Below are 54,271 nucleotides of genomic sequence, written 5' to 3'. Positions count from 1 at the left end.
GAACCAGGCATTGCCCGGCGCGGCATAAGGCTTGAGTCGGGCCACGACGTCTTCGGGCTTCATCGCATCGAAATTGACGGCGACGCCGCGCACGGCCGCAAGGTCGCGCAGCGGCTGCGGCGCCTTGGCGTCGTTCGCCACTTCGCCATAGAGCCTGACCGCATCCGGCACGCGCTTCTGTTCGGCGGCGATCCCGGCCAGCAGCAGCTTGGCCGAAGTCGGGCTGCCGCCCGAACCCTGCGCCGCAAGCGGTTCGAGCTTGCCCTTGGCGGCATCGAGGTTGCCCGCCTTCATGCTGTCGAGCGCCTGGACATAGGCCTCGGCATTGGCGTCGCGCTGCTGGGTCTGGCGGTGGCTCCAGTAGAGCCAGCCGCCGAAGGCGAGAAGCGCAAGGACAACCGCCGCGAGCACCGGCTTTCCATAGCGGCTGAAGAAGCCCTCCACCTGGTCCTGGCGCAGGGCATCATCGACCTCGCGCAGGAATACATCCTGCTGCGCGGCGATTCGCTCGGCGGACTTCGGGTTGGACGGCGTGTTGCTGGAAGGAGGCAGAGCCAATTTGCGGGCGCTTTCTGCGGAAATCAGGATGGTTGCCGGGCTGTTTAGCGAATGGCCACGGCTTTTCAACGGTGATGATCGCTGCACCGGTCGGGGTGAAGCCTTGCTGAATGGTGTCCGCGTGTCAAATCAGCCGCTCCCGGCCCAGCGCTTCGCCGTAAGTGCGGCTGTAGGCGGAGAGCATCGCCGCCTCGTCGTAGCGGTCCCGCGCAAGTGCCCGGTTCGCCGCGCCGAGCCGGGCGCGAAGCCGCTCGTCGCCCGCCAGCCGCAGCAGGGTGGAGGCCAGCGCCGCCTCGTCTCCGGGGGGCGTGACGAGCGCCCGGTTTTCCACCGATACCATGTCCGCGACATCGCCGACGGCGGGCGAGGCCACCGGCAGCGCCGCCGCCATCGCCTCGACGACGGAGATCGGGAACTGCTCGCTCTCGGAAGACAGCGCGAAAACGTCGAACAGGCCCACCGCATGGGAAGGGTCGGCCACGAAGCCCGGCAGGTGGACCCGGCCCGAAACTCCGCAGCGCGCGGCCTCGGCCTCGATCGCGGCGCGGTCCGGCCCCTCGCCGAGAATCACCAGCCGCCACGGCTCCGGCAGCGGCGCGAAGGCGCGGACCAGCCGCGGAAGGTTCTTCACCGGCCGCAGCCCGGCCAGGGTGCCGACCCAGCGCTCTCCCGGTTGCTTGACGATGCCCGGCAGGACATCGGGCCGCGGACGGTCGAGATAGGCGTCGCAATCGATACCGTTGGTGATGAGCCGCACCCGCCCGCGCGGCTGGCGCCAGGCGGAAAGCGCAATCGCCTCCAGCCGCCGCGAGGGGACTACCAGCGCCGAAGCCCGCCGCAGCGCGATTCGCCGGTAGCGGTTGCGCGCGGGCTTGAGCCCTGCCGCCTCGTCCTCGTTGAAGCCGTCCTCGTGATGGACCAGCGGCGGCAGCCCCAGCAGCCCGCTGAACAGGCCATGCGCCATGACCGCGTCCATCGCCCCCCAGTTGTAGGTCAGCACGAGATCGAAGTCCGCCATCGCCTTGGCGATCCGCCAGAGACGCGCGGGCGCGGGGCGCCCCTGGAGGCCGGGAAAATCTTCCGGGAATGTCACATCGAGCGCCGGATCGAGCACGATCGCCGCCCCGTGCGCGCCCGGCTGGGCCGAAACCACCGCATGGGCGATGCGCGGCCCGAACAGGTTCATCAGCCGCACCGCGCGCAGTTCCTTGCCGCCGGCGGCAAAGCTCGAATGAAGATGGAGAATGCGCAAGGCCGATGCCGGTCCGGCTCAGGGAACCTGGGCGAGCAGCCGCTCGATCGCGTCCATCGCCTCCGGCTCGTCCAGCGTCGGGGCATGGCCGACGTTTTCCAGCGTCACCGCCTCGGTCCCCGGCAGGCGGCGCAGCATCTTTTCCAGCGTGGCGGCGGAAAGCAGGTCGGACAGGTCGCCGCGCAGCACCAGCACCGGACGGCCCGCCAGCGCTTCCCATGCCGGCCAGAGATCGGGCTGGTCGTCCACGTCGTACCCCAGGAAGGGTTCTGCGATCTTCATGTCGTAATCGAAGACCACGCGCCCCGAATTGGACAGCGTCATCAGCCGCTTGGCGCGCCCGATCCAGAAATCCAGCGGCTGGCCGGGATGAGCTTCGCCCTGGTTGTCCTCCAGCGCGCGCGCGGCATGGACCCAGGTGGGATAGCTGCGGCCCTGCCCGACATAGTCCTTGATCCGCTCCACCCCGGCAGGTTCGAGGAATGGCCCCACGTCGTTGATGACGGCGGCGACGATCCGTTCGGGAAACATCGTCGCCAGCCCCATCGTCATCAACCCGCCCAGCGAGGTGCCGATGGCCACGAAACGGTCGATCCCTTCCTGCTCCAGCAGCGCCAGCAGGTCCTCGCCATATTGCAGCGGGTTGTAAGTGGCCGAATCGCGGGCATATTCGCTATCGCCCCGGCCGCGCATGTCCGGGCAGATCACGCGCCAGCGGGGCGAGAGGACTTGCGCCACATTCTCAAAGTCCCGGGCGTTGCGGGTAAGGCCGTGGAGACAGACGATCGGCGGTTTTCCTTCGGATTCGCCCGGATAATCGCGAAAATGCAGCTTCAGACCATCGCGGCTCGACCAGAACCGATCCTCATAACCCGTCATGCCGAAGCTGCGACCTCCTGTTCGCCCGCCTTGCTAGACCGGCCTTGCATCGCCACTATCGCCTGATGCGAAGCGAACCGCAAGCAAGTGCCTATCGTCCTGCCCCGCGTATCGAGGCGATTTCCGACTGGATCGCCAGTCCCGTGAGCGCCGCGGCGTTTCCGGCCCATACCCTGCGCTTCCGAAATGACCGGTGGGCGCGGGCAGTCGGGCTGGACGGGCTGGACGATGCCGGCTGGACCGCGCATTTCGGCCGCTTCGAACCGCTGCCCGGCAATCTCCCGCAGCCGCTGGCGCTGCGCTATCACGGCCACCAGTTCCGCGTTTACAATCCCGACATCGGCGATGGGCGGGGCTTTCTCTTCGCCCAGTTGCTCGACGGGGCCGGAAACGGAACCGGCCGCGTGCTCGACCTCGGCACCAAGGGATCGGGCCAGACCCCCTACAGCCGCGAAGGCGACGGAAGGCTGACGCTGAAGGGCGCGGTGCGCGAAATCCTCGCCACCGAAATGCTGGAGGCGCTGGGCGTCCATACCAGCAAGACCTTCTCGGTGATCGAGACCGGCGAGGAACTCTGGCGCGGCGACGAACCCTCGCCCACCCGTTCGGCGGTCATGGTGCGGCTCAGCCAGGGCCATATCCGCATCGGCACCTTCCAGCGCCTGCTGGCACTGGAAGAACGCGACCACATGGCCGCGCTCGTCGCCTATTGCCTGGAAACCTTCCCCGGCGGCCCGCCGCCAGAGGACGCGCCCGGGCGCGAGCAGCCCGCGGTGATCCTGCTGCACCAGGTGGTGGAGCGCATGGCGGACCTCGCCGCGAGCTGGATGGTCGCGGGCTTCGTCCACGGCGTGCTCAATACCGACAACATGAACATCTCGGGCGAGAGTTTCGATTATGGCCCCTGGCGCTGGCTCCCGCATTGGGACCCGCGCTTCACCGCCGCCTATTTCGACCGCACCGGCCTCTATGCCTTCGGCCGCCAGCCGGAAGCGGTGCTGTGGAACTGCGGCCAGCTCGCCATGGCGCTGCGCCTGCTGGTGGGAACCGCCCCGCTGGTGGCCGCGCTGGACCGTTTCGCACCCCTCTACCAGGAAGCGATGAGCCGCCGGTTCGCCTGGCGTCTCGGCGTGGTGCCGCAGGGGGTGAAGGACGATGCCGCGCTGATCCAGGCGGCCGAGCAGGCCATGGTCGCCACCGGCGAGGCGCCGGAGCAGTTCTTCTTCCGCCATCGCGGCGGGCGTGACGGCGGGAACGACCTGTTCGGCCAGCTCATGCACAATTATCGCCCCGCCGCGACGGCGGACGATCCCTTCTGGAAGCGCAAGGCCCCGCCCGGCATCCTGATCGACGAGGTGGAACGCATCTGGGCGGAAATCGACCAGCATGACGACTGGTCCGCGCTTCACGGGAAAGTGGAAGAAATCCGGGAGCTGGGCCGCCAGCTCGGCCCGGCGCCCGCCCCCGCCGGCCACCCCTTCCCCGCCTGAGCGACAAAGGATTACAGGTCCTGTTAGCTTCCCGGTAGGGAACTTGTGCAAGAGCATGTGCTGCAGCGAGTTACCCAAGCCAACGGATCAGCCAAAGTCATGGGCGGTACAGCCACGAGGCCGGCGCAGGATGCCACCAGAGATCAGGAAACCACCGAAACCGTGAACAATGCGGACATCGTTTCCCACGAACCGGCTACCGGCGCGGAAATCTGGCGGGGCAAGCCCTGCAACGTGGACGAGGTGGTGGACCGCGCGCGGCGGGCCTGGCCGAACTGGGCCGCGCTGCCGCTGGCCACCCGCATCGAACTGCTGCGCCGCTTCGCCAACGAGGTGCGCAAGGATGCCGACCGGCTGGCCGTCACGATCGCCCGCGAAGTGGGCAAGCCGCTGTGGGAGGCCCGCGCCGAAGTCGAGAACGTGATCGCCAAGGTCGAAGTCTCGATCCGCGCCTATGCCGAGCGTACCAGCCAGCGCAAGCTGGACTCCGCGCTCCAGGGCACCATGGCGGTCCGCCACAAGCCGCACGGCGTGCTCGTCGTGCTGGGACCGTACAATCTCCCGGCCCACTTGCCCAATGCCCACATCGTGCCCGCCCTGATCGCGGGCAACGCGGTGATCTTCAAGCCGAGCGAGAAAGCCCCCGCCACCGGGGAAATGCTGGCGCGCTGCTTCCACCGCGCCGGGATTTCCGCCTCGGTCATGCAGCTTGCGGTGGGCGGCCCGCTCGAAGGGCAGGACTTCGTGGCGCATGGCGGGGTGGACGGGGTGCTGTTCACCGGCTCGGCCAATACCGGCATCTCGATCAACCGCCGCCTCGCCGCCCGTCCGGACAAGCTAGTCGCGCTGGAAATGGGCGGCAACAATCCGATCGTCCTGTGGGACACCCCCAAGCTGACCGATGCCGCCGCGCTCATCGTCCAGTCGGCTTTCGCGGGCGCGGGGCAGCGCTGCACCGCCGCGCGGCGGCTGATCGTGAAGGGCGCGATCTACGACGCCGCGATCGCCGAAGTGAAGGCGCTGGCCGACCGGCTCATCGTCGGCGCCCCGTTCGACGAACCGGCACCCTTCATGGGCCCGATGATCGACAACATGGCGGCGGACGGGCTGACAGAAAGCTTCCTCTATCTGCTGAGCAACGGCGGCAAGGCGATCAAGCATCTTGTCCGCCCGGACGACGCGCTGCCCTTCCTCAGCCCCGCCATCATCGACACCACCGCGATGAAGGACCGCCCCGACGTGGAACTGTTCGGGCCGATCCTCCAGGTGATCCGCGTGGACGATTTCGACGAGGCGATCGCCGAGGCCAACAATACCCGCTTCGGCCTTGCCGCATCGCTCGTCGGCGGCAGCCCGCAGGACTACAACCGCTTCTGGGCGAACGTGCGGGCGGGCATCGTCAACTGGAACCGCACGACCACCGGCCCCAGCCACGCCGCACCGATGGGCGGCATCGGCCTTTCGGGCAATCACCGTCCCTCGGGCTATTATGCGGCGGATTACTGCGCCTATCCGGTCGCCTCGGGCGAGATGGAACAGCCGCGCGCGGTGATCGGCGTGGGCCTGAAATAGGGCCTCACTGGCCCGAGGTCACCAGGTCCACTTCCGTCACGCCGTTCGCCAGCTTGCGGGCATATACCACATAGGCCAGCGCGCCCTTGCGGCCGCCGATCGCGTGATCGGCCCCGTCGACCCGGTATTCCGCGCTGTATCCGCCCTTCTGCGCCATCGCGTAATAGAACGAGATCACGTCTGCGGGGCTGACGGCGGTGCCGTAGTTGACCACCCGCAGGGCGCAGCCTTCCGCGTCGGTTCCGGCCGCTTCCTGCACCGCGCCGCGGGGATAGACCGGAAGCGCGGCGGGCAGCTTCGTGGCCCAGCTGTCGGAATAGCGGACCTTGCCCGCGCAGTCGGTCTTCGCGGCGCGGCTAGCCTGCGTGACCCGCGCCGCGCTCGCCGCGCCTTCGGCCAGCGGGGATGCCGAGCCCTTCTGCGGTGCCGGGGCCGCGCCCAGCGCGCCGCCGGCCGCTTCGGCCGCGGCCTTCTTCGCAGCGGCGACAGCCTCGGGAGAGCGGGCGGCGGCGGGCAGAACGATGCCGTTCCCGCTCGCAGCCGGTGCCGGGTTCCTGCCGCCGGTCATCTCGGGATCGACGACGATCCGGTCCCCCAGCCCGCCCGCCAGCGCGGGATCGCTTGCCTCGTCCACCGGCTTCTTCTCGTGCGAATCGCAGCCCGCCAGCAGCAGCGCGGCGCCCATGCCGGCGAGCAGGAGAGAAGTGCGGCCCATGGAGGGATGTCTGGCCTTCATCGTCGCGTCCTTTTCCCGCCGGGGCCAGGATCTTGCGAGCGGCACTGCGGCATGAATATCTGCCGCCCAGCCTTCCCGGCAATTGGCGCGAAGACAAGGGGCCGCGCCGTCCGATCGCGGCCGCGTCCCAATTCGGGATGCCCGCCACCGGCTTCGCCAACCCATGGAAAGGCGCGGAAACCATGCGGCGTGAACAGGTCGAGGGCGCCCGCAGCCGAAAGGCCACGGACGCCCTCTCCCACCCGCCCCCAACCAAATGGAGCCCGGGAGGTCTCCCCCCGCCAGTCGCCGTCCTCGCGGGGGAAGCCAGTCAGTATTCGGGTGGCTTAGCGGCAGCGCGAGCCGCCACGGTCGACCTCGCGGCCCAGCAGGGCACCGCCGACCGCACCCAGCAAGGTGCCGGTGGTGCGATCACCGCGGCTGTCGATCTCGCGGCCCAGCAGGGCGCCCGCCGCACCGCCTACCAGCAGGCCGGTGGTGCCATTGGAGCGACGGCAGTAGTCGCGACCGTCGCGACCGCGCCAGGTGTCCCCGCGATAACCGCGATTGTCGCGGTAGTAGCGGTCCCGGCTGCCGTAGCCGCGACGATAATCCTCGCGCGAGTAGCGCTGGCGGCCATGTTCGTAAGTCTGCTCGCCGGGAGCCTGGAAGCTGGCGGGGCCGAAGCTGGTCGCGGCCGAAGCGGGCATCGCGGTGGCCAGGCTGACAGAGGCGGCGGCGAGAGCGGCGGCCTTGAAGAATGCGTTCATTTCGAATCTCCTCGTCATTGCGGGAGGGGCTTGTTGGCCTCGATCCGCTGTATGCATTCATCTTTAAGGCACCCAAGCTGAACGAAGCGCAACGCGGCTGTCAGAATTCGCGATATCGACGAGGCGAGGGACGTGTTGCGACGAACCGCTTGCCGCAAGGCATTCCGGCACTTATCGCGACCGGCCACCAAGCGAAGGTTTCCCATGCGACACGTCTCCCAGAACCCCGGCCGCCAGTCGGGCGGACTCCTGCAGGCATTGGGCGCCTATTTCATCTGGTGCCTGTTCCCGCTCTACTTCGCGGCGCTGCATACGGTGGCCCCGTTCGAGGTCGTGGCCTGGCGGCTGCTGTTCACCCTGCCGTTCTGCCTCATCATGGTCGCGGTGCTGCGCCAGGGGCCGCAATTGCGCGCCGCACTCGGCAATCCGCGCATCCTGGGCGCGCTGGCGCTGAGCGGGCTGCTGATCGGCACCAACTGGCTGGTCTACGTGATCGCCGTGCTCGAAGGCCACGTGCTGGCCGCCAGCCTCGGCTACTACATCAATCCGCTGGTGAACGTGCTGGCCGGCACGATCTTCCTGCGCGAGCGGCTGACGCGGCTGCAATGGCTGGCGGTGATCCTGGCCGGGGTCGGCGTTGCCATGCTGGCCTGGGGCGCGATCGACACGCTGTGGATCAGCCTCAGCCTCGCGCTGAGCTTCGCGGGCTATGGCCTCGTGCGCAAGCTGGCACCGGTCGAAGCCCTGCCGGGCCTCACCGTGGAAACGCTGGTGCTGCTGGTGCCGGCGCTGGGGATGCTGGGCTGGCAGGCGGCAAGCCCGGCCGGGCTCGCCATGGGACAGGCGCCGACCACCAGCATCCTGCTCGCCTGCGCAGGGATCGTTACCGGCGTTCCGCTGCTGCTTTTTGCAAGCGCGGCGCGGCGGCTGGATTTCTCGGTGCTCGGCTTCATCCAGTTCGTGACGCCCACGGGCGTGTTCCTGCTCGGCCTCTTCGCCTTCGGCGAGCCGCTCAAGCGGGTGCAGGTCTACTGCTTCCTGTTCATCTGGACCGCCATCGCCGTGTTCTGCTGGGACCTGCTTTCGCGCAAGCGCAAGGTCGCCGCAGCCTGAACCGCTGCCGTCAGGCGCGCCTGCCGCGCTGCAGAAGCGCCTGAACGAAAGCGTCGAGATCGTCCACCTCGACGTCGAGCACTTCGTCCCACTCGGCCAGCAGCGCCTCGATATCCGCGCGCGTATAGGGATCGGGCGCCTTGTGCTGCACTTTCGGCGCGCGGTGCGGCCAGGGGTGGCCGGTGAGGTTGTTGTATATCCACCCGAACTGGCTGAGAATCACGACATTGAGCGCCAGCGGAACGAGATAGCTGATGCCCCAGGCCTGGCTGCCCGTGGCCCCCAGCGCATAGAGCAGCGCGCAGGCGCCGCCCGGAGGGTGCAGGCTGCGGGTGAGCGACATGGCCGCGATCGCCAGCCCCACCGCAACCGCGCCTGCCAGCCACGGATCGCCCAGCAGGTGGCCCACCGCCAGCCCGACCATCGCGGAAATGAGATTGCCGCCGATCACGGACCACGGCTGCGCCAGCGGGCTGGCGGGAACGCAGAACACGAGCACGGTCGAGGCGCCGAGCGGCGCGACGAGGAACGGCAGCGCCGCCAGTTCCGAACTCTGCAGCAGCCAGGTGACACCGCCGGCAATGGCGATTCCCAACATGCCGCCGAAAGCCCCGCGCATCCAGCCGAGGCGCCCCAGCCCGCCGCGCGCCAAGCCGCCGCGCAATATCGTCATCAATCCCGCCGCCACCGGCCCCGCTCTCCATTACAGTGCGAACGGGCGGCCTATGGACGAGTCGTCCGGCCATGGCGAGGCGAGTCGTGCTTGGGCACCGGAAAGCCGGTGTGTGACGGGCTTCGTCATCCTCGCCGCGCCATGCTGCCGCAAATAGGCCACGATCGCGTGTTTGCCTGCGCTCTCCCGATGGAGCGCCCCATGCCCGCGATCGACGCCGCACCTGCTGTCCCCGCTGCCGAGCAGACGATCGACGCCTTCGACCTCAGGCAGCTGCGCGCCCCGCCGGATGCCCGGTTCAGCGCCGTGCGCCCGCGCTGCCCCGAAGCGCGCTCGGGAGAGATCGTGGTCTGCGCGCCAGACCCGGAGCGGGAACGGCTACGCCCGCTCCCCGAAGGCTACGACATTCCCGAAGGTCCGCCCCGGCTGGAGATGAAGCTGGATGAGACCACCAGCGCCGATGTGCATCTGGAAGCCCAGGTCTTTCCCAACGGCACGGTCAGCAACCGGCTGATGGTGGGCCTGAAGAAGAAGTTCTGAAGCACCTTCGCCACATGAAAAAGCCCGGTCCGCCCGAGGGAAAGGCGGACCGGGCCCGTTGGGCGTCCCGGCGACAGGAGGGGGAAGTGTCCGGGACGCTTATAGGGTTCAGGCGAACTTGCCGGCCCGGGCGATCTCGGCCACCGGCTTGCGGCCCGAGGCCACTTCGCGTTCCTGAAGGAATTCGGGAAGCTGGCTCTTGTCGCCGATCCGGCCGATGGCGAAGGCCGCTTCAAGGCGGTGATCGGCAGGAATGCCAAGCGCCTGCTCGGCCTCGCCGAACTTCAGCCCGGTCATGCCATGCGTATGGTAGCCCAGCGCCTGCGCCTGGAGCGCCGCCAGCGCCCATGCCGCACCGGCATCGAAGCTGTGGCTGTGATTGTCCGAATTGCCCTTGTCCGAGCGCATCTGGCTATCGGACACGACATAGACGAGCGCCGAGGCGTCCTTGGCCCAGCCCTGGTTGAACTCGATCAGCTGCGAAAGCAGCAGGTCCCAGTTGGCATCGCCCTTCTTCGCATAGAGGAAGGTCCAGGGCTGCACGTTGTAGGCCGAAGGCGCCCAGCCGGCAGCCTCGAAGATCACGTCGAGGTCTTCCTGCGAAATCTCGCTGCCATCGAAGGCGCGCGGCGACCAGCGGTTGACGATCAGCTTCTCGACCTTGGGATGGGCAGTACGTCCGGTCATGTCGATTTCCTTGGTTGATGAGAATGTTGGGAGAGAAAGGGAGATTCAGGCCGCGTCAACCAGGACGAGCTCGGCATCCTCGATGGCGGTGACGGTGATGGTATCGAGCCCGGTGATCGCCACGCCGTCGCGCGGCTGCGCTTCGACATCGCCCACCAGGATGCGGCCCTTCGCGGAAACCAGATAGGCATGGCGCCCGCGCCCGGTTTCGTAAGTGACGGTGTCGCCCGCCTTGACGGTGGCACCCAGCACGCGGGCATCGGCTCGGATCGGCAGCGCGTCCTCATCCCCGGCGACGCCGCTGGCGAGAGTCACGAAGCGACCGGTGCGATCGTCCTTCGGGAACGGCCGCGCCCCCCAGCCCGGAGCCTCGCCCCGCTGGTCCGGCAGGATCCAGATCTGGAACAGGGTGGTCGCCTCGTCCTCGAGATTGAACTCGGAATGGACGATGCCGGTCCCCGCGCTCATCACCTGGACGTCACCGGCGCCGGTGCGGCCCTTGTTGCCAAGGCTGTCCTGATGCGTGATCGCCCCGGTACGGACATAAGTGATGATTTCCATGTCGCGGTGCGGGTGCGGCGGGAAACCCGAACGCGGGCCAATGGTATCGTCGTTCCAGACCCTCAGGCGCCCCCAGTTGGTGCGGGCCGGATCGTGGTAATCGGCGAAGGAAAAATGGTGATGGGCATCGAGCCAGCCATGATCGGCGGCGCCGAGGCTGGCGAAGGGACGAACTTCGATCATGTGGCCCTCCTGGGTCAGTTTGTGTGCCGTTCTGTGCCCTTTAGGTAGTGCTTGCCGAGCCACCGGATAATTGGGATAAAATCGATCGAAATGTTCAACTAAACTGAAGGCTTCTTCTACCGATGGTCGATATTGCGCCGCCCAGCCTCGATCACTTGCGCACCTTCCTGCTCGTCGTCGAGGAAGGCAGCTTCGGCGGCGCGGCCCGCAAGCTGGGCCGCGCGATCTCGGTGGTGAGCTATGCCATCGCCCAGCTTGAAACCCAGCTGGACGTCCGCCTGTTCGAACGGGAAGGCTCGCGAAAACCGAAGCTTACCGAGCAGGGACGCGCCTTGCTGAGCGAGGCCCATGCCATCGCCGACGATGTCGACGCCCTGCTCGCCAAGGTGCGCAGCCTGCGGCAGGGACTGGAAGCCGAACTCTCGCTGGCGGTGGATGTCATGGTGCCGGGCAACGTGCTGGCAAAGCTGCTGCGCGACTTTCAGGTGATGTTCCCGAGCGTCCCCCTCCGCCTCCATGTGGAAGCGCTGGGCGCCGTCGCCGCGCTGGTGCTGGACAGCCGCGCGACTCTTGCCATCGCCGGGCCCGATATCCTCGATCTTCCCGAAATCCAGCGCGAAACCGTGGGTTCTGTCGAGATGGTGCCGGTGGCCGCCCCCGGCCATCCGCTCGCCGTGCCCGGCCCGATCGCCCCGGGTGAGGCGCGCAAGCACCTGCAACTCGTGCTGACCGATCGCTCTCCATTGACGGAGGGCCGGGACTTTTCGGTCTTCAGCCCCCGGTCCTGGCGCCTCGCCGATCTCGGCGCCAAACATGCCCTGCTCAAGGAGGGAATTGGCTGGGGATCGATGCCGCGCCACCGGATTTCCGCCGATCTTGCCAGCGGCGAACTGGTCGAACTCCACCTGCCCGAACGGCCGACTATCGACTATGCCCTCGTCGCTTTGTGGCGCAAGGACAGTCCGCCCGGCCCCGCCGCCGTCTGGGTTCTCGACGAGATTCGCGAACGTCTCGCGAACTGCGCGCCGATCACCGCCCCTGCTTCCCCCAATCGGACACTTGCGTAGCTCGCGGCGCTGCCCCACTTATCGGCCATGACCGCCAGCCGCCTGTTCGACCGCGCCGTGATCCGGCTTTCCCCCCGCCCCGATTCGAACGAAGATGTCGCCGAATTCCTGCAAGGCCTCGTCACCGCCGACGTGACGAAAGTGCTGCCCATCTGGGCTGCGCTCCTTTCCCCGCAGGGCAAGGTGCTGTTCGACTTCCTCGTCTGGCCCGGCGGCAACGGCCTGCTGATCGACTGCGAGGCGGAAGCTGTCGACGCGCTCGTCAAGCGACTGTCGATGTACCGCCTGCGCCGCGCCATAGACATCGTTCGTGACGATACGCTGGCTATCCACTGGCGCCCCCACACCGGCGACGGCGCCGCGCCCGACCCCCGGCATCACGGCCTTGGCGAACGCTGGATCGCGCCGGTCGACCCCACCGATCCTTCCGAATCCGAAGGCGCCGACCTTGCCTGGCGTGCACACCGGCTTGCCATGGGCGTGCCGGAAGGCCGCGCCGAGCTTGGTGACGGCGAAACGCTCTGGCTGGAATGCAACGCCGTGGAACTGAACGGCGTAAGCTTCACCAAGGGCTGCTATGTCGGGCAGGAAAACACCGCGCGCATGAACTGGCGGCAGAAGGTCAACCGCCGCCTGATCGTGGTCCCGCTCGCCCGCTCCGACGAAAAACGTCGCCGCGCGGCCTATCCCGAACTGGGCTTTGCCGTGGATCATCTGCGAGTGGAGGACATTGACCCCCAGCTCGCGCCGAAGTGGCTCGAACTCCAGGTCTGACCGTCCACCCCTGAAAGCCGAAAGCGATCAGGCCATCATCGCCGCGCCGTTCGCCGCATTCACCGGCGCGCGGTGCTCGAGATCGGCCACGTAGATCCGCGCGCTGACCGGCATTCCCCGACCAACACTGAACCGCTCGCGGTCCTCACCGCTGTCCGCAAAGCCCGATGCCTCCAACACGCCCAAGGTTGCGGGATTGTCGGCAAAGTGACTCGCCACGATGCGCCGGTGGCCCAGTGTCCGGGCCTGGTCCAGCACGGCGCGAACCGCTTCTCCGGCAAATCCCCTTCCCCGGTAGGAAGGCGCAATCCAGTAGCCGAGCTCGATGTCGCCCTCGATACGGCCCAGACCGATCCCGCCCACGAGTTGAGGGCCATCCGGCGCGCGCAAGTACATGAAGAAATGCGGCAGGCGCGGATCGCGCGGCTTGCCGAGATATTCGCGCATGGCGCGACTGGAGCGTGGCTTTTCGCCAACACCCAGATTACGCTGAACGGCTTCATCCGAAATGGCTTCGACCAGTTCGTCGAAGTCTTCCGGCCAGCCGGGCCTCAGAAACAGTCTCTCCGTGCGGACGAACATGCGACGGTTCTCCGTTATCTCTTTTTCCGCGGCAGCCACTATGCACAAAGCTCCGGCCCAATGCACGGCTTTTGCTATGCTCCGGGCCTCTGCCGCGACCAAGCCGGCGCTATCGGCCGATATGGCTGGAAAGACTGAAATGAGACGGCGGTGTCAGCCCCGGCGACAAGGCGCCGCGGCTGACACAGATCATGCGGCGCGCTGACGCGCGATGCCGGATCCGCCGCCAAGACCGGTATTGCCGCGATCATCATCGCAATCGCTGGGCGAATCGAACTCCAGCGCATATTCGCGCGCCGGATAGGCCATGCCGCGGCTTTCGCTGAACCGCTCGACGAGGCGTCCGGTCCGGTAGAAACCGGATTTCTCGAGCACGCGGCCGGATGCCGGGTTATCAATGAAATGGCTGGCAACGATCCGCTTGTGCCCGATCGCCCGAGCGAGCGAGAGGACGGCGCGAACCGCCTCGCTCGCGAAGCCCTGCCCCCAGTGATCGCGTGCAATCCAGTAGCCGAGATTCACTTCGCCATCGAGATCGGACAGGCCGATGCAACCGACCAACCGCGAACCATGGGCGCTGGGCTCCGTGATCAGGAAACGCGGGAGCAGCATGTCCTGATCGGTGCCCAGGAAACGCCGTGCATCCTCGCTGGTGTAAGGCCAGGGCGCCTTGACGAGATTGCGGACGACCTTTTCGTCGTCGATCAGCGCCAGCAGTTCTTCCCAGTCCTCGGGCCATCCAGGCCGCAGGAACAGCCGTTCGCTGCGAATGAACATAGTGTATCTCCACTCATCCGCCCCGCGCCATCGGTATCAGAAGCGCGTGACATTGCGATTACGCATAACGCGCGAAGGCCCTGAAATATCCGCGCAAATTCGTAAGAAAGTGTACGGATCGGTCGCCTTGCGAACGATTGTGCGGTGCTGTGAGGGAGACACGAAAAGAGGGAGACGGGTAGGCCCCTCTCCCTCGATCAGCCGATCACGAAAATCGGCGGGGCCATCCCGTCAGGATGGCCCTTTTATCGACCATCCGATTATTCGGCGGCTTCTGCCATGACGTCTACGGAGACGTACTTACGGCCCTGCTTGCCGTCGTGGAAACGCACGCGACCTTCGGCGGTGGCGAACAGGGTGTGGTCCTTGCCGATGCCGACGTTCACGCCCGGATACACACGGGTACCGCGCTGACGAATGATGATGTTGCCGCCGATCACTTCCTGACCGCCGAACTTCTTCACGCCAAGACGGCGGCCTGCAGAGTCGCGACCGTTACGCGACGAACCGCCAGCTTTCTTATGTGCCATTGTTCAGTCCTTCCGATCTTTGGCTCAGGCGACAGACACGATGCGCAGCAGCGTAAGCTGCTGGCGGTGACCGTTCTTGCGGCGATAGTTATGGCGGCGGCGCTTCTTGAACACCACGACCTTTTCGCTCTTGGCCTGTGCGATGATCTCGGCCGAAACCGTGATCTTCGAGGCGTCAGCGACTTCGCCGTCGTTGCCGGCGAGCAGAACGTCGCCCAGCGTGATGGTCTCACCGGCTTCACCAGCCAGCTTTTCAACCGCGATCTTGTCTCCGGCGGCAACCCGATACTGCTTGCCGCCCGTGCGCACAACTGCGAACATGGTGCCCTTACCTAATCTCAATGAGCCCTAAACAGGCCGAAACAACTCTGCCCCGGCCGCTCTGGTCCAGGAAGGAACCGTGGAGCCTTGCGGGCGACGCACCGGCATCCCATTTGCACGGGGTACCGGAAAGAAGGGTGCCGTTAGTCCACCACCCGATTCGTGTCAACCAAGGAGTGGCCCGGGTCCGGCTGCGAAACGCGATTCAACCGTGATTGAGGCTCGCGATCAGCCATGGCCATGCTATGTCATGCCCATGACCCGTACACCAGTCCGTTTTCTGCCGCCGATCCCGCATCTCTGCCTGACTTTGGCGCTGCCCCTGGGGCTTGCGGCCTGCTCGACGGCGGGAAGCTATCCCTCGCTGGCCTATCGGGGGGCCGAACGCAGCGCCTTGCCCGCGCCGGCGGAACCCGCGCCGCCGCCCGTCCAGCTTCCCCCGCCGAGCGCCGATCTCACCACGCGAATCAGCGGACTCGTCACGGCGGCCCAGGATGCAGACCGTCAGTTCGCATCGAAGCGCCCCGCCGCCGAACGGGCGGTGAGCGCCGCGGCCCGCGCTGCGCGGACGAGCGATTCCTGGGTTTCGGCCCAAGTCGCCGTTTCCGCACTTCAGGCCAGCCGCGACACTGCCGTTGCCGCTCTCGCGGATCTCGATTCGCTTTATGCCGATGCGCGCACCGCCGCCCCTACCGACGAATCCCCCAGCACCAGGGCCATCGATACCGCGCGGCAGCAGGTCCAGGGTCTCGTGAATGCCCAGAACGACATCATCTCGGGCCTCGATGCCCGACTGAGGAACTGAAACGGAAAAACCCCTCCCTCTTGACGAGGGAGGGGTCTCCGAAGCGCCCGATCCTTGTCCGAAAGCCCCCCGGCCCGGACAGGTGGATCAGTTGAAGGCGACGATGACGGCGACGGCCAGTCCCCAACCCAGGATCAGCACGGGAAGCAGGAGGACCTGAATGGTCGCCTCGCCCGCGGTCAACCTTCCGCTCAGAGTTTCGACGCCGCGCGCGCGGAACTGCCCCCAGTCTGGCGTCGCGGTGCGATTGTCGGGCTTCATGCGCGTCCAGTAACCGGCAAGGCCGAAGGCAAAGACGACGAAGCCCGCGAAAATCACCATCGGTATCGCAAGTTCCGAATTGAGGAACGAGGCAGCCATGACACCGATGAACCCCAGGTAGAGCGCCACTGTCGCGATATAGAGCCCCGTCGGCAGGCCGAAGCCGCGATCGACGACCGTCGCCGCCCGGACCTGCGGGGCATCGATGGCGACGGCAAGTTCCCGAAGTTGCTGCAAATCGAGACGCTGCGACATGGCACTGGCTCCCTTGAGAGACGATCTCCCTGTGGGATCAGCTATGCACCGTGCGGGGCCCGATGAAATTGACGAGGGTCAAACGGAAGGTGAAGTACGCTGCATCCGCGCGAAATTTCGTTCCCGCCGTCAGGCCCAGCGGGCCAGATCCTCGATATCCTGTTCGCGAGGCTCGATCCAGCGCCACTCCCCGGCGACTTTTTCACGCTTCCAGAACCATGATTCGCTCTTGAGATGGTCCATCGCGAAATCCGCGGCGACGAAAGCATCGCGGCGATGCCGCGCCGCTGCCGCGACCAGGACGATCGGTTCTCCCGGCACCATCGTTCCACTGCGATGAACCACGAGCAGCCCGTCCAGCGTCCAGCGCGCCAGTACACGCGCCGCCAGCGCTTCCATCGCAGGAAGCGTGAGCGGTTCATAATGACGCAGTTCGAGCGCTTCCACGCCGCCTCCCTCGCGAACCTGCCCGAGAAAACTGACGATACCACCAGCCTGCGGCCGCGCGGCGGTGAAATCCCGCAGCAGTGACGCCGGATCGAAAGCCCCGGTCAAGAGGCGGACATCACCGGCCATGTCAGCCACCGGAAACCGGCGGCAGGAAGGCGATCTCGTCGCCCTCGCACAGTTCCGGCTGACCTTCGCCGCTCAGGACGACTCCGTTCACGGCAACCCTTACCCGAGAACCCCGCAGGGCATCGGCCAACCCTGCCTCCAGCGCACCGACAACCTCCGCCAGAGTCGGCAAGAACGGAACGGCAAGAGAAGCAGCACCTGCCGCATCCTCCAAACGGCCCAGGAACACGAGACGCAGTGCCATCGTCAACCGCCCGTCATCGACATGTGGCGCGCCAGCGCAGGTGCCGCTCCGCGCGCATCGATCGCGAAATTGTGCCGCGCCGGCTTGATCTTCATGGCCATGTCGAGCGCCTCGTCCAACGCAGCCTCGGGATGCTCGCTGCGCAAGGCGGCCCGCAAGTCCACCCGCTCGTTACCACCGAGGCAGGCGTAGAGCTGGCCCGTCGCCGTCACGCGGATGCGGTTGCACCCCTCGCAGAAGTTCTGGGTAAGCGGCGTTATCAGTCCGATGCGCCCGCCGGTTTCCGCCACGTCGAAATAACGCGCCGGTCCGCCCGTGCGGTGCTGGCTGGGTACCAGCGTCCAGCGTCGTTCCAGATCTTCGCGAACCGAGGAAAGCGGCAGATAGTGATCGAAACGATCCTCCTCCACCTCGCCAAGCGGCATGACCTCGATCAGGGTCGATTCGAAACCCTGCCCATGCGCCCAGGCGACGATTTCGGGAATCTCGGCCTCGTTCAGGCCTTTCAGCGCGACGGTGTTGATCTTGACGCGCAGGCCGGCCGCCTTGGCCGCCGCCAGCCCTTCCAGCACTTGCGGCAGCGAATCGCGGCGCGTCAGCCGGGCGAAGCCCGCTCGGTCCAGCGTGTCCAGCGAGACATTGATCCGCTGGATCCCGGCGGCGGCCAGATCGTCGGCAAATTCGGCCAGCCGGGTTCCGTTGGTCGTGAGGGTCAATTCCTCCAGCCCATCGCCCAGTTTGCGGCCCAGGGCCTGCACCAGGTCGATCATGTCCCGCCGGACAAGCGGTTCTCCGCCGGTCAGCCGCAGGCGGGTAATGCCACGGCCGATGAAACCGAGCGCCATGCGGTGCAGTTCGTCAAGACTGAGAACATCCTTCTTCGGAAGGAAGGTCATGCGTTCGGGCATGCAATAGGCGCAGCGCAAGTCACACCTGTCAGTCACCGAGAGCCGCAAATAGGTGATGCGGCGCTGGAACTGGTCGACAAGGGGCGAACATGTTCTCATTGCTACGGTTATAGTAAGGCCCCCGCGCCCTTTCCAGCAAGCGAAAGGTATTGCCCCGTCACGGCGGGCGCCAGATTCAGCCACTCGGCCACGGCGGCTATCGCCTCGGCACTGTCGCCCGCAAGCCCATTGACGCGGCGCGGCGCATGTTCGCGGGCAAGCCCCTGCACGGCAGCGAGCCGCCAGCCACGATGGGCATGGCCGGCGGCCGTGAAGACCAGAACCAGCGACGTCTCGCCCCCTGCCAGTATCGAGCGGGCTTCGGCCAGGGCGCCGGCGTGAAACTGCGCGGCGGCATCGAGCGGATCATCCGCCAATGGTCCAACGCGCAGGATCATGATTCAGCGACGCAGCCGCGTAAGCGTCATGCCGATCTTCTCGCCGGCTTCTGCGATGGCCAGCTTGACGATCTTCACCGTTACCGCCTCAACCCGCTCGTCCTGAAGAAACAGCGTTTCGCAGACGTGATCGGCCACCGCCTCGATCAGCTTGAAGTGGACACCCTGCGGCAGCGCTTCGCTGGCTGCGAACTTGAGGTCCATATAGTTCTTGCTGGCGGTCAGCGGCGTGTCCGGCGCGTAGTGATCGGCGGGCTTCATGTGCACGGTGATCGTGAAGCGCAGCGGCTGCGGCTTGCCGGTTTCTTCCGAATAGATGCCGGTGAGGACATCGTGTTCGAAATCGGCGACTTCGAGAATGAGCGAATCGGTCATGGCATTGGAGTGCATGGCGGGGGCCCTTAGCCGTTATTTCGCCAGCGCGCGAAGATTGCGGTGGGGAGGAGACGGCCCTCCCCGTCTTCGCGCACGGCGAGGTCGCCATGCTCGATCGTGCCGGGCAGGTCGCGGAACAGTTCCTCCATCAGCCCCGCCAGCGCCAATGACGACATGCGCACGGCATAGACGGTTAGAAACAGGAACTTGCTGTCCGCGTCGAGCAGTTGGCGGCAATCGGCAAGCAGGCCGGGAAGGTTTTCCTCCAGGCGCCAGGTTTCGCCGGTAGGGCCGCGTCCGAACTTCGGCGGATCGAGAATGATCCCGTCATAGCGTTTGCCCCGGCGCACTTCGCGCGCGGTGAACTTGGCTGCATCGTCGATCAGCCAGCGCACCGGACGATCTCCCAGCCCGGCCAGCTCTGCATTCTCGCGCGCCTGGGCGACGGACTTCTTGGAGGCATCGACGTGCGTGACCGGGCCATGGGCCGACAACGCAAGCGTGCCGACGCCGGTGTAGCCGAAGAGGTTCAGCGTGCTGGCATCGGCTTGCCCGGCAAGCATGTCCCGCATCCAGTCCCACACCGGGGCCATGTCCGGGAAGAACCCCAGATGGCGAAACGGCGTGCACTGCGCGGTGAAGCCGACTTCGTTCCAGGCAAGCGGCCAGCCTTCACGCGGAACCATCTTGTCGAACAGCCACCGGCCGCCGCCGTCCTCGTCAGAGCCCGGCACGAATTCGCCGTGCGCATCCCAGTTCTCGAGCCGCGGCGTCCACATCGCCTGCGGTTCGGGGCGCACGAAGCGGTAGCTGCCGTAGCGTTCCAGCTTGCGTCCGTGCCCCGAATCGACGAGGCCATAGTCATCCCAGCCCTCCCCTGCGAGGATCAGCGGCTGGGTTGCGATGTCTGCCATGGAGCCCTCTGTCAGACCTTCGGGGTCGCGTGCTCGGCCACGAACGCGGCGATCGCCTCGTAGTCGCCCGGCAGTTCGACGCACTTTTCCTCGCGCTCGAACAAGTCGCCCACGCGGGCCGGCAGCCCGGAACGCTGACCGGTCGCACGCTCTACCGCGTCCGGGAACTTGGCGGGATGCGCCGTCGCCAGCGTTACGACGGGAACGGCAGCGTCGATCCCGGCGGACCGCGCGGCGAACAGGCCGCAAGCGGTGTGCGGGTCGATCAGTTCGCCGCAGTTTTCCCAGGCCCAGCGGATAGCCTGCGCCATTTCGTCACCATCGGCGCGGGCAGACTGGAACAGTGCCGCGGCACCTTCACGCTGGGCTTCGGTGAGCTTCATGGCCCTGGTCGCCTCGAACCCTGCCATCTGCGCAGCCAGCGCGGCGCCATCGCGGCCGCCCAGATCGAACAGGAGGCGTTCGAAGTTGGACGAAACCTGGATGTCCATCGAGGGTGCAGCAGTTGGCGTGACAGTACCCTGCGAATAGTCGCCTTCGGCCAGCGCACGGTGAAGGATGTCGTTGACGTTGGTGGCAACGATCAGCTTCTCGACCGGCAAGCCCATCTGCGCGGCGACGTATCCGGCGAACACATCGCCGAAATTGCCGGTAGGCACCGAGAAAGCGACCTTACGGTGCGGCGCGCCAAGCTGGAGACCTGCAGCAAAGTAATAGACCACCTGGGCCATCAGGCGCGCCCAGTTGATAGAGTTCACGGCGCCGATCGCGAAGCGTCCCGTCACGTCGCGATCGTTGAACATGCGCTTCACCATCGCCTGCGCATCGTCGAAAGAGCCGTCGATGGCGATGTTGTGAACGTTCGGTGCCAGCACCGTCGTCATCTGGCGACGCTGCACATCGGAGACACGGCCATGCGGGTGGATCATGAAGATATCGACCTTGGCCCGTCCGGCCACCGCGTCGATCGCCGCCGAACCGGTGTCGCCCGAAGTCGCGCCGACAATGGTCAGGTTACGCTCCGAGCGGCCGAGGAATTCCTCGAACAGCAGGCCCAGCAGCTGCAGCGCCACGTCCTTGAAAGCCAGTGTCGGCCCGTGGAACAGTTCCAGCACCCACTGCTGCTCGTCCAGCTGCTTGAGCGGCGTTACCGCCTTGTGCGCGAAGCGGCCGTAAGCCTGGGTCGTCAGCTCCAGCAGGCGGTCGTAAGTCAGGCTTCCCTCGACGAAGGGGAACATGATCTTCGCCGCCAGCTCGGCATAAGGCAGGCCCGCCATGGCCGCGATTTCGTCAGCCGAAAAGCGAGGCCACTCGCGCGGAACATAAAGACCGCCGTCGGAAGCCAGGCCGGCCAGTGTCGCGCCTTCGAAATCGAGCGCGGGAGCGCTGCCACGGGTGCTGATATAGTCCATCGGGCGCGGTTAGCGGCAGGGGCGCGAAATGAAAAGCCTGTCGTGCAGGTTGGGCAAGAACAATTCCTAAAGCTGGCCGAGGCGAAATTTCATTCCGGGCTCCGCCTTGCGGTCAGGGCCGGCGCCCTTTCGCCAATGCAAGAACGTAGATGACCAGAGCCGTCGCCGCGAAAAAGAACCACTGCACGGCGTAGGACAAGTGATTGTTCGGTATCTCGGCGGGATCGGGAATGGCGTTCGCCTCCAGCCCCGCCAATGGCGGCGCAGCGACGAGCCTCGGTCCGGGTGCGATCACACCGTGGACCTCGCCCCCTGCCCAGCCGCCGGCGGCCATCGGCATGCGCGACCATCCGAGCACGACCAAGGCCTTCGTTCCGTCTGCCAAAGTGCAGTCGGCCGTCTGCGCGGCGCCCGATTCGTCCTTGGCATTGCGCCCGGCAATGCTCGAATGGCCGGTGACGACAGCGCATTCGAGCCGAGCGCGGCGGTACAGGAAGCCCTGCTGCTTTTCCTTGCTGCGCGGCCATTCGACTTCACCGGGCAACCTTTGCGCGCTGGCATAACTGGAAAGCAGCGCTTCCTTTTCTTGAAGGCGCTGCAATTGCCAGAAGCCGAGCCCCACCATCAGCCCTGCGGCGGCGAGCACGACCAGCGTCGAAAAAATGGGAATGCGGTGCATCGTGCTTCCTCGGATCGGGGCCTGCCCCGGATCAGTGTTCCGAAACCGAAAGGGGCAGCCGACGCGAAGTCGGACTGCCCCTTTCGATCGGATCGCCATCGCCCGAATCGGGCGGCAGCATCAATGCGTCGGGTAACCCCAGCCGCCCCAGATGTAGATGGCGACGAAAAGGAACAGCCACACCACGTCGACGAAGTGCCAGTACCACGCAGCAGCTTCGAAACCGAAGTGCTGACGCGGCGTGAAGTCGCCGTTGTACGCACGCTTCAGGCAGACGATCAGCATGATGGTGCCGACGATGACGTGGAAGCCGTGGAAGCCCGTCGCCATGTAGAACGCCGAGCCATAGGTGTTCTGGCCGAAGGGGAACGGCGCGTGAACGTATTCATAGGCCTGGATGCAGGAGAACAGCACGCCAAGCAGGATGGTTGCCCAGAGGCCCTTCTTCAGGCCTTCGCGGTCCCCATGGATCAGCGCGTGATGCGCCCAGGTTACCGTGGTGCCCGAGCAGAGCAGGATCAGCGTGTTCAGCAAGGGCAGGTCGAACGGGTCCATGACCGCCTCGATCGCCTTGGGCGGCCACTGTCCACCGACCGCTTCGGAAAGCGTCGAGGGAAACAGCGAAAAATCGAAGAAGGCCCAGAACCAGCCGACGAAGAACATCACTTCCGAAGCGATGAACAGGATCATGCCGTAGCGCTGGTGAAGCTGCACGACCGGCGTGTGGTCGCCCGCGTGCGCTTCCTTGATGATCTTCGAGAACCACATGAACATCGAGGCGATCAGGATGGCAAGGCCCAGCCAGGGCACGAACTTGCCGCCCGCCATGTCATGCATGAACAGGACCATCCCCGTCGTGAATGTCAGCGCGCCGATGGTGGTGGCCAGCGGCGCGATGTCCGGCGGAAGAATGTGGTAATCGTGATTCTTGGTACCGGCCATGGTGCCTTCTTCCCCGTTCTCGAAACTTCGGTGTTCGATTCTTCCGGTGGGGTAATGCTCCCCCCGTGATTTGTTTCCCGCCCCGGGACTTAACCGCCCGTTTGGCTGTGGTCCAGTGTCTTTGCATCGGAGACGCTGGTGACATGGAAGGTGTAGCTGAGCGTGATCTGCTCCACGTCCTTGTTGTCGGGATCGTTCAGGATCGCCGGATCGACGTAGTAGATCACCGGCATCTTCACCGCTTCGCCCGGCTGGAGCGTCTGCTCGGTGAAGCAGAAGCACTGGATTTTGTTGAAGTAGCGCGCCGCCTGCTCAGGCTCGACATTGAAGCTCGCCGTGCCGGTGATCACCTTGTCGGAAGCGTTTTTGGCCCAGAAAAGCGCCATATCGCGCTCACCGATGGTCACGGTGTCGGTGCGCTGGAGTGGCTTGAACTGCCACGGCATGCCTCGTTCGACATTGGCGTCGAAGCGGATCGACATGGTCTTGTCCGTCACCTGCACGGCTGCCGCCTGCGTCTCGTCCACACGGCGCGTAGTCCCGTTGTAGCCGGTAACCTGGCAGAAGATGCGGTAGAGCGGGACGGAAGCGTAACCGAGGCCCAGCATCAGCAACGCCATCGACAGGGCGATGAAAGCGACGCGCCGGTTGCTGCGGACAGGTGCGATCGCCGTCTCCATCAGCCCATCTTCGCGATCGAGATGAAGAACACCAGCACCACGAACGCCGCGAGGCTGAGCGCCAGCACCCGGTTCCGGCTCCGCCGAATCTGCTCCGGCGTGCGGATATCGGGCGTTCCGGGTTCTGGTTGCGGGATGTCGTTCATGCTTCGATCTTTCACAGGACGATGAAGCGATCCACCACCAGCGCCGCGAACAGCACGAAGAGGTAGAGCACGGAATAGGCGAAGAGCTGCTTTTCCGGCTTCATCGTATCCTCGGGTCCGCTGCGTTCCCGCAGCCCGACACGAACGGAGAACGCCAGGAACAGCGTGGAAAGCACGATCGCGGAAACCCCGTAGACGGCCCCGGCACCGCCGATCCACCATGGCAGCACCGAAAGCGGCAGCAGGAGGATGGCGTAGAGCAGGATCTGGCGGCGCGTGGCCTTCTCGCCCGCGACGACCGGCATCATCGGGATGCCGACCTTGGCGTAATCGCTTTTGACGAACAGCGCGAGCGCCCAGAAATGCGGCGGGGTCCAGAAGAATATGATGGCAAAGAGCAGCACCGGCATCAGCGTGACATGTCCGGTCGCGGCAACCCACCCGATCAACGGAGGGAACGCGCCGGCGCCGCCACCGATCACGATGTTCTGCGGCGTGCGCGGCTTCAGCCAGATCGTGTAGATCACGGCATAATAGATGATCGAGATCGCAAGGATCGCAGCAGGAAGCCAGCCGACCGCGAAGCCCATCAGGAATACCGAGACGGCGCAGAGCACGCCCGCGAAATCGCGCGCCGTGGTGCGGTCGAGACGGCCCTGCGGCAGGGGGCGCTTCGAAGTGCGCTTCATCCCGGCGTCAAGATCCGCTTCCCACCATTGGTTGAGCGCGGCCGCCCCTCCCGCGCCCATGGCGATGCACAGAATCGCGGTGAACGCGAGAACAGGATTGATCCGCTCAGGCGCGGCAAGCAGGCCGCAAAGGCCGGTGAAAATGACCAGGCTCATCACCCGCGGCTTGGTCAGCGCGAAGAGATCGCGCCAGTCGGCCGGGAGCGGAGCGGCGGCAGTAGTGGGACTCGTAGTCATCATGGTGCTTGGCCCCATACACCCGCAAAGGCCCGAAAAGCGAGGGCCTGGGAACCGGTCGTCGTCCCGGACCTATCCGGGACGACGACGGCTCGATCAGTGGTGAGCCGCATCCTCGATCACGGGGAGCGTCTCGAACTGGTGGAACGGCGGCGGGCTGGTCAGCGTCCACTCAAGCGTGGTCGCACCTTCACCCCAATAGCTGTCCTCGGCCTTGCGACCGGCCAGGAAAGCATAGGCGATGTTGATGAACCAGACCACGAGGCTGGTCGCCATGACCATGTAGCCGATCGTCGCGACGTGGTTCCAGTGCTGGTACGCCTCGGCATAGTCCGGATAGCGGCGCGGCATGCCCTGCAGCCCGAGGAAGTGCATCGGGAAGAAGATCATGTTCACGCCCACGAAGAAGATCCAGAAATGGACGTGGGCGAGGAACTCGGAATGCATCCGGCCGCTCATCTTCGGGAACCAGTAGTAGAACCCGGCGAAGAGCGCAGTGACGGCACCCAGCGAGAGCACGTAGTGGAAATGCGCCACGACGTAGTAGGTGTCGTGCAGCACGTCGTCGACGCCGCCGTTCGCCAGCACCACGCCGGTCACGCCGCCGACGGTGAAGAGGAAGATAAAGCCGATCGCCCAGACCATCGGGCTCTTGAACTCGACCGAACCGCCCCACATCGTCGCGATCCACGAGAAGATCTTGATGCCCGTAGGCACCGCGATGACCATGGTGGCGGCGGTGAAGTACATCTTCGTGTTCACCGACATGCCGGTGGCGTACATGTGGTGTGCCCAGACGATGAAGCCGACGACACCGATCGCGACCATCGCATAGGCCATGCCGAGGTAGCCAAACACCGGCTTCTTCGAGAAGGTCGAGATGATCTGCGAGATGATGCCGAAGCCGGGCAGGATCATGATGTAGACTTCGGGGTGGCCGAAGAACCAGAACAGGTGCTGATAAAGCACCGGATCGCCGCCGCCCGAAGGATCGAAGAAGGTGGTGCCGAAGTTGCGGTCGGTCAGCAGCATGGTGATCGCAGCGGCCAGAACCGGCAGCGAGAGCAGCAACAGGAACGCGGTAACGAGCATCGACCACACGAAGAGCGGCATCTTGTGCATGGTCATGCCGGGGGCACGCATGTTGAAGATCGTGGTGATGAAGTTGATCGCGCCCATGATCGAGCCGGCCCCCGAAAGGTGCAGCGCGAAGATGCCGAAATCGACCGCGGGTCCGGGCGAGCCGGTGGTCGAGAGCGGGGCATAGACGGTCCAGCCCGTACCTGCGCCAAGCCCCGTGCCGCCAGGCACGAAGGCCGAGCACAGCAGCGAGATGAAGCCCGCCACGGTCAGCCAGAACGAAATGTTGTTCATGCGCGGGAAGGCCATGTCCGGCGCGCCGATCATGAGCGGCACGAACCAGTTGCCGAAGCCGCCGATCATCGCCGGCATGACCATGAAGAACACCATGATGAGGCCATGGGCCGTTATCAGGACGTTCCAGACATGCAGCGTGGAGTTGAAGTCAGGGTTGGTCGCGCCGAACCAGCGGGCGAAGATATCCAGGTACTGGATGCCCGGTTCGGCCAGTTCGACGCGCATCATGCCCGAAAAGGCGCCGCCGATGATCCCCGCGATGATCGCGAAGATCAGGTACATCGTTCCGATGTCCTTGTGGTTGGTGGACATGAACCAGCGCGCGAAAAAGCTCGGCTTATGGTCGTGATCTGCGTGTCCGTGGTGATCCACGTGACCTTGGAAATGCTCTGGAGCGGTGGTTGCCATGGTTGGACCCTGTCCTTCGATTCGCTCTTATTCGGCTGCGGCTGTCGCGTCGGAGGCGGCTGCCTCCGTCGCTTCGGCCGTGGCGACTGCGGCAGGGGCCGCTGCGGTGGATGCTGCCGGCGCAACTGCGGCGGCAGGCTTGGCCTGACCATCGATCACGCCGCCGGCGTGGGACAGCACCCAGGCATCGTATTGTGCACGGGGAAGCGCTTCGACCGCGATCGGCATATAGCCATGCTTGGCGCCGCACAGTTCCGAGCACTGGCCGTAGTAGACCCCGGGCTTCTCGACCAGGAGCACCTTCTCGTTGATGCGGCCGGGAACGGCGTCGAGCTTGAACCACAGCGAGGGCACCGCAAACGAGTGAATCACGTCGGCTGCAGTGATCTGGAGCCGGATCGGTTCACCCACCGGCACGACCATGCGGTTGTCGACCTCAAGGTGCGAGGGACCGTCCCAGGGCTTGGAACCCACTTCGCGCACGCCGTTGTTGATGACCGGCTGACCGGGAAGGTTGAGCATGTTCGAGACGACTTCGAAGTCGCCATTGTCGGGGTAACCGTAAGTCCAGAACCATTGGTTGCCCGTGACCTTGATGGTCAGCGCGCCTTTCTGGGCCGGCTTGTACTGCTTGGCGATCAGGTCGATCGAGGGAACCGCGATGCCGATCAGGATCAGCACCGGAACCAGGGTCCATACCACTTCGAGGATCGTGTTGTGGCTCGTCTTCGACGCGACCGGGTTGGCGCGGCGATTGAAGCGCACCGCGATGATCACCAGCAGCAGCAGGACGAAAAGCGTGATCGCCGTGATGATCGGCATGAGCACGCCATCATGGATCCACTCGCCATATTCGCCGAGCTTGGAAAATTGTTGCTGGAGACCGATTCCGCCTTCGACCGGCATGCCGATACCCGGCGTCGGCTTCATCGGCGTATAGCCGGCCACCGCTGCGGGTGCCGCATCGGAAGCACCTGCCGCCGCAAGCGCCGGAACGGTGAAAAGCGCCAGAACTCCGGCTGAAACGATACCGAGAGCCTTTGCAGCCTCGCCCAAGGTACGAACGGTTTTGCCCAATATCATGGTTATAGCGCTTCCGTTTTCTTTATGAACGCGCAGTGAGTCGCCTCCCAAGCGCGCACCCCTATTGCGGAGGCTTTGTGCCCCCCTTCACCGGGGGCTATACGCGGCCTTGCCGCCCGTCTCAAGCGCCTCTAGGGGATTTTTGACGCGCGGGGCCTCGCCGCCGTGCCAGAACATTGCAAATTGCACCAAAGGATTACCCCCCGATGCAGGAAGAAGAAGTCCTCGCCGAGTTCCGCGCCAGCAAGGCTTTGCTTGAGGGGCATTTCCTGCTTTCCTCGGGCCGACACAGTGCGCACTACCTGCAATGCGCCCGTGTTCTGATGAACCCCGACCGCGCCGCGAGACTCGCCGTCGCGCTCGCCGCAAAACTCCCCCACGATATTCGCAAGTCCATCACCAAGGTCGTTTCCCCGGCGATGGGCGGGGTCATCATCGGCCAGGAAATGGGCCGCGCGCTTCAGGTCGACGCGATGTTCGTCGAGCGCCCCACCGGCACGTTCGAACTGCGCCGCGGCTTTGCCCTCGAACCGGGCGACAAGGTGCTGATGGTCGAGGACGTGGTCACGACCGGCCTGTCCAGCCGCGAGGCGATCAAGGCGATCGAGGAAGCCGGCGGCGAAGTCGTTGCGGCAGCCTCGCTGGTTGATCGCACGGCCGGCGCCGTCGATCTCGGGGTGCCGTTCTTCCCGCTCGTCGCGCTCAACTTCCCGACTTACGCCGATGACGAAGTTCCGGCCGAACTGGCCGCCAAGCCCGCAACCAAGCCCGGCAGCCGGGCACAGGTCTGAGCCTCTAGGGGGAAGCGATGGTGAGCAGCGTTCTCAATCCGGGGCGGCTTCGCCTCGGCGTCAACATCGACCATGTGGCCACCATCCGCAACGCGCGCGGCGGCGAGCACCCCGATCCGGCGCGCGCCGCCCGGATCGTCGCCGAGGCCGGCGGCGACGGCATCACCGTGCATCTGCGCGAAGATCGCCGCCACATCCGCGACGAAGATCTCGAACGCGTGGCGACTGCAACCGGGTTGCCGATCAACCTGGAAATGGCGGCAACCGACGAGATGCTCGAGATCGCCCTGCGCCATCGCCCTCATGCCGCGTGCATCGTGCCGGAACGGCGCGAGGAGCGCACCACCGAAGGCGGACTGGACGCCGCCGGCCTGCACAACAGGCTCGCCCCGATCGTCTCGCGCCTCTCGGACGCCGGCATTCGCGTGAGCCTGTTCATCGCCCCGGAAGCACGCCAGATCGAAGCGGCCATGAAGCTTGGCGCGCCGGTGGTCGAGTTCCACACCGGCGAATATGCCCATGCCACCGGCGCCGACGTCGCCACCGAACTCAGGCGGATCGCCGATATGGCCGCGCTGGCGGCCAAGAACGGCATCGAGCCCCATGCCGGGCACGGCCTTACTTACGAGAATGTCCAGCCGATTGCCGCGATTCCGCAACTGGCGGAACTCAACATCGGCCACTACCTTATCGGCGAGGCGATATTCTGCGGGCTCGACGCCAGCGTGCGCAAGATGCGCGCCCTGATGGACGAGGTCAGGTAAAAAGGACCCGGCATTCCATGATCATCGGCCTCGGCTCGGACTTGTGCAACATCGAGCGAATCCAGAACTCGCTCGACAGGTTCGGTGAGCGTTTCGAGAACCGCGTCTTCACCGAGCTGGAGCGCACCAAGGCCAATCGCCGGCCTTTCACCAAGGCTGGCACCCTGGCGAAGCGGTTCGCGGCGAAGGAAGCGTTTTCCAAGGCGGTCGGGACCGGCTTCAAGGCCGGAGTGTTCATGAAGGACATCGGAGTGGCCAATGCCCCGTCCGGCGCGCCCACCCTGGCTCTCACCGGCGGGGCGAAGACGCGGCTTGATTCCCTGATTCCCGCCGGTCATGAAGCCGTGGTTCACCTCACGCTCACCGACGATCATCCATGGGCGCAGGCCTTCGTAATCATCGAAGCACGCCCGATTCCCCATTCCTGACGCCGAGTATCCCCGGGACATGATTCACCAGCCCACGCCGACTTCCAGCGAGGTCCCCATGAAGGCTCCTCCGGCGACGGAAAAGGTCAACTGGCTTCACGAATTTCGCGGACTGGCGCTGATGCTGGTGGGCGTGCTCGCGTTCCACTCGCTGATCGCCAAGCCGTTCTACATTCCGTCGATCTCGATGATGCCGGGGTTGCTGGTGGGGGACCGTCTGGTCGTTTCCAAATATCCCTATGGCTGGAACTGGTCATCGGCCAGCTTCCACATGCTCCCGCGCAGCACCCGGCGCATTCTGGGCCAGACACCGGAATACGGCGACATCGTCATCGTCGTGCCCGGCAATCGCAAGGCCGATCTCATCAAGCGCGTGGTTGCGCTCCCGGGTGATCGGATTGCGGTCATCAATGGGCGCATCCGGCTGAACGGCCGCTTCGTTCCGCGCGAGGTCGAGCCGCCGGTGCGCCTTGCCGCCGACGATTCGCTGCGCTGCGAAGGCGATGCCGAACCCGGCCACTGCTATGACGGCTTCGAACAATTCCGTACCCGCCTGCGGAGCGGCAAGGAAGTTTACGAGATGCCGACCTATCGTGAAACATTGCCGAACGGCGCCAGTTATGACGTGATCGACTACATCGACCAGGAACTGGACGATTATCCGGAGATCAAGGTGCCAGAAGGCCACGTCTTCCTGATGGGTGATGACCGCGACCGTTCGGCAGACAGCCGTGCGCCGTTCGAAACCGACATGTTCGGCCAGCCCGGCGGTGGCCTGGGCGGGCCGGTGCCTCTGTCCGACATTGGCGGAAGAGCGGAATTCGTCACGTTCTCGCTCGACGGAACCCAGACCTGGAATCCGCTGACCTGGTGGGGCGCACTGCGGCCCGGCCGATCGTTCTCCAGCCTGCGTCCCCCGGTGGACGAGACCAAGGCCTGGAAATGATGGCAACGGGGGCGGAAGACGAAACGGGGACCGACATCGCCGAGCGCGCCGGCCCCACCGATATTTCCGATCCCCTGATCCGCACGGAGGCCCGCAGGGCGTTCGTCTGGATCGGCATGGCCGCCCTGCTGGCGCTGGCTGTCTTTCTTTCCCAATCGCTGCTCGTGATCTTCGGCGGCATCGTGTTCGGTGCCCTGATCGACGGCGGCGCCCGCCTGCTGGGCAAGATACTCAAGATTCCGCGCGGATGGCGCGTGGGCCTCGTGCTGCTCTTCGCCATGCTGTTCCTGCTCTGGGTCGCACGCTTCGCCGGCAGCCAGATCGCACTTCAGGCAGCCGAACTTCCGGCCACCATCGAAAGCCAGTTCCGCCACGGGCTCAACTGGCTTCATGCGCACGGGATTCAACCGCGCGTCACCGAGCTTCGCGGCATGGCGCAGGAAGCAGTCGGCGGGATCGGGCAGGTGACACGCGTGGTCGGCGGCCTGATCGGCGTGTTCACGACACTGTTCCTGATCCTTGTCCTTGGCATCTACTTCGCCATGGAGCCGCGCCTCTATCGCCGCGGTGTGGGCTGGATGCTCCCGATCGACCGGCGCGACCATTTCGAGGCGACGGTCAAGGTCATGGGCCAGGCCCTGCGCCGCCTGCTGTTCGGACGCCTGATCGGCATGACCGTGGAGGGCCTGTTCACCTGGGCGATGCTGCAATTCTACGGCGTGCCGATGGCGGCGCTGCTTGGCCTCATCACCGGCCTCCTGGCCTTCCTGCCCAATATCGGCGCCCCGATCTCGGGCATGATCATGGTGCTCGTCGGCTTTTCGGGCGGCTACGAGATGGGGCTCTACACGATCTTTGTCTATCTGCTGATACACCTGATCGACGGCTATCTCATCGTACCGATGATCGCCCGCAAGACCGTGGACCTGCCTCCTGCCCTGGTGCTCGCGGCACAGCTCATCATGGGGGTGCTGTTCGGGCTGCTGGGGCTTGCGCTGGCCGATCCGCTGGTGGCGATGATAAAGATCTGGCTCGAACGCGAAGCTGCCCGCAACGGTGAGGATGGAGAGCATACCCTTGATCGTGGCGCTCCGGATACCGGCGCTTGACCGTCACGCACCGGCGGGCAAGACCCTGAACCATGGCTCGCAAGTTCCTCTACGCAATCGCCGTTATCGTCGCACTGCTGATCGGTTCGCTGGTGGCCCTGCGCCTGTGGTCGGATCGGCTCACGGAAATGGCGTTCGTGCCGAACGTGACCTTCGCGTCGCAGCAGAAGCTCGGGCCTGAAGCCTGGCGAGATCCGCACATGTGGATTTCCGGGCCGGGGATCGAAAACGATCCGGCCCACTGGCTTCCACCCGGCGTGACCCCACCCACCAAGCCCCTGCCGGTCGCGGTGTTCTTCGTCCATCCCACCAGCCTGATCGATCGCAGCGCATGGAACGCCAGCTTCGCTGACAAGGTTTCGCAGGACCGCGCCGCCCTGTTCGTGAAAGGCATGGCGAGCCCGTTCAACGCCGCGGGCGAATTATGGGCACCCCGCTACCGCCAGGCCGCCATCGGCGCGTTCCTCACTGGCGAGAAGCCGGCGAACGAGGCCATCGATCTCGCCTATTCGGATGTCCTGGCCGCATTCGACACTTTCGTGAAGGCCGTGCCCGGCAACCGCCCGATCGTGCTGGCCGGACACAGCCAGGGCGCCTTCCTCCTGCGCCGCCTCATGCGCGACCGGGTTGCGGGAACGCCGCTCGCGCGCCGTATCATCGCCGCCTACGTGATAGGGTGGCCGGTCTCGCTGGCCCATGACCTGCCGAAGATGGGCCTTCCCGCCTGCCGGAACGCCGATGACGTCAATTGCGTGGTGAGCTGGCTTTCGGTGGCCGATCCCGCCGATACGCAGATGCTGCTGAAAGCCTATGCCCGCCGGACCGGGCTCGATGGGCAGAGCGTGGCCGCCAGCCCGTTTCTCTGCACCAATCCGATCACCGGCACCGACGGGGGAAGCGCCGATGCAGCGGCCAACCTCGGCACCCTGGTACCCGATTTCGCCACTGCGGCCGGAACCCTGGCGAAGGCGACGGTCCCCGCCGCTTGCGGTACCGACAATTTTCTCCACATCGGCCCGCCTCCCGCACTCGAGATGGGCCCTTACGTTCTTCCCGGAAACAACTACCATCTCTATGACGTGACCCTGTTCTGGGCGAACCTTCGCGCGGACTTCGAAGGACGGGTTGCGAAATGGCAGAAGGCACAGTGATCACCGCGAGCGCGCTGGATTATCGCGATGCCCTGCCCGAAACCGGCGGCGCGCTGCTGGGGCTCGATCTCGGCACCCAAACGATCGGCACCGCTTTCTGCGATGCAGGCTGGCGCTTCGCTTCGCCCGGCAAGACGCTCAAACGGGGCAAGTTCGGCGCGGACAAGGAACTGCTGATGGAACTGGTCCGTGAACGTTCCATCAAGGGCATCGTCATCGGCCTGCCTCTCAACATGGACGGGTCCGAAGGCCCGCGGTCCCAGTCCAGCCGCGCCTATGCGCGCAACCTCTCCGCACTGGGCCTGCCTATCCTGCTCTGGGACGAACGCTGGTCCACTTCCGGCGCGGAACGCGGGCTGATCGAACAGGACATGAGCCGGGCCAAGCGCGCCACCCGCATCGATTCCGCCGCTGCCGCCGTCATCCTGCAAGGCGCGATCGACGCGATGGCGGGTGGGCTCTTCTAGGTCGTAAACTGACGCGCCGCTTCCTCCCCTCTCCGCTTTCGTGCTTCGGCAGCCACCCACCGGCTGCCGCACTGCTCCGCATCCCTCCAGACCGCATCGCGCAACGCGGCATCCGCGGTCCCGCTCGCCAAGGCATCCCACGCGACCAGCCTCATGCGGTCGCTCGGGTGCGATTTTCCGAAGCGGCTCGCGATGTCCAGCGCCTCTTCCCCGCCCAGTGCCACGGCGATGCGCAGGAAACTCTCGCTCGGGCCATGTCCCAGCACGCGGGTAACGGTGCCACGCTCGATATCGAACTCGCAGTGATCTATCCACGCCTGCCCAGGCTGTGTATGCACGAGGTTCAGCGCCACCGAGAGGGACGCCGGGGGGTGCTGCACATGAACGTCGCGCTGCGCCCGGTAATGGACGATGCGGCCCTGCTCCAGCACGAGAGGTCCTTGCGGACGTAGTTGCACCGACTGCCCGACATGCCACGAGACGGCTTCGCGATCGTACTCATACTCATCCGAGAGATACCCCGGGCCGAAATATCCCAGCGCCAGCAGGTCGTAGTTATGATCGTGCGCCTGTCCGTAGCCGAAAGCCTCCGGCCCGCTGGCACGGAACTGGGAATCACCGGGCGCAGGCCAGATTCGTGCATTGAGGAAGAAATTGCCTTGTCCCGGCGTGACCAGCATGATCGATTCCGGCCCCACGCCCGCAAGCGCATCGGCGCCATCGGGAACCGGCGAAAGGCCGGCCAGCATGTCCACGAGCAGGTCGCCCAGGAACGTCCGATCGTTACCGAGCCGCTGCAACCAGTTGGCGGCGTGGGAAAGACTGACCTCCTCGCGCGGATCGAAACCCCAGCCCGAGATCGCGTCGACAAACTCGGCGAGCGAAGCCACCGTCGGGTCGCGCATCGCCATTACCCGCGCCATTGGGCCACCTTTTCCAGTTCCGGCCACTGGACGAGCAACGACCGACGCAGCTCTTTGGCCGGCGACGCCAGCACAGCGTCGTCGCTTGCCGCCACATTGCCCAGCAGCACCATGCCCGCCCGCGTGTCGAGCGCAAGGATGGCCCGCAGCGCCTGCCAACGCAGCTCCGCAGCCCCATCTCCAAGCGCAATTTTCGACATGAGCGGCACCGCATCACGCCGCCCCAGCGCCGCAAGCACGGCCATCGCCATGTCGAGCCGGGTCTGTTCCAGACGTGCGGCCGCCCGGCGTATCAGCGCGCCATCGGCCAGGCCGTATTCACGCACGGCATCGGTTTCCGGCACGAACCTCTGGAGGCGCAGCACGACGAGACTGCCGCGCACGGAACGGACCTGATGCGCTTGCCGCGATCCGTCCCGGTAAAGCCGCGTTCCCGCGCGCAGCGGGACAGTTTCCCGGTGGAATTCCGCCTGTTTATCCGAGACGGGAATGCGTTCGATCCGCTCCGCCTGCCCCTCCCCCGCAAGAACCAGAGCCCAAGTCTCCAGCCCCGCGAATTCGACGGTCTCTGGCGCCGGCTGGAGTTGCAGCGCTCTTTCATCGTAAAGGGAAAGCCCCAGGGTGGCGTTCCCGGCATGAGCGAGCAGGACGGTATCAACCACCTCCAGGCGGCTGTGACGGAGCGGTAATTGCCCCAGGGGATATCGCCGCAGCACCGAAAGTACCCGGCCAACGAGATCATCCACGAAAGTCCGTGCCGAAACGCCGTCAGCGGTGAACAGTGCACTCAGCGGCTGACAGTCCTCGAACCTTTCCCCGCGCCCGAAGCGGTCCATCGCCGCCAGGGTCGGTGCGGCGCCGGGCACGGCCCGCCAATCGGCCACTGCCTGGGCGAGTTCGCGTTGCCCCTCGGTCCATTGCGCGTCTGGGGAAAGCGCCTGAAATGCGTCCTGCTGCATTCTATGCGACCGGTATCACGTACCCGGATGCAGTTCGTAAAGGCAGGGGACAAGAAGCGCACGATTGTCATCTAGGCATTGCAGGCGGTCACGATCTGCAAGGGTACCGTGAAGTGCAACTGGACTATCGAGATCGGGAAGCAGGGCAAGATCGATCTGCGGCAACTCAAAAATCAATGAATCCGTTCGCTGCAAAACATCCCCCTTCGGCACTGATGATCCGCCGTAAATAACAAGGTTGCCGCACACCCGCCTTCCGGCTTAATTAATTTCCTGCAATTGTAAATATACAATTAACCGACGTAATTGACCCTCAATAGTGTCGCACTTTGGATGTCTTATGGGAATCAACCTGACGAGGCCGCGCGCAGCACGATCGTCAGGCCCTCGGCGGATGCAACCGCCTCGTCATCGGCCGGGATCGGAAAACGGCCAGCATCGGCGCGGGCGCGTTCCAGCACGGCTGACGGAACAGCCAGTTCATGCATGACCCGGTCTGCCGATCCCAGGAGCCGGGCCTCGCGCAAGGTCAGGTCTTCGGGGTCCGCGCTTCGCAGCCGGATTTCCACCATGCCGGTCGAGACAGGGGTCGCATTCGCCAGCCAGCCTTCGATACGCGCTGCGCTCTGCTCCACCAGCGGATCGAGCGGGCCGCCCTCACCCAGCGCGGCATCAAGAGCGCGCCGCCGCTCACCGGCATCGGGAAAACGCGTCCGCAACGCTGCACGGGCAGAGAACAGCCCTTGCGCGAGCGCGCCCAGCGTCTGCGGCAAGAGCATCTCCAGCCGCAGGCGGAGCTGCTTCGCCAGCCCTGCCGAAGCCCCGCCCGTACCGATAGCCAGCAGAACCGGCGTCCGATCGAGAATCGACGGCACAGTGAAATCGCATAGTGCGGGCCGATCCGGCACATTAACCAGGAGCCCGGCTTCCCGCGCGCGCGCCGCGTCGGCCAGTGCCAGCGCCTCGTCCTCATGCGCGACAAAGGCTATTCGCGCGCCTTCGAGGATCCCCTCCTCAAGGCTTGCGACAGGACGCGCGCCAGCCCGTTCCACCAGCCGGCGCTTGGCTTCCGCCGCTTCGCCCGCTCCCAGCACCACCACCGGTTGGCCGGTGAGGCGGTGGAACAGCGGTAAACTTTCAATCATGAAGAACGGCCTCGATAGGAACGACGGACTGCGCCGTTCCTATCCGTTCAGGCCATGATTGTCGAAGCCCGCGGGACTGTTCCGGGTCAGGCCAGCCACTCCGGCACGGTTTCCGCCGCGAGGATCGTTTCCGGCTCGATCCGGGCGGCAACGATCGCCCACTTGTCTCCGTCCACCATCACTTCGGGCACCAGCGCACGGCTGTTGTAGGTGTTCGCCATGGTCGCACCATAGGCGCCTGCCGTGCGGAAGATCGCCAGATCGCCCGATACGACCTCATCGATCTCGCGGCCCATGGCGAACGTATCAGAGCTTTCGCAGATGGGTCCGACGATGTTGGCGGTCATGGTCCTGCCGTTGGGCTTCACTGCCGCGAAGTCGTGCCAGGCATCGTACATGGCGGGGCGCGCAAGATCGTTCATCGCCGCATCAACCACGACAAAGGGATTCACCGCGCCTTCCTTGACCCGGACGACTTCGGTAACGAGCACGCCGGAATTCCCGGTGATCACACGGCCCGGCTCGAACATCAGGGTGACGCCCCAGTCCTTCGCCACCGATGCGACCATCGCGCCGTAGTCCTGCGGTGTCGGCAGCGAATCGGTGGCCTTGTAAGGCACGCCCAGCCCGCCGCCGAGATCCATGTGCGTCACCGAATGACCTTCGGCACGGATCGCCTCCATCAGCTCGCCCATCTTGATGAAGGCGAGGCGCGAGGGTTCGAGATCGGAAATCTGGCTGCCGATATGAACCGCAAGGCCCTTCATATCCAACCCGACCAGCCCCGAGAGACGAGCATAGATCCCGGCCGCACGGTCATAGGCAACGCCGAACTTGTTGTCCGCCTTGCCAGTGGAAATCTTGGCGTGCGTGCGCGCATCCACATCCGGATTGACCCGCAGGGCGCAAGGCGCGCGCAGGCCGAGTGCGGCGGCGATCTCCGCCAGTTCCACACCTTCTTCCTCGCTTTCGAGATTGAACTGGCCGATCCCTGCCTTCACGGCGGCGGTCAGTTCGCGGCGGGTCTTGCCCACGCCCGAAAACACGATGTCCCCGGCAGGAATTCCCGCAGCGAGGGCACGGTTCATTTCACCCTCGGATACGACGTCGGCGCCGTAACCTTCCCTGGCAAGCAGGCGAAGCACCGCAAGATTCGGGTTGGACTTCACGGCGAAGGCGATGTGAACCTTGGGCAGTTCCGCCAGCGCTTCACGAAACACGCGGGCATGGCGGCTGAGCGTGCTGCGGGAATAGACGTAAACTGGCGTACCGACTTCGGCGGCAATCGCAGCCAGCGGCACGTCTTCGGCGAAAAGCTCGCCGTTCGTGAGTTCGAAATGGTCCATGGTCGTCTCGGCTAAGGCATTTTTCGAGCCAGGCGAACGGCCCGGCCCACGAAAACGCGGCAAACAGGAAAGAGGCTTATTCCGGGGGCGGGAGGTCGAAAGGATCGTCCTCACGCGATTCCGAGCGGGTGCGCAATTCGACGCTACGCTCGGGTATCGCCAGCGTGGGCGTATTGAGCAGTTCCGCGCTGCCCGGTTTCTGCTCGCGACCATAGGGCGCGGGCGGAAGCTGCTGCCCCGGTTTCAGCGCGAGCGCGGACCGCTGGCCGCAGGCCGAAAGGGCGAGAAACAGGATCAGGGCAGCCGTCTTGCGCATTCAGATCACTCCAGACCGAGCGCGAGCCGGGCTTCGGCAACGCGCAGGCGTACCTGCTCGGGCGCGGTGCCACCGTGCGACTTGCGCGCGGCGACCGAAGCCTCGACCGAGAGCGCCTTGAATACGCGCTCGTCGATGCGGCTGTCGATGGCCTTGAGGTCTTCCAGCGGCAATTGGTCGAGCGCGACACCGCGCTGCTCGGCCAGCTTTACCGCCGAACCGGTGATGTGGTGCGCCTCGCGGAAGGGAATGTTGCCTTCGCGCACCAGCCAGTCGGCGAGATCGGTGGCAGTGGCGAAGCCCAGTTCGGCAGCGCCGCGCATGCGATCGGTGCGGAAGCGGGTTTCCGCAACCATGCCGGTCATCGCCGCAATCGACAGCGCCAGCAGGCTAGCCGCCTCGAAGACCGGCGGCTTGTCGTCCTGCATATCCTTCGAATAGGCCAGCGGCAGACCCTTCATGGTGATCATCAGGCTGGTGAGGCAGCCAACGATCCGGCCCGAATGGCCGCGCACCAGTTCCGCGGCGTCCGGGTTCTTCTTCTGCGGCATGATCGAGCTGCCCGTGGACAGCGAATCGGGCAGTGCCACGAAACCGAAGGGCTGGCTGGCCCAGATGATGAATTCTTCGGCCAGACGCGAAAGGTGCAGCGAACACTGGCTGGCCGCCATCAGGTAATCGAGCGCGAAATCGCGGTCCGACACCGAATCGAGACTGTTGTCGGTCGGCGCGTCGAAGCCGAGCGCCTGCGCGGTCATCGTGCGGTCGATCGGGAAGCCGGTTCCGGCAAGCGCCGCGGCGCCGAGCGGGCTGCGGTTCATGCGCTTGCGAGCGTCGGCAAACCGCGAACGGTCGCGGCCGATCATCTCGTAATAGGCCATGAGGTGATGGCCCAGCGTCACCGGCTGCGCGGTCTGGAGATGGGTGAAGCCGGGCATGATCGAATCGGCATGCTCACCGGCACGGGCGACGAGCGCCTTCTGGAGCGCTTCGAGACCCGCATCGGCCTGATCGACGGCATCGCGCACCCAGAGCCGGAAATCGGTCGCCACCTGGTCGTTACGCGAACGGGCGGTGTGGAGGCGTCCTGCAACCGGGCCGATCAGCTCGGCAAGGCGACCCTCGGTGGTCATGTGAATGTCCTCGAGGTCCCAGTTTTCGGGAACTCCGGAGACTTCGTACTCGGCCGCAACCTGATCGAGGCCATCGCGAATCGTGATCGCGTCCTCGGCCGAAACCACGCCGCAAGCCCCCAGCATCGCGACGTGCGCCTTGCTGGCCGCGATGTCCTGCCGCCACAATGCCTTGTCGAAGGGGATCGAGGCATTTATCTCGCGCATGATTGCAGACGGTCCACCTTCGAACCGTCCCCCCCACATCTGGTTGGAGCCTGCCGCCTTGCTGTCTTCCAAATCGCTCAAGTCGCTCGTCCTGTGTTCCATCGCGGGGGCAGGCGCCCTCCTGGCCGCGGGCTGCGATAGGCAAAGCGGGAAGGACGCGCAACAGGAGGCTTCGGCGCAAGCTTCCGAAAGCACCGCGCCGGCCGCCGCAAAGCCTGCTGGCAAGCTGGACCGTTCGCACAAGGGCGATCCGATGCCGGACGTGACCCTGGTCGACAATACCGGGGAGAGCCTCGACCTCATGTCGCTGAAGGGCAAGCCGCTGCTGGTAAACCTCTGGGCGACCTGGTGCGCCCCCTGCATCGCGGAAATGCCGACTCTCGAAGCCCTTGCCAAAGACCCCAACGGGCCGGTGCAGATCCTGCCGATCTCCGAGGATACCGGAGACACCTACAAGGTCGTGGAGATCCTTCGTCGCCGCAAGCTGGACAATATCCAGCCCTGGGTGGACGAAAACGGCGACCTCGGCTTCCAGTACGGCGGCAACCTGCCCGTAACGGTTCTGTTCGACAGCCAGGGCCGCGAGGTCTGGCGCTACACGGGCGGCAACGACTGGAGCTCTCCGGAAGCAGCCAAGTTGCTGGCAGAAGCCAAGTAGGCGGATCGGGGGCCCGCGGGGCCGGGAGAACCATGGTCATCCTCATGCGGGCGCCGCGTCTTGGCAGGACCGGCACAAGGCGCCGCTGATCCGCTTCAGGCGGTCTTGACGAGTTCCGCCAGCCGCGAACCAGCCGGCGGATAGCCCGCCGGTGTCGCTCCAGTAAACCAGATCAGCCGCCCCTGCGCCGCTTCCGGCACAACGGCGAAACGCGTCTCGGTATCTCCGGTCAACGGGAGCCCCTTGCCGCGCAAGTATTGCGCGGCGGCTGTGGCATCACGAACCTTGAAGACGAGGTGCCGGATTCCCTTCACCTCGCGCGCATGGACGGAAACGGCGTCGCTCTGCTTGCGTCCTGCCAGAACTTCGAGGACGGTATCGCCTATTGCAAAGGCGGCACAGTCCCCCTCGGGCAGTGCTCTTTCGCCAAGTTCCGGCAACCCGAGTTTCCCGTGGAACATTTCGCGCGCATCGTTCAGCGATGGCGCGGAAAGGCCGATGGCCTGCAATCCCTCGATCCCCAGCGGATGCCCGTCCCGCCACTTCGCCGCGCTCCACGACGGATCGCGGCGAGGATCGCCGGGCATGTCCTGCTTCACGATCTCCAGCCGCAAGCCCATGACCTGTCCGCGCGGGATCAGGAAATAGAAGGCTTCCATGCCCGGATCGTAATGCCGCTTGAAGCCGCGCGCCGCGAACCAGGCGTCTGCCGCCGCCAGGTCGTTCGTCTTGAGGGCGATGCCGATCCAGCGGTTCTCCCCTGCCGAGCGCCGCAGCATGTCGCCGAGCGGATGCCCCGGTTCCGCGCCTCGACCGGCCGGGGCGATCGGGATCAACATGGTGTCGCCCACCATCAGCAAGCTCTCTTCGCGGTCGAGGCCGAGCTTTTCGGTTTCCGGCGTTATCAATATCTCGTGCGCGGTCTCCGCGCCGAACACCTCGCGAAAGAACGCGTCGCAGGCGGGACGCAAGCCATTATCGGCAAGCGCCCAGCTTACGTGAACCAGCGGCATCCCCTCCATCGGCCGGGGCCGATCAGTAGGTTTCGGGGCTGCCCGAGCCCATAAATCTGGCAAGGTTCATGTGCAGGCTCGCCACTGAGCGTTCCATGTAGGGGTTGGGCTGCGCGCCCCGGAAACCGACGTTTTTCATGCCTTGCTGGACAGCAGCCATGTTGGCGAAGTCCTGCTGGAGAACAGGCGGCCAGTCATTGGGGGCGGTGTATTCCCATTCCGTTTCGGGAGCTTCACCCTCGGGCCAGAGTTCGTAGACGGCAGCCTCGAAGATGCACTTGTCCGGATCGGCGCCATAGGGCCGTGCCTGATAGCAGAGCATGTTGTTGACCGCGTGGCCGATCTGGAAGTTCGGGAAGATCTGCCAGGCCGTGCCCGCCTGGGCCGTGTGCTGCGGATCGACCTGCGCCCACACCACGCCGCGTTCCGCGTCTTCCTTGCGCGCGGTGCCGATCCAGTAGGCCGACACTTCCGCCGCCGGGGTACCTTCGGGCAGTTCGTCCTTGAGGCGGTTGGCAACGCCGACCAGTGTCATCGTCGTGTTGGTATTGGCATTCGCCCAGGTGAAATTCTGCATTTCCGCCGTGGTGAGCCGCGGGTCCTCGCCCGCGCCGAGGCGCAGTTTTCCGGAGTCTTCCTCCTGCCCCTTGGGCGCTTCGTAGCCGATGTTGGAGTGCAGTCCCTGGTTGCGGGCCCAGCCGCGGAACTGGCCGAATTCCATGAATTCGGGGTGCGTGGTGGAAACATGGTAGGTTTCGCAGAAGGCCTCCATCGCGACCTTCCAGTTGCACTCGAACACGACCCATTTGCGCCAGCGGGGACGCATGTTTTCAAGGCCATAGGGGTCGAGCATGCCCGCTGCCGGGTGGAGATATTCGGCCAGCGGCATGCAATCGGGGTCGAGATTGATCCAGACCCAACCGCCCCAGAGACCGACCTGAACGACACCTAGATCGGCCTGACCGCCACAGAGCCGCCCCTGCCAGTCTTCCTGGTGTTCTAGATAGGTGTTGGCCCCGTCCAGCCCGAAGGTCCAGCCATGATAGCCGCAGATGAAGTTGCGGCGCGTGCCCCTGGCATTGCGCATTCCCGGCGGCGTATCGACCAGCTTGCGGCCGCGGTGCGGGCAGACATTGTGGAAAGCGCGTATCTCGGTTTCCGAGGCGCGGACCACGATCACCGAATCGTCGAGGATGTCGAAAGTGATGAAATCGCCGACTTCGGGAATGTCTTCCAGGCGCCCCGCCTGAAGCCAGACCTTGCGCCACAGCCTGTCGCGTTCGGCCTTGGCGTATTCCGGTGAAACGTAGGCCTCGGCCGGGACGCGGACCGGGACGGTCAGGTCCTCGGCAGCCTGCACGATCGTGCCAATTTCACCCATGCGTTCTCATCCCGTTATCTTCGCGCCGATTTGCGCCCGTTATCCCATTATTCGCACAGCGGAGCAAATCGCCGTGGCGCTACCGCGTTCACGCCGGCGCGAAAGCGAGGCTGCGGCGCGGCAGCGTGCCGATCGCCAGACTGCTTGCCGCCATCATGCCGATCGCCAGCCAGAGGAAGCTCTCGTAGCTTCCCGTCCGGTCGTGGATCACCGCCGCCGCGAGCGGACCGATGGCCGTGCCGATCGACAGCGCCGCCAGCACCCCGCCATAGAGGCCGCCGAAGTTCCGAAGCCCGAAATGCCGGGTGATGAGGTAGACGACGACGTCGATCTCGGCGCCCAGGGTCAGCCCGATCAGCGCCGAGGCCAGCGCCAGCGCCGCCAGCGAAGTGCCGGAACCCAGCAACAGGCCGCAGCCCGCCACCGGCAGCAGGAACACCGCCGCGCCGACCAGCGAAGCCGGGAAACGATCGAGCAGGACGCCCGTGCCCAGCCGCCCCGCCAGCGAGAACCAGCCGACGAACGAGGCGATGGCCGCCGCCGTCATCGGGTCTGCGCCCCGGTCTCCCAGGATCGAGACGAAGTGGACGACCAGGGCAATGATCGTGAACGTGAACAGCAGGCTTGCCGCGAACAGGCGGTGGTAGACGCTGGAGCGCAGCCCTTCGCCCAGCGAAGCGCCGGGCAAATCGCGCCGGACCGGCGCCTTGGCGGCCCTGCTGCGATCGTGCGCGCCGCGGAAGAACATGAGGATCGCCGGGAAGGCGAGGAGGAACCACAGCCCGCCGTGAACCGCAAAGGCCAGCCGCCAGCCGAAAGTCCTGATCGCCCATGTCCCCAGGATCGGGAACAAGCCCGCCGCGATGGAGGCGCCGCAAAGCGTCACCGCCAGGGCCAGCCCGCGCGAAAGTTCGAAGCGCGAAGCCACCGCGCTGGTCCAGACCGAAGCCTGCACCGGCAGCGAGACCATCGCGATCAGGCCCCACAGCAGGTACCACTGCGAAAGGCTTGCCCCCACCGTGCCGAGCAGCGCGAAGGCCAGCGTCAGCAGCACCGCGCCGATCACCCCGAACCTGCGCGGACCGAACCGGTCGACCGCAAGGCCGATGAACACGCCGCCCACGGCCTGCACCAGGGTTGCGATGGTGAGCCCGAAGGTCACTTCGGTGCGGCTCCAGCCCATCGCTTCGGCCACCGGGCCGATGTACGGTCCGATGCCGTAGATATGGATCACGCTGGTGGCATAGCCGAGCCCGGCCGCCACCGGCACCAGCCCGTATCTCGCCCACTCCTGCCGAGCCGATGCCGCCTCAGTCACCGTAGGAAAGCTCCACCCGCGTGGGCTCGCCGTTCGGGCCCATCGGCGAATCGTATTCGATGCAGGTACAGACCGGATTGGCGTGGCCGGCGAAGAGTTTCTCCTCGTCCGCCATTGTCATCGGCCGGCGCGCGGGATCGCTGATGATCGCCTGCGAGCGTTCGAAGTCCTCACGGCTGTTCCACCAGATTTCCATCACGCAGTCATAGCCGGGATCGTGGATCTCGCCGGTGATCGGGTTCTTCTCCGGCACCAGATAGCGCCGGACGTAGCGCACCGCGCCGGGGATCGCCGGCGCCGCGCCCATCTTCTTCGAGAGCTGCGAATGCTGGTTTTCATAGTAGTCCATGAACGCGTCCATGGTCATGTCGGCGCGCTTGCGGAAAAAGCAGAGCTGCTTGAGCATGATTACGCCTTCCTCAGCGCCAGGACGCTGCCTTCGAGATCGGCGCAGATCCACACCGTGCCGTCCGGCCCCACATCGAGCCCGGTCATGTTGCCCATCGGCCCGCACATGTCGCCGACCCCGCCGAGCGGCCGGGGATCGGTGCCTTCGGGCGTGCCTACCGGCAGGTCCGAGGCGATCACCTGCCGCGCGCCGCCGGACAGATCGCACTGCACGACCTCCCGCCGCTTCACGTCGAGCACGGTGACGATGCCGTCGCGCACGGCCAGTCCTTCGGGCCGGACGAGATCGTCGAGCACCGTTTCCGTGCGCCCGCCGACCAGCCTGACCACCCGGCCCGCTCCGCTTTCGGCCACATAGACGGTACCATCCCCGGCAACGGCGACGCCCTTGGGCCGGTCCAGCCCGGAGGCCAGTTCCTCGACCCGCCCGCCATCGGCCGAATGGACCTTGCCGGTGCCGTATTCCGCGAAGACCACCGCGCCCGAAGGGGCCAGCGCCACACCCATCAACTGGTCGAAACCGCTCGCCAGCACCTCGCTCGCCGGGCCGGCGGGGTGGAACCTGGCCACATCGCCATTGGCGGTGGTGACGATCATCGTTCCTGCCCCCGCCGCAACGACCCCGCGCGAGTAGCCGGGGAAATTCGGGCTGAACAACATGCCTTCCAGCTTGGCCATCTCGCCCGCGCGCAGCGAGAAGACGAAGCCGCCGTCGGCGATCCACAGCACGCCGTCCTCGCCCATCGCCACGTCGAGCGGCCATTGCAGGCCCTTCTCGACCAGCGGCTTCACCAGCCCGCCCGCGCTTCGGGGCGTGGTGATCTCATGGATCGAGCCCAGGATGTGCGAGACGAACAGGCGGTCCCCCACGAAAGTGCAATTGTCCAGCCCCGCGCCGATATCGGCCAGCACCGTCTTCTCGCCGGTGCGCGGATCGATCCGCAGCACCTGGCCGCTGGCGACCTGGGTGGAGACGATCATGCCCTGCGCGTCGAATTTCAGCGAATCCGGCACGCCAAGGTCGCCGCAGACCACTTCCGGCTCGCCGCGCCCGTCAAGATCGACCCGCCAGATCGCGTTGGCGCCCATCACCGGCATGTAGAGCTTGCCGTCGGGGCCGACCTCGAAGGCATTGGGCATCGGCACGTTATCGGCAATCACCCGCGCGCCGCCGCCCTCGCGGTCCAGTTCGACGACTTGCGCGCCGATGTGGCAGCCCGCCGCGATCAGGCGGCCTTGCGAAAAGGTGATCGGGTTGGCCACCGGCAGGTCCGCGATCACGGCGCTGCTGCCGTCGGGGCGCAGCACCGAAACGCGACCTTCGGTGATCTCGGTGGCGTAGAGATTGCCCGCATCGTCGAACACGAGATCGTCCGGGGCGGTGATCGCGCCGCCCATCTCGCTCACCACTTCCACCGCGCCGCTGTCGGGATCGATCGCCGAAACGCGGCTGCCCGCGACTTGCGCCACATAGATGCGCCCATCGGCGCCCGTGCGCAGGCCGTTGGCGCCGTTGAGGCGCGAAGGCGGGGTCAGCCGGTGCAGCGTCCAGCCTTCGGCCGGGCGGGCGGAGACGACGCCGTGATTGCGTCCTGCGGGTTCGAGCATCGTCAAGAATGTCCTCTCGTCCGGCCCTGCTGCGGCCGTTCTTTTGCGTGCCGAGCCTATCCAGCGTGTCCGGGGCAGGCAACGCGGTGACCGGGACGAAGCGCCTGGGAACGCGCACTATCGCCCGGGCGACGTTGGCGCGGCTTTGTTCGATTGCCCCGCCCCGCCCTGTACGCATATTCGATCGACAGACGGAAAAGAGACCACCCCGATCAGGGACGGTCGGCCGGGAGAGTTCCATGGAAGAGATGCGCTTTGACGGCCGCGTGGCGGTGATTACCGGAGCCGGCCGCGGTCTTGGCCGGGCCTATGCGCTGCTGTTGGCGGCGCGCGGGGCCAAAGTGGTGGTCAACGATCTGGGCGGTGCGATCCGGGGCGACCTCGATGCACCCGGCGCAGACGAGAGCGTGGCGCAGAGCGTGGTGGACGAGATCGTGGCGGCGGGCGGCGAGGCCATCGCCAATACCGATTCCGTCTCCACCCCCGAAGGCGGCAAGGCCATCGTCCAGGCCGCGCTGGACCAATGGGGCCGGATCGACGTGCTGGTCCACAATGCCGGAAACGTGCGCTACGGCTCGATCCGCGAGCTTTCGGCCGCAGACCTTCACGCCGTGCTCGACGTTCACCTGCTCGGCGCCTTCCACGTCGTGCAGGCCGCGTTCGGGCCGATGTGCGATGCCGGTTACGGGCGCATCGTGCTGACCAGTTCGGTCGGCGGGCTCTACGGCAACCTCAACTGCGTGAACTACGGCATGTCGAAGTCGGCGATGCTGGGCCTCTCCAACATCGCCGCGCTCGAGGGTGAGGCGCACAACGTGAAGTGCAACGTGATCGTGCCCGGCGCGGTGACGCGCATGGCCGAGGGGCTCGACATCTCGCAGTATCCGCCGATGGACCCCGAACTCGTGGCGCCGGTGGTCGGCTGGCTCTCGCACGAGCAATGCCCGGTCACCGGAGAGACCTTCGCCTCGATGGCGGGCCGCGTGGCGCGCATGTTCGTGGCGGAGACGCGCGGCGTCTATCGCCCGGAGTGGACGATCGAGGACGTGGCCGCCGCTTCCGATGCCTTCCGCGACAAGTCCGAAGTGCTCGATTTCGGGCTTCACGGGCATGTCGATCACATCGGCTACTCGTTCCGGATGGCGACGGCGGGCGCCGATGCGTGACCGGGCTTAATGAACAACATTGTTGACAACTAACTGCCGGCTGCGCCAGATTCGGCAGCAACGGGCGACCGGAGCAGAGTCGCCACCCAAGAGGATGCCCATTCGATGGAAATGACCTGCCTCAAGACCGACGTGCCAAGCCCCGAGGAACTCGACATCCCGGCGCTGAAGGCCAAGTATCGCCAGGAGCGCGACAAGCGCATGCGGCGCGAGGGCGGCGAGCAGTACGTGCGGCCCACCGAAGACTTTTCCGACAATTACGCCCACGATCCCTTCACCCCGGTGGCCGAGCGTGAGCCGATCGTCGAGGATCTGGACGTCGCCATCCTCGGTGCCGGTTTCTCGGGCATTCTGGCCGGCTACCACCTGCACAAGCAGGGCGTTTCCAACGTGCGCAACATCGATCACGCCGGCGGCTTCGGCGGCGTATGGTACTGGAACCGCTATCCCGGCGTGCAGTGCGACAACGACGCCTACTGCTACCTGCCGCTGCTGGAAGAAACGGGGTTCATGCCCAGCAAGAAGTTCTCGGACGGCTGGGAAATCCAGCAGTACTGCCAGGACATGGCCGAGCGGTTCGACCTCGTGGACAAGGCGCTGTTCCACACGCTCGTCACCTCGATCCAGTGGGACGAAAGCATCAAGCGCTGGCACGTGAAGACCAACCGCGGCGACGACATTCGCGCCCGGTTCGTGGTCATGGCCGGCGGCGTGATGAACATGCCCAAGCTGCCGGGCATCCCCGGCATCCACGACTTCAAGGGCAAGATGTTCCACACCAGCCGCTGGGAGCATGACTATACCGGCGGTTCGTGGACCGCGCCGGAGCTGGAAAAGCTCAAGGACAAGCGCGTCGCCATCGTCGGCACCGGGGCAACCGCCGTGCAGGCGGTGCCCTACCTCGGCAAGTACGCCAAGCATCTCTTCGTGCTCCAGCGCACGCCGTCGAACATCGACGAACGTCCCAATCCGCCGACCGACCCGGACTGGGCCGCCTCGCTCGCGCCGGGCTGGCAGCAGGAGCGCATGGCGAACTTCCACCGCGCCGCGCAGCAGTTCTTCCTGCCGGGCGAGCCTGACCTGATCTGCGACATCTGGACCGAGATCAGCCGCAACCTCGCCGTCGAACTGGCGGAGGAAGGCTGGCCCGCGCTCGATCCGCTGGAGTTCATGGATCGCCGCGAAGTCGTGGACTTCCAGGTGATGGAACGCCTGCGCCGCCGCGTCGATGCCATCGTGCAGGACGAGGAAACGGCCGAGAAGCTCAAGCCGTGGTTCCGCTTCATGTGCAAGCGGCCGCTTTCCAACAACGAGTTCTACCCGACCTTCAACCAGCCCAACGTCACGCTGATCGACGTTTCGGGCACCCAGGGCGTGGAACGGATGACCGAGAAGGGCTTCATCGCCGATGGCGTGGAGCACGAGGTTGACCTGATGATCTTCGCCTCCGGCTTCGAAGTCACCTCCGACCTCAAGCGCCGCTGGGGCATCGACACCGTCGAAGGACGCGGCGGCAAGTCGATCTACGACCACTGGACCAACGGCGCGAGCACGTTCCACGGCGTGATCACCGACGAATTCCCGGCGATGTTCTACATGGGCTACATCCAGGGCGCCACGAACTCCTCCACGACTGAGCAGTTCGGCCGCCAGGCGGAGCACATCGGCTTCATGGTGGGCGAAACCCTGCGCCGCGGCGCCAGCACCGTCGCCGCCACCCGGGAAGGCGTCGAAGGCTACTGCGCGCACTGCAAGGAAAACGAAGTCGACATGTCCGGCTTCCAGAACGACTGCACGCCCAGCTACTTCAACAACGAGGGCGACAAGGAACTGAAGTGGGCCCTGTTCCGCGGCTATCTGCCCGGCTGGGACGCCTTCCGCGACATGCTGGCCGACTGGCGCGGCAGCAAGGAACTGGACGGGGTGAAGTTCGAGGCCTGATTCTCGAATAGCCCGTTCCGGCCGGGGGGCGCGGGTTTCGCCCGCCCCCCCCCGGCCAGCATTTGCCCGACGCGGCGGCGATGGCGCCGGCGGCGGCGGCAATTCCCGGGCGGAACCAGCGTAACGCCCAACTCCGCACTTGCCGAGGCCGGCCGGCGCGGGCATCGCCGCCGACATGACCGCGCCGACCGACCGCACCGCCCTTCTTGCCGGCCTCTCCATCGTCGTGGCGCAGGCCTCGATCAATCTCGGCGCCGCTTTCGCCAAGAGCCTGTTCCCGATCGTCGGGCCGGAAGGCGTCGCCGCCCTGCGCACCGCGATTTCGGCCGTGATCCTGCTGGCCATAGCCCGCCCCTGGCGCAGCCGCATGAGCGGGCGGCAACTGGGCTGGCTGCTGGTCTACGGGCTCGTGCTGGGCGGCATGAACCTGATGATCTACTGGGCGTTCCGGCGCATTCCCATCGGCATTGGCGTTGCCATCGAGATTTGCGGACCGCTCGGCGTGGTCCTGGCGACCTCGCGTTCGCTGCGGGACTTTCTCTGGCTCGGCCTGGCGCTCGGCGGACTGGCGCTGCTGATCCCCTGGCCGGGACGCGCCGCCCCGCTCGATCTGGCCGGGATCGGCTTCGCGCTTGGCGCGGCGGCCTGCTGGGCGCTCTATATCCTTTGCGGGAAACGCGCAGCGCAAGTCGGCAGTTCGACGGCGGTATCGATCGGGATGACGGTGGCCTGCCTCGTCACCGTGCCCTTCGGGATCGCTTCGGCTCCGGCCAGCCTGCCGCTGCCCGCGCTCGGCCTCGGGTTCGTCGTCGCGATCCTGTCCAGCGCCTTGCCCTACATGCTTGAAATGCGGGCGATGACGCAGCTCCCCAGCCGGATCGTCGGCCTGCTCAGCAGCATGGCCCCCGCACTCGGCGCGATCGTCGGCTTCGCGGTTCTGGGCGAGCGGCTGACCGGGCTGCAATGGCTGGCGGTGGCAATGATGATCGCGGCAAGCGCCGGCTGTTCGCTCGCCGCCCGGTCCCCGGTGGCAAGCCCCCGCGACGAGGCGATGGCCTGAACCGCCGCCTCAGCCCTCGATATCGAGCTGCCGCAGCACTTCGGCTATCGCGCGCGGATCGCTGGCGAACCCGAGGTGCGAACACCGGATGGCCACGGCGCGGTCGCGCTCGTGCGGCCATCCGCAGGCGGAGCGCGGATGAATCACCCCGTCGCGCGGGCTCCACAATGCGATGGTCGGCACGGGCGGCTTCGCGGCGAAATCGCAGTCGATCGGCGGTGCATCCACCGAATGGCCGGTGACCACCTGATAGGCCCGCCAGGCATTGTTGGCGCGCGGATCGCCGGAAAAGGGCGTGCCCATCGTCACCACCTTGCCCACGCTGTCCGGCTCGCGGCGGGCGATCTCGCGGGCGAACAGGCCCCCCAGGCTCCAGCCGACCAGCGTGACAGGCGCCCGGTGCCGCCGCGCCAGCGCGCCGACGCGGCGCATCAGGAACTCGAAGTTGGTCTGGTTGGGGCCGAAGTTGAAGCCGAGCCCCCATTCGTGCACGTCATGCCCGGCCAGGGCGAGGGCCTCGGCCATCGGCTTCATCCGGTTGGGATGGGCGCCGAAGCCGGGAAGCAGCATGACCGGCTGGGGATGAAGCGCTTTCTCGACGCCGAGCAGCTTCGCGCCGCGGCTGCGGAGAGACGCGAGTTCCGCCAGGAACAGGCGCAGCGACGGCTTGCGGACGCCTTCGGGATGCGGTTCGCGCGCCAGCGCCGCGCGGCGCGCGATGGCGCTGCGCATGACGCCGAACTGCCGGGGGGCCGGACCGTTCACGCCCCTGCGGACTCCTGTCCGATCGACCGCCGACATGCTGTCATCCCTGCCGCCTTCACTCCTTGCAGTCGCCGACCCGCGTGGTCGTCATGTGCATCGTCATCTTCATCTGTCCGTTCTGGGCGCCCTGCGCGGTTCCCGTCATGTCCATGGCCACGGTGATGTCCGAACTGTCCTCGGCCACCTTGCCGTTCAGCGTCATGACCGCCTTGCCGCCGTCCTTCGCCGTGCAGTTCATCTGGGCATCGAGCTTGCCGCCATCAACGGTGAAGCGCGAATAAGCGCATTCCTTGTCCTTATCGACGCTCTCGAACATGTCGCGGTAGCCTTTGTCGGACTGTTCCTTGGTCAGGCAGAACTCGCTGACCTTCTCCTTGGCCAGCATCGCCTTCATCTGGTCGACGGTTTCCTTCGGCATTCCCGGCAGGTCGATCCCGGTAACCGCGATCTTCTGGCTGTACTGGCCGGGCTTGGGACGATCCAGCTTGGCGGCTTCCTGCTTCACCTCGTCGATCGATTTCGCGCCCTCGGCCTCGTGGCCGGAGTCCTTCGAACCGCAACCGGCGGCCAGCATTGCCAGACCGATCGCCGCGGTCATCGTCACGTATCGCTTCATCTCGCCTTGATCCTTCGCACCATCCCCGGATGTGAGCGGGGTACCATCGGCGCGTCGTCACTGCCAACGACTCATTGCGGGCGCGTGGCATATACCCCATATGTTCTCCCATGGCAGAACTGATCATTCGCCGGGGCCTTGAGGAACCGGACACCTCGGGCACGTTCGTCCCTCACAAACCGCAGCGTCCCGACAAGTCGATGCCGGGCAGGCCGTTCAAGGTCGTTTCCGAATACGAACCCAACGGCGACCAGCCCACCGCCATCGCCGACCTCGTCTCGACCGCGGAAGAGGGCGAGAAGACGCAGGTGCTGCTGGGCGTCACCGGCTCGGGCAAGACCTTCACCATGGCCAAGGTGATCGAGGAACTGCAGCGCCCGGCGCTGATCCTCGCGCCGAACAAGATCCTCGCCGCGCAGCTCTATGCCGAAATGAAGGACTTCTTCCCTGAAAACGCGGTCGAGTATTTCGTCTCCTACTACGACTATTACCAGCCAGAGGCCTATGTCGCCCGGTCGGACACCTACATCGAGAAGGAAAGCTCAGTGAACGAGGCGATCGACCGGATGCGCCACTCGGCCACGCGGGCATTGCTGGAGCGGGACGACGTGATCATCGTCGCCTCGGTCTCGTGCCTTTACGGCATCGGCTCGGTCGAGACGTACTCGGCCATGATCTTCGACCTCAAGACCGGCGACACGCAGGACCAGCGCGAGATCATCCGCAAGCTCGTGGCCCTCCAGTACAAGCGCAACGATGCGGCCTTCACGCGCGGCACCTTCCGCGTGCGCGGGGACAACCTGGAACTGTTCCCCTCCCACCTTGAGGACACCGCCTGGCGCATCTCGTTCTTCGGGGACGAGATCGAGGAAATCGCCGAATTCGATCCGCTCACCGGCAAGAAGGGCTCCGCGCTCGAAAAAGTGCGGGTCTACGCGAACTCGCACTATGTCACGCCCGGGCCGACGATGAAGCAGGCCAGCGAGGCGATCCGCTTCGAACTGACCGAGCGTCTGAAGGAACTGGAAGCCGAAGGCCGCCTGCTGGAAGCCCAGCGGCTGGAGCAGCGCACCAATTTCGACCTCGAGATGATCGCCGCCACTGGCAGTTGCGCGGGGATCGAGAACTATTCGCGCTTCCTCACCGGCCGCATGCCGGGCGAACCGCCGCCGACGCTGTTCGAATACCTGCCGGACAATGCCCTGCTGTTCGTGGACGAAAGCCACCAGACGGTGCCGCAGATCGGCGCCATGTCGAAGGGCGATCACCGCCGCAAGATCACCCTTGCCGAATACGGCTTCCGCCTGCCCAGCTGCATCGACAACCGCCCGCTGCGCTTCAACGAATGGGATGCGATGCGCCCGCAGACCATCGCCGTCTCGGCCACGCCCGGCCACTGGGAGATGGACCAGAGCGGCGGCGTCTTCGCCGAACAGGTGATCCGCCCTACCGGCCTGATCGACCCGCCGGTGGAGATCCGCCCGGTCGAGGATCAGGTGCAGGACTGCATCGTCGAATGCAAGACCACGGCGGAGCGCGGCTATCGCACCCTCGTCACCACCCTCACCAAGCGCATGGCGGAGGATCTCACCGAATTCATGCACGAGGCCGGCGTGCGCGTGCGCTACATGCACAGCGACGTCGAGACGCTGGAACGCATCGAACTCATCCGCGACCTGCGCATGGGGGTCTACGATGTGTTGGTGGGCATCAACCTCCTTCGCGAGGGGCTCGACATTCCCGAATGCGGGCTGGTCTGCATCCTCGATGCCGACAAGGAAGGCTTCCTGCGCAGCGAAACCTCGCTGATCCAGACCATCGGCCGCGCCGCGCGCAACGTGGATGGCCGCGTGATCCTCTATGCCGACCGCATGACCGGATCGATGGAACGCGCCATCGCCGAAACCGACCGCCGCCGCACGCGCCAGGAAGAATACAACACCGAGCACGGCATCACCCCGCAGACGATCAAGCGCCGCATCGCCGATATCGTGGCGGACACCGCCAGCCGCGACGGCGTGCTGATCGACATCGACGCGGAAGGGCAGAACAATCTCGTCGGCCACAACTTGCGCGCTTATATCGAGGAACTCGAACAGAAGATGCGCAATGCCGCAGCCGACCTCGAATTCGAGGAAGCCGGCCGCCTGCGCGACGAGATTCGCCGCCTGGAAGCCAGCGAACTCGGCATTCCTGACGATCACAAGAAAGCCCCGATCGTCGGCCGCAGCAACGAGGGCAAGCCGGGGACGCGCAAGACGCGCTATGGAAAATCCCAGAAAAAGCGGTGGGGCAGCTGAGGCAAGGCCGGTTCACGGAAGACGGGATTGCTCATCCGCGCATCCGCCGATGCCGGATGGCAAAATGCCCGGGAGCCTGAAGAACAGGTCCCGGGCAGTGTCAGGATGGCTTGTCGCCGATCCTTCGGGTCGCAGGGTTATCCTGTACTGATTCCAGGGCGGCGGCATACCATGTTCATGGTACTTTCCCGGAAGATCCATCGCATAACGGTACTTGTTAAGTACTGTTACCCGCCCCATGATATCGTTTGTGGGCATTGACAGGGACCAGTCTCGCGCAGGCGATCTTGCGGAGCTTTTCACGCGCGCACCGTTCGAGGATGCGGGGTGGGACAAGGCGCTGAAGGCGCTTGCCAGTGAAACCGGCTCCTCGCGCGCGCAGCTTCTGGCGCTGGGTGACCGTAACACCGCCTTCAACTGGGTGACGGACAGCGACCAGACCTTCATCGACGAGTTCGTCTCGATCGGCGGTTACCGGCCCGACGTGAACTACAGGGTCGCCGCCACGCGCCCGCCGCTCGAACTGTCATGGGAAGCGCATTACGCGGCGGCGCGCGCCGTTTCCACCAATGAGAGCTATCTCGACTATGTGCGCCGCCACGATGCCGAATTCGGCGTCCAGATGGTGCTGAGCCAGCGACCCGGCGTACTGTTCGGGATCGCCGCGCTGCATGGCACCCGGGATGGCCCGACGACCGAGGCCCAGCGCGAGGTCTTCGCCCGGATCGGGCCGACCGTGCTGGACGCCATCCGGCTTCAGGATTCCATAGAGCATCAGGGCGCGGCGCTCCTGCAAGGATCGCTCGAAGCCATGAGCAGCGCCGCGATCCTTCTCGACGCGGTGGGCAAGGTCTGTGGAATGACTGGTGCCGCCCGCGAC

61 protein-coding genes (2 of these 61 cut by a window edge) are annotated in these 54,271 nt (G+C 65.7%); 20 read left to right on the top strand and 41 right to left on the bottom strand.

The genetic code is table 11. From position 1 onward, the window contains the following. The 3 genes from U9J33_RS03905 to U9J33_RS03895 all read right to left on the bottom strand — a co-directional run. On the bottom strand, positions 1 to 558 hold the 5' portion of the coding sequence (locus tag U9J33_RS03905; protein WP_132469427.1) for a tetratricopeptide repeat protein. 243 nt of this gene lie to the left of the window's left edge; only the first 558 of its 801 coding nucleotides appear in the window; its start codon is at positions 556 to 558; its stop codon lies off the left edge, out of view. Between the two features lie 124 nt (positions 559 to 682). Beyond that, entirely contained in the window at positions 683 to 1,810 is a 1,128-nt protein-coding gene (locus U9J33_RS03900; RefSeq protein ID WP_054437052.1) for a glycosyltransferase family 4 protein, read from the bottom strand. A gap of 18 nt (positions 1,811 to 1,828) precedes the next feature. After that, positions 1,829 to 2,689, bottom strand: coding sequence for an alpha/beta fold hydrolase (locus tag U9J33_RS03895; protein WP_054437054.1), 861 nt, complete (start codon positions 2,687 to 2,689; stop codon positions 1,829 to 1,831). Between the two features lie 65 nt (positions 2,690 to 2,754). Here U9J33_RS03895 and U9J33_RS03890 point away from each other — a divergent pair, with 65 nt between their 5' ends. Together U9J33_RS03890 and U9J33_RS03885 are read left to right on the top strand one after the other, a co-directional pair. Further along, a complete protein-coding gene (locus U9J33_RS03890) occupies positions 2,755 to 4,179 on the top strand; it encodes a protein adenylyltransferase SelO family protein (RefSeq protein WP_324698004.1) in 1,425 nt (474 codons plus the stop codon). 162 nt (positions 4,180 to 4,341) lie between these two features. Beyond that, complete coding sequence (locus tag U9J33_RS03885; RefSeq protein WP_054437185.1) at positions 4,342 to 5,751, top strand: succinylglutamate-semialdehyde dehydrogenase; 1,410 nt, start codon at positions 4,342 to 4,344, stop codon at positions 5,749 to 5,751. 4 nt (positions 5,752 to 5,755) lie between these two features. Here the strand turns inward: U9J33_RS03885 and U9J33_RS03880 are convergent, their stop codons facing one another. Next, positions 5,756 to 6,487, bottom strand: a complete 732-nt coding sequence (locus tag U9J33_RS03880; RefSeq protein ID WP_324698001.1) for a hypothetical protein — start codon at positions 6,485 to 6,487, stop codon at positions 5,756 to 5,758. A gap of 326 nt (positions 6,488 to 6,813) precedes the next feature. Next, positions 6,814 to 7,236: a glycine zipper 2TM domain-containing protein gene (locus U9J33_RS03875; protein WP_324697999.1), complete on the bottom strand. Its 423-nt coding sequence runs from the start codon at positions 7,234 to 7,236 to the stop codon at positions 6,814 to 6,816. Positions 7,237 to 7,440: 204 nt separating this feature from the next. Here U9J33_RS03875 and rarD point away from each other — a divergent pair, with 204 nt between their 5' ends. Further along, positions 7,441 to 8,349: an EamA family transporter RarD gene (gene rarD, locus U9J33_RS03870; protein ID WP_132469429.1), complete on the top strand. Its 909-nt coding sequence runs from the start codon at positions 7,441 to 7,443 to the stop codon at positions 8,347 to 8,349. Positions 8,350 to 8,359: 10 nt separating this feature from the next. Here the strand turns inward: rarD and U9J33_RS03865 are convergent, their stop codons facing one another. Continuing rightward, the gene (locus U9J33_RS03865; protein WP_132469430.1) at positions 8,360 to 9,022 is read right to left on the bottom strand and encodes an HPP family protein; all 663 of its coding nucleotides are present in this window, start codon (positions 9,020 to 9,022) and stop codon (positions 8,360 to 8,362) included. 201 nt (positions 9,023 to 9,223) lie between these two features. Between U9J33_RS03865 and U9J33_RS03860 the strand changes: the two genes are divergently transcribed. After that, positions 9,224 to 9,562, top strand: a complete 339-nt coding sequence (locus U9J33_RS03860; protein ID WP_054437188.1) for a hypothetical protein — start codon at positions 9,224 to 9,226, stop codon at positions 9,560 to 9,562. A 108-nt stretch (positions 9,563 to 9,670) separates the two neighbouring features. Here the strand turns inward: U9J33_RS03860 and U9J33_RS03855 are convergent, their stop codons facing one another. Together U9J33_RS03855 and U9J33_RS03850 are read right to left on the bottom strand one after the other, a co-directional pair. Then, on the bottom strand, positions 9,671 to 10,249 hold the full coding sequence (locus U9J33_RS03855) for a nitroreductase family protein (RefSeq protein WP_185998088.1): 579 nt from the start codon (positions 10,247 to 10,249) through the stop codon (positions 9,671 to 9,673). Between the two features lie 45 nt (positions 10,250 to 10,294). Then, positions 10,295 to 10,993 (bottom strand): pirin family protein, encoded by a 699-nt coding sequence (locus U9J33_RS03850; RefSeq protein ID WP_185998089.1) that lies wholly within the window; start codon positions 10,991 to 10,993, stop codon positions 10,295 to 10,297. Positions 10,994 to 11,115: 122 nt separating this feature from the next. Between U9J33_RS03850 and U9J33_RS03845 the strand changes: the two genes are divergently transcribed. Beyond that, the gene (locus U9J33_RS03845; protein ID WP_324697995.1) at positions 11,116 to 12,060 is read left to right on the top strand and encodes a LysR family transcriptional regulator; all 945 of its coding nucleotides are present in this window, start codon (positions 11,116 to 11,118) and stop codon (positions 12,058 to 12,060) included. Between the two features lie 27 nt (positions 12,061 to 12,087). After that, positions 12,088 to 12,834: a folate-binding protein gene (locus U9J33_RS03840; protein WP_324697993.1), complete on the top strand. Its 747-nt coding sequence runs from the start codon at positions 12,088 to 12,090 to the stop codon at positions 12,832 to 12,834. A 27-nt stretch (positions 12,835 to 12,861) separates the two neighbouring features. Here the strand turns inward: U9J33_RS03840 and U9J33_RS03835 are convergent, their stop codons facing one another. The 4 genes from U9J33_RS03835 to rplU all read right to left on the bottom strand — a co-directional run bounded on the left by U9J33_RS03835 (position 12,862) and on the right by rplU (position 15,044). Beyond that, positions 12,862 to 13,416, bottom strand: coding sequence for a GNAT family N-acetyltransferase (locus tag U9J33_RS03835; RefSeq protein WP_324697991.1), 555 nt, complete (start codon positions 13,414 to 13,416; stop codon positions 12,862 to 12,864). A gap of 189 nt (positions 13,417 to 13,605) precedes the next feature. Beyond that, the gene (locus U9J33_RS03830) at positions 13,606 to 14,193 is read right to left on the bottom strand and encodes a GNAT family N-acetyltransferase (RefSeq protein WP_324697989.1); all 588 of its coding nucleotides are present in this window, start codon (positions 14,191 to 14,193) and stop codon (positions 13,606 to 13,608) included. Between the two features lie 260 nt (positions 14,194 to 14,453). Further along, complete coding sequence (gene rpmA, locus U9J33_RS03825) at positions 14,454 to 14,723, bottom strand: 50S ribosomal protein L27 (protein WP_054437066.1); 270 nt, start codon at positions 14,721 to 14,723, stop codon at positions 14,454 to 14,456. Between the two features lie 24 nt (positions 14,724 to 14,747). Beyond that, positions 14,748 to 15,044: a 50S ribosomal protein L21 gene (gene rplU / locus U9J33_RS03820; RefSeq protein ID WP_054437070.1), complete on the bottom strand. Its 297-nt coding sequence runs from the start codon at positions 15,042 to 15,044 to the stop codon at positions 14,748 to 14,750. Between the two features lie 256 nt (positions 15,045 to 15,300). Here rplU and U9J33_RS03815 point away from each other — a divergent pair, with 256 nt between their 5' ends. Then, positions 15,301 to 15,849, top strand: coding sequence for a hypothetical protein (locus U9J33_RS03815; protein ID WP_324697987.1), 549 nt, complete (start codon positions 15,301 to 15,303; stop codon positions 15,847 to 15,849). An 87-nt stretch (positions 15,850 to 15,936) separates the two neighbouring features. Here the strand turns inward: U9J33_RS03815 and U9J33_RS03810 are convergent, their stop codons facing one another. The 15 genes from U9J33_RS03810 to coxB form a co-directional block, all read right to left on the bottom strand. Next, positions 15,937 to 16,365, bottom strand: coding sequence for a hypothetical protein (locus U9J33_RS03810; protein ID WP_054437073.1), 429 nt, complete (start codon positions 16,363 to 16,365; stop codon positions 15,937 to 15,939). Between the two features lie 129 nt (positions 16,366 to 16,494). Further along, on the bottom strand, positions 16,495 to 16,941 hold the full coding sequence (locus U9J33_RS03805) for a molybdenum cofactor biosynthesis protein MoaE (protein WP_324697985.1): 447 nt from the start codon (positions 16,939 to 16,941) through the stop codon (positions 16,495 to 16,497). Between the two features lies 1 nt (position 16,942). Next, complete coding sequence (locus U9J33_RS03800; protein ID WP_324697983.1) at positions 16,943 to 17,185, bottom strand: MoaD/ThiS family protein; 243 nt, start codon at positions 17,183 to 17,185, stop codon at positions 16,943 to 16,945. Between the two features lie 2 nt (positions 17,186 to 17,187). Next, positions 17,188 to 18,192: a GTP 3',8-cyclase MoaA gene (gene moaA / locus U9J33_RS03795; protein WP_324697981.1), complete on the bottom strand. Its 1,005-nt coding sequence runs from the start codon at positions 18,190 to 18,192 to the stop codon at positions 17,188 to 17,190. 8 nt (positions 18,193 to 18,200) lie between these two features. Further along, positions 18,201 to 18,530, bottom strand: a complete 330-nt coding sequence (locus U9J33_RS03790) for a Rossmann fold domain-containing protein (RefSeq protein ID WP_324697979.1) — start codon at positions 18,528 to 18,530, stop codon at positions 18,201 to 18,203. Between the two features lie 3 nt (positions 18,531 to 18,533). Further along, the gene (locus U9J33_RS03785) at positions 18,534 to 18,905 is read right to left on the bottom strand and encodes a dihydroneopterin aldolase (protein WP_054437087.1); all 372 of its coding nucleotides are present in this window, start codon (positions 18,903 to 18,905) and stop codon (positions 18,534 to 18,536) included. Between the two features lie 26 nt (positions 18,906 to 18,931). After that, positions 18,932 to 19,819, bottom strand: coding sequence for a class I SAM-dependent methyltransferase (locus U9J33_RS03780; protein WP_324697977.1), 888 nt, complete (start codon positions 19,817 to 19,819; stop codon positions 18,932 to 18,934). Between the two features lie 11 nt (positions 19,820 to 19,830). After that, positions 19,831 to 21,231 carry a threonine synthase gene (gene thrC / locus U9J33_RS03775; RefSeq protein ID WP_324697975.1) on the bottom strand — a complete coding sequence of 467 codons (1,401 nt, stop codon included), beginning with the start codon at positions 21,229 to 21,231 and terminating at the stop codon, positions 19,831 to 19,833. Positions 21,232 to 21,343: 112 nt separating this feature from the next. Next, positions 21,344 to 21,910 carry an SURF1 family protein gene (locus U9J33_RS03770; RefSeq protein ID WP_324697973.1) on the bottom strand — a complete coding sequence of 189 codons (567 nt, stop codon included), beginning with the start codon at positions 21,908 to 21,910 and terminating at the stop codon, positions 21,344 to 21,346. Between the two features lie 120 nt (positions 21,911 to 22,030). Then, entirely contained in the window at positions 22,031 to 22,852 is an 822-nt protein-coding gene (locus U9J33_RS03765; protein WP_324697971.1) for a cytochrome c oxidase subunit 3, read from the bottom strand. An 89-nt stretch (positions 22,853 to 22,941) separates the two neighbouring features. Continuing rightward, positions 22,942 to 23,532, bottom strand: coding sequence for a cytochrome c oxidase assembly protein (locus tag U9J33_RS03760; RefSeq protein WP_324697969.1), 591 nt, complete (start codon positions 23,530 to 23,532; stop codon positions 22,942 to 22,944). After that, a complete protein-coding gene (locus tag U9J33_RS03755) occupies positions 23,532 to 23,678 on the bottom strand; it encodes a hypothetical protein (RefSeq protein WP_165913272.1) in 147 nt (48 codons plus the stop codon). Before U9J33_RS03755 ends, U9J33_RS03760 begins: the two co-directional genes overlap by 1 nt. Before the next feature lie 11 nt (positions 23,679 to 23,689). Next, positions 23,690 to 24,607, bottom strand: coding sequence for a heme o synthase (locus U9J33_RS03750; protein ID WP_420719859.1), 918 nt, complete (start codon positions 24,605 to 24,607; stop codon positions 23,690 to 23,692). Positions 24,608 to 24,700: 93 nt separating this feature from the next. Beyond that, positions 24,701 to 26,389: a cytochrome c oxidase subunit I gene (gene ctaD / locus U9J33_RS03745; protein ID WP_054437107.1), complete on the bottom strand. Its 1,689-nt coding sequence runs from the start codon at positions 26,387 to 26,389 to the stop codon at positions 24,701 to 24,703. 27 nt (positions 26,390 to 26,416) lie between these two features. Further along, complete coding sequence (coxB, locus tag U9J33_RS03740) at positions 26,417 to 27,472, bottom strand: cytochrome c oxidase subunit II (protein ID WP_054437109.1); 1,056 nt, start codon at positions 27,470 to 27,472, stop codon at positions 26,417 to 26,419. Between the two features lie 206 nt (positions 27,473 to 27,678). On the opposite strand from coxB, the gene pyrE reads away from it, so the two are divergent. From pyrE to ruvX, 7 genes are read left to right on the top strand one after another with little or no spacing between them, the layout of a single operon-like run. Next, the gene (gene pyrE, locus U9J33_RS03735; RefSeq protein WP_054437112.1) at positions 27,679 to 28,263 is read left to right on the top strand and encodes an orotate phosphoribosyltransferase; all 585 of its coding nucleotides are present in this window, start codon (positions 27,679 to 27,681) and stop codon (positions 28,261 to 28,263) included. Between the two features lie 17 nt (positions 28,264 to 28,280). Beyond that, a complete protein-coding gene (locus tag U9J33_RS03730) occupies positions 28,281 to 29,027 on the top strand; it encodes a pyridoxine 5'-phosphate synthase (protein WP_132469434.1) in 747 nt (248 codons plus the stop codon). A 17-nt stretch (positions 29,028 to 29,044) separates the two neighbouring features. Next, on the top strand, positions 29,045 to 29,455 hold the full coding sequence (gene acpS, locus U9J33_RS03725) for a holo-ACP synthase (RefSeq protein WP_054437114.1): 411 nt from the start codon (positions 29,045 to 29,047) through the stop codon (positions 29,453 to 29,455). A 58-nt stretch (positions 29,456 to 29,513) separates the two neighbouring features. Further along, the gene (gene lepB / locus U9J33_RS03720) at positions 29,514 to 30,401 is read left to right on the top strand and encodes a signal peptidase I (RefSeq protein WP_324697964.1); all 888 of its coding nucleotides are present in this window, start codon (positions 29,514 to 29,516) and stop codon (positions 30,399 to 30,401) included. Continuing rightward, positions 30,398 to 31,510, top strand: a complete 1,113-nt coding sequence (locus U9J33_RS03715; protein WP_054437121.1) for an AI-2E family transporter — start codon at positions 30,398 to 30,400, stop codon at positions 31,508 to 31,510. The genes lepB and U9J33_RS03715 overlap by 4 nt, the downstream gene beginning before the upstream one ends. Positions 31,511 to 31,542: 32 nt before the next feature. Beyond that, entirely contained in the window at positions 31,543 to 32,661 is a 1,119-nt protein-coding gene (locus tag U9J33_RS03710) for a DUF3089 domain-containing protein (RefSeq protein WP_324697962.1), read from the top strand. Next, a complete protein-coding gene (gene ruvX / locus U9J33_RS03705; protein WP_054437127.1) occupies positions 32,643 to 33,128 on the top strand; it encodes a Holliday junction resolvase RuvX in 486 nt (161 codons plus the stop codon). The genes U9J33_RS03710 and ruvX overlap by 19 nt, the downstream gene beginning before the upstream one ends. On the opposite strand, the gene U9J33_RS03700 is transcribed toward ruvX, so the two are convergent. From U9J33_RS03700 to argH, 7 genes are all read right to left on the bottom strand, one after another. After that, the gene (locus tag U9J33_RS03700; protein WP_324697960.1) at positions 33,125 to 34,051 is read right to left on the bottom strand and encodes a transposase; all 927 of its coding nucleotides are present in this window, start codon (positions 34,049 to 34,051) and stop codon (positions 33,125 to 33,127) included. The two genes, ruvX and U9J33_RS03700, sit on opposite strands and share 4 nt — an antisense overlap. Next, the gene (locus U9J33_RS03695) at positions 34,039 to 35,010 is read right to left on the bottom strand and encodes a hypothetical protein (protein WP_324697958.1); all 972 of its coding nucleotides are present in this window, start codon (positions 35,008 to 35,010) and stop codon (positions 34,039 to 34,041) included. Before U9J33_RS03695 ends, U9J33_RS03700 begins: the two co-directional genes overlap by 13 nt. 15 nt (positions 35,011 to 35,025) lie before the next feature. Further along, a complete protein-coding gene (locus U9J33_RS03690; RefSeq protein ID WP_324697956.1) occupies positions 35,026 to 35,259 on the bottom strand; it encodes a hypothetical protein in 234 nt (77 codons plus the stop codon). Positions 35,260 to 35,357: 98 nt separating this feature from the next. Beyond that, positions 35,358 to 36,155: a precorrin-2 dehydrogenase/sirohydrochlorin ferrochelatase family protein gene (locus tag U9J33_RS03685; RefSeq protein WP_324697954.1), complete on the bottom strand. Its 798-nt coding sequence runs from the start codon at positions 36,153 to 36,155 to the stop codon at positions 35,358 to 35,360. Between the two features lie 86 nt (positions 36,156 to 36,241). After that, positions 36,242 to 37,501 carry a diaminopimelate decarboxylase gene (lysA, locus tag U9J33_RS03680; RefSeq protein ID WP_324697952.1) on the bottom strand — a complete coding sequence of 420 codons (1,260 nt, stop codon included), beginning with the start codon at positions 37,499 to 37,501 and terminating at the stop codon, positions 36,242 to 36,244. Between the two features lie 76 nt (positions 37,502 to 37,577). After that, positions 37,578 to 37,817 carry a hypothetical protein gene (locus U9J33_RS03675; RefSeq protein WP_054437144.1) on the bottom strand — a complete coding sequence of 80 codons (240 nt, stop codon included), beginning with the start codon at positions 37,815 to 37,817 and terminating at the stop codon, positions 37,578 to 37,580. Between the two features lie 5 nt (positions 37,818 to 37,822). Continuing rightward, positions 37,823 to 39,196: an argininosuccinate lyase gene (gene argH, locus U9J33_RS03670; RefSeq protein WP_324699003.1), complete on the bottom strand. Its 1,374-nt coding sequence runs from the start codon at positions 39,194 to 39,196 to the stop codon at positions 37,823 to 37,825. 19 nt (positions 39,197 to 39,215) lie between these two features. On the opposite strand from argH, the gene U9J33_RS03665 reads away from it, so the two are divergent. Continuing rightward, positions 39,216 to 39,815, top strand: a complete 600-nt coding sequence (locus U9J33_RS03665; protein ID WP_324697950.1) for a TlpA disulfide reductase family protein — start codon at positions 39,216 to 39,218, stop codon at positions 39,813 to 39,815. 95 nt (positions 39,816 to 39,910) lie between these two features. On the opposite strand, the gene U9J33_RS03660 is transcribed toward U9J33_RS03665, so the two are convergent. The 5 genes from U9J33_RS03660 to U9J33_RS03640 form a co-directional block, all read right to left on the bottom strand. Then, positions 39,911 to 40,828, bottom strand: coding sequence for a glyoxalase (locus tag U9J33_RS03660; RefSeq protein ID WP_185998107.1), 918 nt, complete (start codon positions 40,826 to 40,828; stop codon positions 39,911 to 39,913). A 22-nt stretch (positions 40,829 to 40,850) separates the two neighbouring features. Then, entirely contained in the window at positions 40,851 to 42,209 is a 1,359-nt protein-coding gene (locus tag U9J33_RS03655; protein WP_054437154.1) for an aromatic ring-hydroxylating oxygenase subunit alpha, read from the bottom strand. Between the two features lie 88 nt (positions 42,210 to 42,297). Next, the gene (locus U9J33_RS03650; protein WP_185998108.1) at positions 42,298 to 43,527 is read right to left on the bottom strand and encodes an MFS transporter; all 1,230 of its coding nucleotides are present in this window, start codon (positions 43,525 to 43,527) and stop codon (positions 42,298 to 42,300) included. Next, positions 43,520 to 43,933, bottom strand: coding sequence for an EthD domain-containing protein (locus U9J33_RS03645; protein ID WP_054437160.1), 414 nt, complete (start codon positions 43,931 to 43,933; stop codon positions 43,520 to 43,522). The genes U9J33_RS03650 and U9J33_RS03645 overlap by 8 nt, the downstream gene beginning before the upstream one ends. Positions 43,934 to 43,935: 2 nt before the next feature. Next, a complete protein-coding gene (locus U9J33_RS03640; RefSeq protein ID WP_132469438.1) occupies positions 43,936 to 45,543 on the bottom strand; it encodes an SMP-30/gluconolactonase/LRE family protein in 1,608 nt (535 codons plus the stop codon). Between the two features lie 239 nt (positions 45,544 to 45,782). On the opposite strand from U9J33_RS03640, the gene U9J33_RS03635 reads away from it, so the two are divergent. The 3 genes from U9J33_RS03635 (at position 45,783) to U9J33_RS03625 (ending at position 49,710) form a co-directional block, all read left to right on the top strand. Next, positions 45,783 to 46,709: an SDR family NAD(P)-dependent oxidoreductase gene (locus tag U9J33_RS03635; protein ID WP_324697946.1), complete on the top strand. Its 927-nt coding sequence runs from the start codon at positions 45,783 to 45,785 to the stop codon at positions 46,707 to 46,709. A 105-nt stretch (positions 46,710 to 46,814) separates the two neighbouring features. Continuing rightward, positions 46,815 to 48,650, top strand: coding sequence for a flavin-containing monooxygenase (locus U9J33_RS03630; RefSeq protein ID WP_292636616.1), 1,836 nt, complete (start codon positions 46,815 to 46,817; stop codon positions 48,648 to 48,650). 175 nt (positions 48,651 to 48,825) lie between these two features. Beyond that, complete coding sequence (locus U9J33_RS03625; protein WP_185998110.1) at positions 48,826 to 49,710, top strand: EamA family transporter; 885 nt, start codon at positions 48,826 to 48,828, stop codon at positions 49,708 to 49,710. 9 nt (positions 49,711 to 49,719) lie between these two features. Here U9J33_RS03625 and U9J33_RS03620 read toward each other — a convergent pair whose 3' ends face one another. Continuing rightward, positions 49,720 to 50,442 carry an esterase/lipase family protein gene (locus tag U9J33_RS03620; RefSeq protein ID WP_420719874.1) on the bottom strand — a complete coding sequence of 241 codons (723 nt, stop codon included), beginning with the start codon at positions 50,440 to 50,442 and terminating at the stop codon, positions 49,720 to 49,722. A gap of 88 nt (positions 50,443 to 50,530) precedes the next feature. Next, positions 50,531 to 51,091 carry a DUF3617 domain-containing protein gene (locus tag U9J33_RS03615; protein ID WP_324697939.1) on the bottom strand — a complete coding sequence of 187 codons (561 nt, stop codon included), beginning with the start codon at positions 51,089 to 51,091 and terminating at the stop codon, positions 50,531 to 50,533. Between the two features lie 110 nt (positions 51,092 to 51,201). Between U9J33_RS03615 and uvrB the strand changes: the two genes are divergently transcribed. Together uvrB and U9J33_RS03605 are read left to right on the top strand one after the other, a co-directional pair. Beyond that, positions 51,202 to 53,391 carry an excinuclease ABC subunit UvrB gene (gene uvrB, locus U9J33_RS03610; protein ID WP_054437165.1) on the top strand — a complete coding sequence of 730 codons (2,190 nt, stop codon included), beginning with the start codon at positions 51,202 to 51,204 and terminating at the stop codon, positions 53,389 to 53,391. A 250-nt stretch (positions 53,392 to 53,641) separates the two neighbouring features. Next, positions 53,642 to 54,271: the 5' portion of a LuxR C-terminal-related transcriptional regulator gene (locus tag U9J33_RS03605; RefSeq protein WP_324697937.1), read on the top strand. 480 nt of this gene lie beyond the right edge of the window; 630 of the gene's 1,110 nt are visible here — the first part of the coding sequence; its start codon is at positions 53,642 to 53,644; the stop codon falls past the right edge of the window.

It is taken from the genome of Novosphingobium sp. RL4, from assembly GCF_035658495.1.
In the GTDB taxonomy this organism is placed as follows: Bacteria; Pseudomonadota; Alphaproteobacteria; order Sphingomonadales; family Sphingomonadaceae; genus Novosphingobium.
Note: the sequence above shows the minus strand (reverse complement) of the source record. Positions and strands in the feature narration are given on the sequence as shown.

Coding starts and splice junctions, on each gene's coding strand:
- uvrB (WP_054437165.1), top strand. CDS start 51,202: ATGGCAGAACTGATCATTCGCCGGGGCCTTGAGGAACCGGACACCTCG.
- U9J33_RS03675 (WP_054437144.1), bottom strand. CDS start 37,817: ATGCGCAAGACGGCTGCCCTGATCCTGTTTCTCGCCCTTTCGGCCTGC.
- acpS (WP_054437114.1), top strand. CDS start 29,045: ATGATCATCGGCCTCGGCTCGGACTTGTGCAACATCGAGCGAATCCAG.
- pyrE (WP_054437112.1), top strand. CDS start 27,679: ATGCAGGAAGAAGAAGTCCTCGCCGAGTTCCGCGCCAGCAAGGCTTTG.
- U9J33_RS03750 (WP_420719859.1), bottom strand. CDS start 24,607: ATGATGACTACGAGTCCCACTACTGCCGCCGCTCCGCTCCCGGCCGAC.
- U9J33_RS03800 (WP_324697983.1), bottom strand. CDS start 17,185: ATGGCACTGCGTCTCGTGTTCCTGGGCCGTTTGGAGGATGCGGCAGGT.
- rarD (WP_132469429.1), top strand. CDS start 7,441: ATGCGACACGTCTCCCAGAACCCCGGCCGCCAGTCGGGCGGACTCCTG.
- U9J33_RS03695 (WP_324697958.1), bottom strand. CDS start 35,010: ATGCAGCAGGACGCATTTCAGGCGCTTTCCCCAGACGCGCAATGGACC.
- U9J33_RS03805 (WP_324697985.1), bottom strand. CDS start 16,941: ATGGCCGGTGATGTCCGCCTCTTGACCGGGGCTTTCGATCCGGCGTCA.
- U9J33_RS03615 (WP_324697939.1), bottom strand. CDS start 51,091: ATGAAGCGATACGTGACGATGACCGCGGCGATCGGTCTGGCAATGCTG.
- U9J33_RS03760 (WP_324697969.1), bottom strand. CDS start 23,532: ATGGAGACGGCGATCGCACCTGTCCGCAGCAACCGGCGCGTCGCTTTC.
- U9J33_RS03710 (WP_324697962.1), top strand. CDS start 31,543: ATGGCTCGCAAGTTCCTCTACGCAATCGCCGTTATCGTCGCACTGCTG.
- U9J33_RS03875 (WP_324697999.1), bottom strand. CDS start 7,236: ATGAACGCATTCTTCAAGGCCGCCGCTCTCGCCGCCGCCTCTGTCAGC.
- U9J33_RS03835 (WP_324697991.1), bottom strand. CDS start 13,416: ATGTTCGTCCGCACGGAGAGACTGTTTCTGAGGCCCGGCTGGCCGGAA.
- U9J33_RS03640 (WP_132469438.1), bottom strand. CDS start 45,543: ATGCTCGAACCCGCAGGACGCAATCACGGCGTCGTCTCCGCCCGCCCG.
- U9J33_RS03860 (WP_054437188.1), top strand. CDS start 9,224: ATGCCCGCGATCGACGCCGCACCTGCTGTCCCCGCTGCCGAGCAGACG.
- lysA (WP_324697952.1), bottom strand. CDS start 37,501: ATGGACCATTTCGAACTCACGAACGGCGAGCTTTTCGCCGAAGACGTG.
- lepB (WP_324697964.1), top strand. CDS start 29,514: ATGAAGGCTCCTCCGGCGACGGAAAAGGTCAACTGGCTTCACGAATTT.
- U9J33_RS03815 (WP_324697987.1), top strand. CDS start 15,301: ATGACCCGTACACCAGTCCGTTTTCTGCCGCCGATCCCGCATCTCTGC.
- moaA (WP_324697981.1), bottom strand. CDS start 18,192: ATGAGAACATGTTCGCCCCTTGTCGACCAGTTCCAGCGCCGCATCACC.
- U9J33_RS03655 (WP_054437154.1), bottom strand. CDS start 42,209: ATGGGTGAAATTGGCACGATCGTGCAGGCTGCCGAGGACCTGACCGTC.
- rpmA (WP_054437066.1), bottom strand. CDS start 14,723: ATGGCACATAAGAAAGCTGGCGGTTCGTCGCGTAACGGTCGCGACTCT.
- U9J33_RS03895 (WP_054437054.1), bottom strand. CDS start 2,689: ATGACGGGTTATGAGGATCGGTTCTGGTCGAGCCGCGATGGTCTGAAG.
- argH (WP_324699003.1), bottom strand. CDS start 39,196: ATGTGGGGGGGACGGTTCGAAGGTGGACCGTCTGCAATCATGCGCGAG.
- U9J33_RS03850 (WP_185998089.1), bottom strand. CDS start 10,993: ATGATCGAAGTTCGTCCCTTCGCCAGCCTCGGCGCCGCCGATCATGGC.
- U9J33_RS03635 (WP_324697946.1), top strand. CDS start 45,783: ATGGAAGAGATGCGCTTTGACGGCCGCGTGGCGGTGATTACCGGAGCC.
- U9J33_RS03780 (WP_324697977.1), bottom strand. CDS start 19,819: ATGGCAGACATCGCAACCCAGCCGCTGATCCTCGCAGGGGAGGGCTGG.
- U9J33_RS03625 (WP_185998110.1), top strand. CDS start 48,826: ATGACCGCGCCGACCGACCGCACCGCCCTTCTTGCCGGCCTCTCCATC.
- U9J33_RS03620 (WP_420719874.1), bottom strand. CDS start 50,442: ATGCGCAGCGCCATCGCGCGCCGCGCGGCGCTGGCGCGCGAACCGCAT.
- U9J33_RS03785 (WP_054437087.1), bottom strand. CDS start 18,905: ATGACCGATTCGCTCATTCTCGAAGTCGCCGATTTCGAACACGATGTC.
- U9J33_RS03630 (WP_292636616.1), top strand. CDS start 46,815: ATGGAAATGACCTGCCTCAAGACCGACGTGCCAAGCCCCGAGGAACTC.
- U9J33_RS03880 (WP_324698001.1), bottom strand. CDS start 6,487: ATGAAGGCCAGACATCCCTCCATGGGCCGCACTTCTCTCCTGCTCGCC.
- U9J33_RS03645 (WP_054437160.1), bottom strand. CDS start 43,933: ATGCTCAAGCAGCTCTGCTTTTTCCGCAAGCGCGCCGACATGACCATG.
- U9J33_RS03830 (WP_324697989.1), bottom strand. CDS start 14,193: ATGTTCATTCGCAGCGAACGGCTGTTCCTGCGGCCTGGATGGCCCGAG.
- U9J33_RS03855 (WP_185998088.1), bottom strand. CDS start 10,249: ATGACCGGACGTACTGCCCATCCCAAGGTCGAGAAGCTGATCGTCAAC.
- U9J33_RS03765 (WP_324697971.1), bottom strand. CDS start 22,852: ATGGCCGGTACCAAGAATCACGATTACCACATTCTTCCGCCGGACATC.
- U9J33_RS03865 (WP_132469430.1), bottom strand. CDS start 9,022: ATGACGATATTGCGCGGCGGCTTGGCGCGCGGCGGGCTGGGGCGCCTC.
- U9J33_RS03890 (WP_324698004.1), top strand. CDS start 2,755: ATGCGAAGCGAACCGCAAGCAAGTGCCTATCGTCCTGCCCCGCGTATC.
- ruvX (WP_054437127.1), top strand. CDS start 32,643: ATGGCAGAAGGCACAGTGATCACCGCGAGCGCGCTGGATTATCGCGAT.
- U9J33_RS03715 (WP_054437121.1), top strand. CDS start 30,398: ATGATGGCAACGGGGGCGGAAGACGAAACGGGGACCGACATCGCCGAG.
- U9J33_RS03790 (WP_324697979.1), bottom strand. CDS start 18,530: ATGATCCTGCGCGTTGGACCATTGGCGGATGATCCGCTCGATGCCGCC.
- U9J33_RS03730 (WP_132469434.1), top strand. CDS start 28,281: ATGGTGAGCAGCGTTCTCAATCCGGGGCGGCTTCGCCTCGGCGTCAAC.
- U9J33_RS03810 (WP_054437073.1), bottom strand. CDS start 16,365: ATGTCGCAGCGTCTCGATTTGCAGCAACTTCGGGAACTTGCCGTCGCC.
- U9J33_RS03685 (WP_324697954.1), bottom strand. CDS start 36,155: ATGATTGAAAGTTTACCGCTGTTCCACCGCCTCACCGGCCAACCGGTG.
- U9J33_RS03755 (WP_165913272.1), bottom strand. CDS start 23,678: ATGAACGACATCCCGCAACCAGAACCCGGAACGCCCGATATCCGCACG.
- U9J33_RS03770 (WP_324697973.1), bottom strand. CDS start 21,910: ATGCACCGCATTCCCATTTTTTCGACGCTGGTCGTGCTCGCCGCCGCA.
- rplU (WP_054437070.1), bottom strand. CDS start 15,044: ATGTTCGCAGTTGTGCGCACGGGCGGCAAGCAGTATCGGGTTGCCGCC.
- thrC (WP_324697975.1), bottom strand. CDS start 21,231: ATGGACTATATCAGCACCCGTGGCAGCGCTCCCGCGCTCGATTTCGAA.
- U9J33_RS03660 (WP_185998107.1), bottom strand. CDS start 40,828: ATGCCGCTGGTTCACGTAAGCTGGGCGCTTGCCGATAATGGCTTGCGT.
- ctaD (WP_054437107.1), bottom strand. CDS start 26,389: ATGGCAACCACCGCTCCAGAGCATTTCCAAGGTCACGTGGATCACCAC.
- U9J33_RS03700 (WP_324697960.1), bottom strand. CDS start 34,051: ATGGCGCGGGTAATGGCGATGCGCGACCCGACGGTGGCTTCGCTCGCC.
- U9J33_RS03840 (WP_324697993.1), top strand. CDS start 12,088: ATGACCGCCAGCCGCCTGTTCGACCGCGCCGTGATCCGGCTTTCCCCC.
- U9J33_RS03845 (WP_324697995.1), top strand. CDS start 11,116: ATGGTCGATATTGCGCCGCCCAGCCTCGATCACTTGCGCACCTTCCTG.
- coxB (WP_054437109.1), bottom strand. CDS start 27,472: ATGATATTGGGCAAAACCGTTCGTACCTTGGGCGAGGCTGCAAAGGCT.